Here is a 57,671-nt window from a genome sequence, read left to right on the forward strand (position 1 = left end):
TTCTTGCGGTTGTGGACCCTAGACAAGCCCATCATCGCAGGTCACAAGGCATCTCTTCGTTCCAGGGCCAGCTCCGTTCGAACATCAGCCGGTGGATTCGGGCTCAGTGGCTGCACGAATCGATCCAACCCGAGAGCATCCGGCACGAGCTCGCGGTGAAGATCCGCGGCGCGGCCTTCGACGACCCGTCCGTGCTGATCCGTGAGGTCGAACGGTACCGCCAGGTGCACAGCGACCGGCTCGCGCACGGAGAAGGTGTCCAGGACGACTGTGCAGTACACCTTGCCCTCCATCGTGGGGTGTTCTGGCCGCCTCCCCCAACAGCTCCGCAGCCGGCGGTGGATGGCCAACTCCGCCTCCAGTTCCGCGATCCGTTTGCGGGCTGCGGCCAGTTCGGCCTGCTCGTGCGTGGGGACACCCGGCATTTGCCCGGTGTCGATCAGATGCTGGCGACGCCAGACGTATATCGTCTGCTCGCTGATGCCGAGGAGCTTCGCCACCTCCGCGACCTTCCGGCCGGACTCGACCAGATCGAGGACCCGGCGGCCGAACTCAGGTGGATAGCTGGGGGGCATGACGGCCTTCGGAGTCTGCTGGACCGGTCAATTCTCAGCGATCCGACTCATCTCCCACCGGCATACACCCACTGCCGAAACCACCGTCACCCCGAAGTGAAAACCTCAGTAGCGCACGCGAAGCAGAATCCGAGAGCGCGCTTCCGGCGGCAGCCCCAACACCTGATACGGCACCGGCGTGGGCCGTTACGGACGTCCACGCCGGTGCCAGCCTCACCGCCAAATCATGAGAAAGAAATGGGAACGCCGTCAGGGCCGTTGCCCGACGAGTCCCCCATGCCGACGAGGCACTGCAGCGCTGCGCAGTCGACGGGGCCCCAGGCTGTGCCGTCATAGAGATAGCCGGTGAACGAACTGTGTACGGTCACCTGCGTTTCCAGCTCACCGTTCGAGTCGGCGACCACCGGGATGAATCCTGCCAGGTCGCAGGCGAGCGAACCACCGTCCACCGAGGCACACTCGCCCACGTTGTATGTGGTCCCAGGCTCCAGGCCGGCCGCTGTGACCCTGACGACCGCCCCATCTGAGAGTCCCGACGACGGCGTCACGGTGGCTGTCGGGGCCGCTGCTGAGGCGGGGGTCTGAAAGCAGAAGACCGCTGCCAAACCCAGCACGGTGAGAGATCCTGCGGCTCGCGCGAGCCTTTTCCTCTGTAACACTTGACGCGCTCCTTGAATGCTAGCTTCAGGGACATCCTAGGGCCGGCCCCCGAACTGCCCTAGAGAGCTGAGTAATTACGTTACGAATCACCTGCCGTTCTGTCAAATTGAACTTAGCAAAACGGAAGAAGCGTCAAGCGCTTGAGGTGCGGTACTATCTCGTCGCTTTGGGGGCGTCAATCCATCTCCTCTTCGCCTCGATTCCATAAACCCTGCATTGCCCTTGATGCGGTATGCTGCTGAAAACTGCCCGTTGGTGGTCGGTCATAGCTGCAAAACTGTTCCATTGATTCGAGACTCGGGCCTCGGTGGAAGAGCGTAGACGTCCTCGGCGATACAACCGCCGCCCGAAAGCATCTTTTACGCCCCCGACTTGTTCGGTATCCGGCACTGCGAGGAGTCGCGCCGGTTCTGCGGCCGCAAGCGAGCCGAGGGGGAGCGTCACACCCAGGCTGTGCTCGCTCTCGGCCCGTCGCCGTGTCAGTGTTCTCTGGGTCTTTCTCCCAGAGCGGCGGGGCTGCGAGCTCACGGTGCCTATCGCTGTCGCGGCTTGACGGACGGTATGAGGAATCAGTGATTGGACGGCATGCTGTCCTGGCACTGTGCTGTTCAGAGCTTGCTGCAGGCCGTCCAGCTTGCCTGAGAGCTGGCCACTGGCTCAGGTCCAGGTTCTGGTGTCAAACGTGAGAGTGGCTGCGGTATTCAATCAGACAGGGGCCTGCGGGCCTGCTCGGCCCGGGCTTCGTCGTCGGCGCTGGCGAGGGATCGACGAGCCGCATCTCGAAGCGGCGTAGGAGCAGCGCGATGACCAAGCGCATCTCGATGTCGGCAAGGTGGCCGCCGAGGCATGTGTGGATCCCGCTGCCGAGGTTCAGCAGTCGCCCTGCGGCGCGCCCGTCAGAGTCCCGCTCGGAGGAGAAGCGCTCGGGGTCGAAGGTGTCGGGTGCGGGATAGAGGTCTGGTGAGCGGTGTGTAACCGGGGGACAGAACAAGGTGTTCCATCCTTGGGGTATCTCGTAGCCGCCGACAGTGACAGGCTCGGCCACGAATCGAGTCAGCATACTGGTGGCGGGGCGCAGGCGCTGGGCTTCGAGTAGGCAAGCGCCAAGCAGGTGCAGCCTGCGCAGGTCGGCGAGGGTCGGCAGGCTCTGATGATGGGGAAGATGTGTGTGTACCTCGTCCAGCACTCGCTTGTGATAGGTGGGGTGCTGGAGCAGCAGGACCAGCACCCAAGCCAGTTGCGCGGCTGTGGTCTCGTACGATGCGTAGCACAAGATGAGCGTGAGTCCGATTGCCGTGTCGTCATCGAACGAGGCTCCGGATGCGTCCTGGCTTAGGATGATGTGGCCGAAGTATCCGCGCCGCTCCGGGTCTGGCTCGGTCCGTGCCGCGTTGAGTTCTGATGACAGCATGGCGAAAAGGGCGCGGCGGGCACGATTGCGGCGTATCAGGCGCGGCGCGGGAAAGCGCTCCGGTAGGAAGAAGTCCATGCCGGCGGCCACGTCGAGTAAGAGAGCGCGGAACTCCTCACCGTGGCGCACACGGAATTGTGTGCCCAGGACGAGCCCGATCGCAATGTCCAGTGTGAGGCGCTCCACGTCCCGGTTGGCGTCAAACCGTCCCGAAGAGCCCAGTGCCATCGTCCAGGCGTGTATGTCCTGGGCGACATGCGTCACCCGGTCGGATACCTGACGCCCGCGGAAGGCGGGCAGCAGTGCTGCGCGCTGCGTGAGGTAGTCGGAGGGGGCGGCGGCCTGCATGACCTCGCCGAACATCGGCCTGAGCCACTGGTAGACCGGTCGCACCGCGAGTGTGCTCTCCGGGAGCGCCAGGGCCGCTCGGCTCTCCTCGACGCCCACTACGACAGCTGCCCGCTTCGGGCCCAGACGGATGGAGAAGACCGGTCCGTGCGCCTGTTGGCCGGACCTCATCACGGCGACGGGATCGCGGAGGAACGACGCCGCATGTCCCACCATGGGCAGAGCGCCGGGCGCGAGGGGAGGCTGAGTCGGCATCTTCTGCATCATCCCTTCCGGGAGACTGCGTGGGTGAACCACACGTTCCAGCGCACGGTCAGTCGTCCTTCCGCGTCGCGCACCTCCTCCATACGCTGGTACGCGGCCTCCCGTGCGGCGTCGAGCCGGTCCGGCGGGATGGCGTCGAGCACCACCCGCCCTCCGGTCTGCCACAGCCAGTCCCACCACTGTCCGGGCTGCCTGAAGCGGAGGTCGAAGCCGGCTTCGTCTACGGTCACCTCGCTGAAGCCCGCCGAATCGACCAGACGGATCAGCGAGTTTCTGCTCCCGAAGGGCGAGTCTCCCTGCCCGGGGATGTCCGGCGGCCCGTCCGGCAGGAAGGTGAGGAGCACGTCCGTGACATGGAAGAAGCGGGGGTCGACCGGTCCGAAGGAACTCATGGCGAGCCGGCCGCCGGGCCGCAGCAGGATGGCGTAGTTGTGCAGCGCAGTCGCCGGATCGGGGAGCATGAAGACGACGAGCCCGGCGACCACGGCGTCGAAAGAGCCCGCGGGGAAGGACGGGGACATCGCGTCCCCCTCCTCGACGGCGACCTGCCGCAACGAGCGCTCCGCCACCAGTTCGGCCGTAGCTCGGACCATGGCCGGTGAGGCGTCGATGGCCGTTACTCGCCCTTCGTCCCCCACTGTTTCGGCTGCGGGCACGGTGCACGCCCCACGCCCGCAGCCGACGTCCAGGACGTGCTGACCGCGGCCGAGCCGTGCGCTTTCTACGAGACGCTGGCCGAGCGGCGTGAAGAACTCGACTCCGGTCCTGTCGTAGGCGGGCGCCGCGCGCTCGAACACCTCAGGAACCGTGTCTCCTTCGCCGGCCTTGGAGGTTCCCTGCTGCATGGAGTGGCACTTCCCTTCGCTCGGGCACGCCGTGAAACGCATCCTTCCCCACCACGGCCGACGCTGTGTTCTTCCGTCTTGCTCGTCTGTGCCGTGCCCCAGGAGGCAATCTGGAAGTAGTGGCCCGAGCGGTCTGCTTCCTATTGTCTAGGAGCACTCCCCGTATCCCGGCGACAGGAGAAGGCAGTGGGCGTACTCGGCCTGCACAACGAATGTCCTCCGACCAACTACTCGACCGACGAGGCAGCGGAGATCACCGAGGGCTTGGTCGCCGACGCCGTGGCGACCGCCGCGACCCTGCGGTCTGTGCGAGACACGATGGACGCGCTGGCAGCGCTCGACGACACGGTCCGGTATGTGGTGGAGGCTTCCGGGACGGCCGTCTCGCCGACCGGTGACGTCGACCCGGACAAGGTGACCTCCGCCATGAAGCAGGTCAGCTCGACCTATGACGCCTGCTTCCGGGCGCTGGACGGCACCGTGGGCCAGATCGATCTGGCCGTCGGCCAGTACCAGAGTCTGCAGGCGTACGCGGCGGCGGCTCTGGCCAAAGGGCGCGACGAGTGCTACGAGCAGACGCTGCGTCAGCTGGGCGAGGGCGGGTTCACCGGCATGGCGCAGGCGCGTATCTCCCGGCTGCGCAAGCTGCGGGTCAGGGTGCAGTTGCTGCAGAACATGGAGGAATACGGCCACACCATTCTGGCCAACTATGACTTCAACGCGTTCTTCATGATGTTCATGCAGCCGATGCGTGACCTCGCCCTGGCCTCGCAGGACCTCTACAACGAAGTCGTCCGGGGCGCTTTGGTGGCCTATGACGTCCTGGTCCGTGTCTGCGACCTCAATCCGTCCGAGGCGGCTGCCGCCGGAATCAGCGAGTAACTGCGTTCGGCCCGACGAGAAGACGCCCGGCTCCCGGCGCGGAGGGAAGAGGTTCATGACTGCTTTTCTTGTGCAGCCACGGGATGCCGACCATATCGGCTAGCCTGGCAGCGTCAAAGGCCGACTGCCCTACTTTCAGTTGGAGTGCGCGCATGGGCATCAGTCACATTACGCTCCTTTCTGTCCCGGTGACCGATCAGGAGGTCGCGAAAGACTTTTACGAAAAACTGGGCTTCGAGGTCATCAACGACCACGAGATGACGCCTGAGGAGATGCCTCCAGAGCCTGGCCTGCGCTGGCTCCAGCTCGCCGCGCCGGGTGGCGGTTGTTCCATCGTCCTGGTCACCTGGGACGTCGGCGGCATGAAGCCCGGAATGCAGCAATTCTCCGTGGCCGCCGACGATGTGGCGACCCTTCACGCGGAACTTGCCGGCAAGGGACTCGAGTCGAACGGGCCTCTGATGGAAGCGCCGTGGGGATCGTTCTTCTCGATCAACGACCCTGACGGGAACCACCTGCTGATCGTCAAGGAGCCCAAGGGCAGCTGATCGTGACAGGAACGGGCGGTGCCCGGCCGGTGACTTCCGGCCGGGCACCGCCCGTTCGTACGGCGGCCGGGTCGTTCAGCCGCGCACCGCGATGTCACGGGGCCCAACGGTCGCCGCTCGTCTCCTGTTCTTTGTCCCCACCGGCGGCAAGGGACCTCGACTGCGCAGCCGTCCAGCCGTAGACGGAGCGGGCCATGAAGGAACCCGATGATTCCTCCAGTGCGGTAAAGACCTGGGCGCGGGCCGCGTGTATCTCGGCGTAGCTCGGGTCGGTCGCGGATACACACATAGCGGCCAACTCCGCAAGGTGCCCCGCCAGTCGGTGCTCACCCCGTTCGACGAGGTCGCTCGCCCTGCGCGCCAGAACCAGGGCTCCGCCCGCCAACTCTGCTATTTCGCCCGCCAGTTCGGCTTTGGCGGCCGGACGCAGTGCGGATGGGTCGCCGTCGTGCCAGCCCCCGTAGTACCGCCACAGATTGCGGACGATGAACTCCGGCTCGTCATAGGTCGGGCGCAAATAGGGCTTGCTCAACAAGTCCTGGTCCGGTGCCGCCCCGCGCAGCACCTCGTCCAGGGAGGCGCCCCGGTTCATCAGCGCAAGCACCTGGTCGTGCAGCTGCTCCAGGAACATGGCCGAGGCCACGAGGGTCTCCTCGATCCGGCCGTTGCCGGCGATCGGCACACCGTGCCCGGGCAGCAGCAGTTCCGCCCCGAGATTCGCCATCCAGCGCAACGCCTGAGCCCACTCGGCAACATAGCGCTGGACCTTCTGCGGGTTGCCGGCGTTCGGCGCGTTCCAGGCGTAGAAGTCACCGCAGCACAGAATGCGGGTGTCGGGGAACCAGGCCATCGTGGCGTCGTCCGTCTCGCCCCTGCCGTGCCTGAGGCGCACCTCCACCTCGCCGACCCGCAGATCCTTCTGGTCGGTGTAGGTCTGGTCGGGACGCCGGAACACCGTGGGCCACGTCATCTTCGGCGCGCGGAATTGCCGACGGTTGATCACGGTGTTGTAGCCGGCGGTCAGCACATAGCGGTCGAATCTCCGCTGCACGGCGTCGTGCGCGATCACCTGGGGGCCCGCGCCGTCGGTCCAGGCCCCCTCTTCGTCGAACGGGGGTGTGCCCAGGACGTGGTCGACGTGGCCGTGCGAGTAGACGATGCTGTGAACGGGGTCCTTCGTCAACGCCCGGACCGCGGCGTGAAGGTCCCGAGCGGTATGGCGGTCGCCGGAGTCGAACAGGAGCAGGCCCTCGGACGAGCGGAAGACGTAAACGTTGCCGGTGGCCGGCCACATCCAGACGTCGTCGGCGACCGGTCGGAGGCCCTCTTTCCGCAAAGCCCCGCTGAAGTATGCGCCCAGGTTCTCCTTGCCTGTCCAGACCCGTTCGGCGTACTGCATCAGCTCGTTCACGTGTCCCCTTCACCGGGCGTGTGCCACTGGGCGGTCCCTGTCGGCCGCCGCCGGCCCTCGCCCCGCGGACCGCGGAGCGGCCGCGCGGCGATTTTCCGCAGACCACGCAGGACGTGGGAGCGGGTGAAGCGCTTCCAGGCGCCGCGGTCGTTCTCATGGGGAAAGGGCTCGTCCGGCACCGGGACGCCGAGGAATTCACAGAGGGGTTCCCATCCCTGTGTGACTTGGTATTCCAGCAGCCGATCTGGCGCTATCTCCGCTCGTACCCGCTCGATGTGCTCCTGGAAGACCGAGACCGCCGTTGCCTGATCGTCGATGGGACGGTTGCCGAAATGCCGCCGGAAGATGGCGTCGAAGACCTGCCGGAAATTCCGGAGACGCTTGTCTGCGGCCAGCAGCGGGATGCGCATGAGAGGGAGCAGGATACGCCACACAAATTCCCGGCGATACGAGACGAAGATGGTGTTCCGGCAGCTCGCGTACCATGTCTGGGGATTCCGGGTGGTGAGGATGACCTGGGCCTTGGGGTAGTAGTCGGAGAGTTCCTTCCAGTACGCCGCACCGGGCCAGTCCACCGTTGAGCGGTAGCCGTCGAAAATACGGTCCCAGTCTTGTTCGCCGCCGTGCACGACGGCTTCCCAGTCGGCCAGCCTCCGGGGATCGCGGAAGATCTCCTTGGTGTGATAAACGGGGCCGAATCCCAGGATGTCGAGGGCTTGCTTGAGCGAGGTCGTTCCGGTGCGGCCAAGACCGGCTCCGATGATGTCCACGAAGCTGCCTCTCTTGTCGGCAAGGGTGCCTGGTCAGGCAGCGACGGCTCGGCGGAACAGCCGCGTGGCGAGCGGGACGAAAAGGACGAGCAGCGCCGCCGACCACACCATGGACTGCCACCACTGGTCGCCCGGCGGCGCGCCGTTGAACCAGGCGCGTGCCGCGTTGATCGTCAGCGTCACCGGGCTGTGGTCCGCCACGGCCCGCAGCCACCCGGGCATCGCGGTGGTGGGGACGAAGGCCGAGCTGACGAATCCCAGCAGGAACAGCCACGGCATCGCCGTGGTCTGGGCGCCCTCTGCGCTGGACGCGGTGATGCCGACACAGGCGAGGACCCAGGAGAGCGCGAAGCCGAACAGCAGCAGGATGCCGGCGCCGGCGAGGGTGTCGGTGAACGATCCGTGGAAGCGGAACCCGAAGGTGAGACCCACGGCGCCGGTCACGACCAGTGCGATCAGGTTGCGTACCGACTCCGCGATGGTCCTTCCGAACAGGACAGCGGCGCTGTTGATGGGGAGGGAGCGAAAACGGTCCATCATGCCGTTGCGCATGTCCTCGGCGATGCCGACGCACATGCCCGACAGCCCGCCGAAGACGATGACCTGGCCGAAAACACCGGGCAGCAGGAACTGCTTGTAGTTGCCGCCCGGCACGGTGATCGCGCCGCCGAAGATGTAGGCGAACAGGATGAAGAACATGATGGGCTGGAGGACCGCTGCCATGAGTTGGTCCGGGCGTCGCCGGATGTGCCGCATGTTCCGGCCGGCCAGGAGCCAGGCGTCGTTGAGGCCCTGCAGTGCTCCGGGGGCCCCTGCGGACACGGGCGTACTCATCGTCCTTCTCCTCTCATCGGGCGGCGGCCGCGACGCGCCGTGCGTCCGCCACCCGCGTCGTCGTGTGCTCTTTCGCTGTCGGCGATGCTGGTGCCGGTCAGGGTCAGGAAAACGTCGTCCAGAGTCGGGCTGCGGACCGCGTGGGTGGCCACCTCCATGCCGCTGTGGCGCAGGTCCCGCAGCATGGCGCCGACCGCGTCGTCGCCGTCGGGCAGGCGTAGCGTCACTTGGGCCAACGCTCGGTCGAGCTGTGGCTCCTCGTCGATGTGGGACCGCAGGATGCCCGTGGCGCGGTCCAGATCCGCGGGGTCCGCCAGCGTGAACTCGACGCGGTCGCCGCCGATCTGGTCCTTGAGCGCGGCCGGTGTTCCCTGGGCCACCGTGCGGCCCTGATCGAGGACGGTCACCGTACTGGCGAGCCGGTCCGCCTCCTCCAGGTACTGCGTCGTCAGCAGCAGTGTGGTGCCGTCCTTGACGAGTTGCTCGATCTCCGACCACAGGTCCAGGCGGGAGCGCAGGTCGAGCCCGGTCGTCGGCTCGTCGAGAAACAGCACTGCCGGCCTCGTCAGCAGGCTCGCGGCAAGGTCCAGACGCCGGCGCATACCGCCCGAGTAGGTGCGCACCAGACGGTCCGCGGCCTCGCCGAGACCGAACCTGTCCAGCAGCTCGTCCGTTCTGGCCCGGGCTGCGGACCTGCCCATCCGGTACAGACGGGCGACCAGTTCGAGGTTCTCCCGGCCGGTGAGCACGCCGTCCACGGCGGCGAACTGACCCGTCAGACCGATCATCGCGCGGATGCGCCGCGGGTTGGCCACCACGTCGACTCCGCAGATCGCCACTCGTCCCGCGTCCGGTCGCAGCAGGGTCGAGAGCACCCTCACCATCGTCGTTTTGCCGGCGCCGTTCGGCCCCAGCAGCGCGACCACCGCCCCTGGGGGTGCCGACAGGGATATCCCTTCCAGGACCTGCTTCTTGCCCAGTCGCTTGCCGAGTCCTTCCACCGTGATCGAGTCAGCCACGGCCGCCCCTTCCTGTCGCCCTTGCGTACCGAGAACCCGTGTCACTCCGCGAGCCGCACCTTGAGGGACGTGAAGTCCCGCAGCGGGATGGACCGGCGGCGTCCGGGCGGTCCGTCCAGGGCGAGAGCCGGGAGCTTGCGCTGCAGACGCGGCAACAGGACCGTCATCTCCAGGCGGGACAGCCCGGCCCCGAGGCAGTAGTGGATGCCGGCTCCGAAGCTCAGCGGGGTGGCTCCGCCCCGTCCGGGCATGAAGTCGTCCGGCTGCGGATAAGCCGCCGGGTCCCGGCTCGCGGCGCCGAGCATGAGTCGCACCTGCGTGCCCTGCGGAATGGTCACCCCGCTCAAGGCCGTGTCCGTGGCGGCGAACCGGATACCCGGCGCGACCTGCACGGAGGGATCGTGCCGCAGCGTCTCTTCCACGAAGGCAGTGGCGCTCGGCTCATCGCCGAGCAGCCACTTCCGCGTCTCCGGCCGCTCGATGAGGACCAGCAGGGCGTTGTCGATGCCTGTAGCCGTGGTCTCGAACCCCGCCGACCACAAGGTGAACAGCAGCGTGCGCAACTCGCCGTCGCTCAGCCGGTGGTTGTCGTCGTCATGCACGAGGACGAGTGCGGATATGAGATCGTCCCGGGGCGTCCTGCGCCGTTCGGCGATCAATGCGCCGAGGTAGTCGCCCAGTTCATGGAAGGCGGCGTCGGCGGCGTTCACCGCCGCGGGCGAAGCGGCGGGGTCGACCACGTTCATCATCGCCGGCACCAGCACCGCCAGCCGTGAGCGGTCGGCGGACGGTATGCCCAGCAGGTCGGAGATCACGTGCAGGGGCGTGGGAAGGGACACCGCGGTGTGCAGGTCCACCGTCTCCCCGGCCCGCAGCCGTTCGGCGGCATCGTCCACCAGACGATCCGCCAGGGACTCGACGGCTGCCCGTAGTCCGCCCACGCGCCGGGAGGTGAACTCCTTGCCGATCAACCCGCGAAGCCGGGTGTGCTTGGGCGGGTTGCTGCCGACGAGGGACGTCACCAGCACCTGGTACGCCTCATGTCCCGCTGCCTGCGGGAACATCTGCGCCATGGCCTCCTCGCAAGCGCCCGGGAAGACCTCGGGGTGCTTCAGCACGTACTGCACGTCGGCGTACCTGCTGATGAGGGAGGCGCCGTACTTGCTCGCGTAGACCGGCGCGTTCTCCCGAAGCCACGCGTAGACGGGGTAGGGGTCGAGATCGGCCGGGGGCGACATCAGCTGTTCCAGCACGTCCCGGCCGGGGTCTGGCGTCACCTTCGCGGTGTCCTGCACAGTCATCGCATACCTCTGTCGTCTGGGCGGGCTAAGCGAGTCACGACCAGCCATGCGGGTGGGACGAACTGGGCCGGGGGGAGATCAGTTGCTGCGCCCGCACCATGGCGTCGCGGAAGAACTGCGCGATGATCTGCCGCTCTTCCCGCTGCACCGCGGCCGGTACGTTCTCCCAGTTATCGACGAAGATCTGGAAGAGGCTGCGGTCGAGGCCGGCCGGTTCGATGTACAGCTTCCCGCCCAGCTCCACGGGCCAGGACGCGCGGCGTAGCCCGAATTCGAGCCAGGGCAGGTACGAGGGGAACTCCTGGTTGGGCTCGACATGCCGCTGCACGGTCATCTCCACGGTGCCGCTGGCGTCGCCCATGACCAGGACGAGCTTCGATCCCGTGGTGAAGTCGCCGTAACGCCGCTGGAGCCAGTACCGCAGCGCTTCGGGCTTGGACAGCACGTCCCAGGCGTCGTACGGGGCCGCCGCCAGCTCGATCTGCACGTAGGGGCCCATGCGTCGCCAGGGCCAGCGCCATGTCGTACCGGTGCGCAGATAGCCGGCGAGCTGGTCGAGGATGCCGGGCCAGCCGTTGCCGTTCCACGACCGCCAGTCCGAGGGCGGGTTGAACGCCTCCTCGGTCGCAGTGATCTGGGTGCCCCCGTCCACGGGGTCGAGTTCCCAGACCACCCGGGTTGCCGGCCCCACCCCGGCCCAGCGCCAGAGGTGGCGCAGGACCCCGTGCCCCTCGGCGGACGGCGCCGTCGCCACCTCCGTGCGGCACTGGAAGAACTCACCGTCCTCGAAGTCGAGGAGGTACTCCTGGTCCTCGCGGGCAGGCGCGCCCCGGCACACCGCGAGCCAGTGGCACACCTCCTCCGGAGAGGTCAGGGCCTTCCACACCCGCTCTGGCGGCTCCGGAACGACGGCACGCGCGACGAGCCGCTCCCAGCGGTCCTGAACGATGGAGCGGGCGGTTGCGGCGTTGAGCGGGGGGAACGCCTCAAGTGCCTTGCCGGGTTCGAGATCGGGGAAATCCGGCCAGCTGGGTGCGGCGGCGGTGACGGGATCGTGTGCGGCGAACTCTGTGGGCACGGGCAACCCCCGAAGCGGTCGTGGACGCCGGGCAGTGACGCTTGATCACGCTAGGGGTTCTCTTCCGCAGGAAGCTTCTCGCAGGTTGCCCTGATTGCGCGGCTCGCAGGCGCCGGCTGCCGTGCTCAACCTTTCAGAGTGCGTCCCTCAGCGAGCAGATCCAGGGCCTTGGCGAGCCTGCGCTGCCTGGTCTCGGGCCGCTTCGCTGCCTCGATCCAGGTGACGTACTCCTTCTGGCGCGAGTAGGACAGTGCCTCGTAGGTCTCGCGTGCCGTGGGGGCCGCCGCCAGCGCTTCGGTCAGGTCACCGGGGGCCTCGACCCGGCGCTCGGCTGTGTCGACGCGTAGCCGCACGGAGACGGTGTCCCCGTCGGTGACGCCGGCTTGGTCCCGTACCGATCGGTTCACCACGAGATAGCGCGACTGCTCCGGTCCCGTCATGACCGAGCTGGTGAAGGAGACGCCCTCCACCTCGGCCACCACCGGGATGCGTGCCGCGGTACCCAGACGTGCCGCCACCCCGGGGGGCACGGTCAGATAAGTCCACGTCCCGACCCCATCCTCACGGACCAGCGTGGCGCGGAAGGTCTCGCTCACGAACGGCTCCTCTCACTCGATTCGGCCGCCCGCGCCGGGCGGCTCGGAAGGAGGCGGACTCTACCGGTCCATCGGCCGCCGGGCCGGTAGAGTCCGCCCCTGTCACAGCAGGCCCAGCAGCCTGCAGCAGCGCAGGACCGCCTCCGGGTCCCCGCTGAGAGACAGCTCCCCGGCCGCGACGGCCTCGAAGGGGCCGAGGATGCCTCCCCCGATCTTGATGAAGGTCTGGGAGCGCGATACGGCCGTCATCGCGGGCTTCTGCGCCGGGCCGCGCTGGACCGACGCTGCACCGTCGGACACCGCGATGTGGAACACCAGGTCGTCGATGTGGAATTCGTAGCGCTCGGCACGGTCGGGGACGTCCTGCCCGCGCATCATCGCCTCGACGGCCAGCAGGCCCCACTCGGCACGAGTCCGGGCTTGTTCGTCGGGCTCCAGCATGGTCAAGCCCCAACGGCCGAGCAGGAGGACCGGTTCGCGCAGCTGCTGGCCGAGCGGGGTGAGCCGGTACAGCCGCGCGCGTTTGTCCTCCGCGACCTGCTGCGCCTCGATGACGCCGTGTCTGGTGAGCAACTGCAACCGTTCGGAGAGCAGGTTGGGGCCCATGCCCGGCAGCCCGGTGAGTAGTTCGCTGAACCGCTGCGGGCCGATCAGCAACTCGCGGACGAGGAGCAGCGTCCACCGCTCACCGAGAACGTCCAGCGCGGCGGCTATCCCGCACATCTGCCCATACGTACGCTGCGCCACTCTGCCTCATTTCAACCTGTTACTACAGGTTTAGATAGTAACATCTCGGGATGCGGGAAGCGTCACGTAGCATCTCAAGCAATGAAACTCCCTGTATCCCAGGTGATGGGAGGCTTAAGGGGGAGGGATGCGCCAGACATCCCCGAAGGGTCACAAAGCTATAGAATCTTGAACAGTCCAAGGAATTTCAGCCAGAAACCCTTCGCCTCTTCAACGACTCCAGTCATAGCCGTAAGAATGTGGACCGCGTTCGTGCCGCGATCCGCCTGTGCCCTGTACGGGGAAAATCACCCCTGGGCTGCAGCTGACATTTGGAGAGCTCGTGTCCGCGGTCCACTGCCTTCCCGCCAGCTTCCTCCTGCAACTCCGTGGCCTCCTCGTCACTCCACTGCCCAGCGCCACCACCTTCGCCGCAAGGGGCTTCCACCAGGGCTCCGAGGCAGACCAGCGCCGTCTGGAGACCGTCGGCCTCGCCTTTCTGTCCGGGCTGCGCACGGCCACCTCCGAAACCGACGTCGAACAGCTCGATCACGTCCTCGGCGCAGGCGTTCCGCGCGCGCATCAGGGCTTCGCCTACGAGGGCGCCGCGATGGGGCTGGCCCTGCTGGACGCCATCGGCCCGCGGCGCCGTGACCGGGTGGCCGCTCTCCTCGGCTCCTCGGGAGCCGCTCACCGGTACATGGTTCATGTGGGCGCGGGATGGGCCCTCGCCCGTCTTCCCTCATTCCTGTGGCGACACGTCGTACCGGACGATCCGCTGCTGCGCTGGTTGGCACTGGACGGATACGGGTTCCACGAAGCCTACTTCCGCACGGGGACACGAGCCGACGGACGCTGGTCGGCGAGGCTGCCGGCCTGGCCCGGCCCAAAGGCGGCAGTGGCCCGCGTGGTCGACCAGGGGATCGGCCGGGCGATGTGGTTCGTCGAATGCGCCGATCCCGGCCGCCTGGCCGACCGTATCCAGCGCTTCGCGCCGGAGCGCCACCCCGACCTGTGGGCCGGAGCGGGACTGGCAGCCGTCTACGCCGAGGCCGGAACCCCACAGGCCCTGTCCCTGCTGGCACAGCGCGCGGGCAAGCACCTGCCCGAGCTGCGGCAGGGTGCCGCCTTCGCCGCGGAGGCCCGCCTGCGTGCCGGACTCGCCACCGACTGGACCGAGCAGTCGCTACAGCTCCTGTGCGGCATCGGTGCCGCGGAGGCCGCTGCGGTCACCCACACGACACGGCAGGAACTGCCCCCGGACGGCGCGCAGCCCGCTTACCAGGAGTGGCGCAGCCGAATCCAGCGCCACTTCAGTGATTGACCCTCTGATTGGAGGCACATGCTGAGAGACAGTTCCTCCCGTCTGCGCAGGGGGATACCCGTTCTGGTCGCTATCGCCCTCATGGCCACCGTTCTAGTAGCGGCCCGCAAGCCCGATCCGTCACCCGAGGCGACCGCCAAGACGGCCTCCCCCTACGCGTTCACCGCGCTGCCCATCGCCTTTCCGCCCGGCTACGACGCGGGGGACCGGAAGGTCCGCACGGTCAACCCCGCCTACCAGAAGATCCAGTCGTGGATCTCGTCCGTGGGCGCCGCGATCGCCATCAACGACCTCGACGGCACCGGCACCTCGTCGGATCTCTGCATCGTGGACTCCAGGACGGACAAGGTCGTCGTCACGCCCGTTGCGGGAACCGGCCGGAGATACACGCCGTTCGTCCTCGATCCGGCTCCTCTGCCGATGGACGCCGAGATGGCGCCCATGGGCTGCGTGCCGGGTGACTACAACGAGGACGGCCGCATGGACCTCCTCGTCTACTACTGGGGGCGCACCCCCGTCCTGTTCCTGCATCGCGACAGCGCCGGCCGCCTGTCGAACGACGCGTACCGCCCACAGGAACTGGTGGCGGCCGGCGGTCCGAACGACGGCCGCTACCACGGCCCGCGCTGGAACTCCAACGCTGTCTCTGTGGCCGACTTCGACGGCGACGGTCACCCGGACATCTTCGTCGGCAACTACTTCCCGGACTCGGGCGTCCTGAGCACCCGAAGCGACGACCGCGTCGTCATGCAGCACTCCATGTCCCACGCGGAGAACGCCGGGGGCGGACGCATCCTGCGCCGCGAGCCCGACGCGGGACGCGCCGTGTACGAGGAAGCCAAGGACGCCATACCGGCAGGCGACGCCAAGGGCTGGACCCTCGCGGCGGCTTCGGCCGACCTCGACGGGGACCTGCTGCCCGAGCTGTACATCGCCAACGACTTCGGCCCCGACCACCTGCTGCGCAACGACTCCTCGCCGGGACACATACGGTTCACGACACTGCACGGACGGCGGGGTCCCACCACCCCCAAGTCCAAGGCACTGGGCAACGACTCCTTCAAGGGCATGGGGGTCGACTTCGCGGACCTGCGTGGCAACGGCCGCCTGGACATCTTCGTCTCGAACATCACGACGTCCTTCGGCCTGCAGGAGAGCAACTTCGCCTTCATGAACGATGCGTCCGACCTCGCGGCCGCCCGGCGGCAACTGCATAACGGTGTGGCTCCCTTCACCGACCACAGCGCGGACCTCGGGCTCGCGTGGAGCGGCTGGAGCTGGGACGCCAAGGCCGCCGACTTCGACGGCAGTGGCCTGCCCGCCATCGTGCAGACCACCGGATTCGTCCAGGGCAGCACCAACCGGTGGCCCGAGCTCCAGGAGCTGGCCATGGCCAACGACGAACTGCTCAAGCACCCAGAGGTGTGGCCGAAATTTACGCCGGGAGACGACCTGTCGGGCCATCAGCACCTGGCGTTCTACGCTTCGGCCGGAGACGGGTCGTACATCAACATCGCCCGGCGGCTCGGTGTCGGCGACACCACCCCGAGCCGGGGCATCGCCATCGGGGACGGCAACGGCGACGGGGCGCCGGACCTGGCCATCGCCCGGCAGTGGGCGGCGCCGCTCTATTACCGCAACGACTCCCCATCCGTGAACCGGCGGCTGACCCTCGACCTCGTCAAGCCCGCCTCCGACACGTCCGCCGGCACCGGCGCCACCGTCGCGGCCATCGGTGCCCAGGCGCGGGTGACGGTCGACGGAAAAACGTCTCTGCAGCAAGTGGACGGCGGCAGCGGACATTCCGGCAAACGTGACTTCACGCTCTCCTTCGGACTCGGTACGGCCAAGGACACCCCCGTGCGGGTCGAGGTGCGCTGGATCGACACAGCGGGCGGGACGCACCTGGAGACGCTCACACTGCGGCCGGGCCGGCACACCCTGCTGCTCGACGATCGCGCAACGGAGGTGACCGCATCATGACCGATCTCGCCAGGCACCAGCTGGACGCCACACAGGCGGAGCGCAGCCCCGCCGACCCGGCGACGCCCCAGGAACCCCGCCGTCCCGATCCGCGCTACCTAGCCCTGCGCAACTTCGCTCTCTCGATCTCGGTGCTCAACATCCTGGGCTACACCCTGCTGGGCTTCGAACAGCCCTGGCTCTGGCCCCTGGCGGCCGTCGCCGCCGCCTACGCGACAGAACTCCTGCTGGAAGCTCTCAGTGCGTGGAGCGAGCGGCGGCCGGCCCGTTTCGCCGGCGGCCCGCGGGCCGTCTACGAATTCCTGCTACCGGCCCACATCACGGGGCTCGCCTGCAACATGCTCCTCTACGCCAACGACCACATTCTGCCCGTGCTGTGTGCCGTGGTCGTCGGGGTGGGCCAGAAGGCCGTGCTGCGCGCACCGGTGCAAGGGCGGATGCGGCACTTCATGAACCCCTCGAACTTCGGCATCACGGTCGTCCTGCTGACCTACAGCTGGGTCGCCATCGCTCCGCCGTACCACTTCACGGAGCACCTGAACGTGTACGGCAGTTGGGGCCTGCCCGTGGTGATCCTGGCGGCCGGAACGCTGCTCAACGGCAAGCTGACGCGCAAGCTGCCGCTGATCGCCGGCTGGGTCACGGCCTTCGTGCTCCAGGCGGTGGCCCGCTGGGCCTTCCTCGGGGAGAACCTGGTCTCGGCCCTGTCGGTGATGACGGGCGTGGCCTTCATCCTGTTCACCAACTACATGATCACCGACCCTGGCACGACACCGTTCCGCCCCCGCGACCAGGTTCTCTTCGGTGCCGCGGTCGGCTTCGTCTACGGCGTGTTGATCGCCCTGCACGTCGTCTACACCCTCTTCTTCGCCGTCACCGTGGTCTGCCTCGCGCGCGGCGTGGGCTGGTGGATCGCGCACGCGGTGGCCGCCAAGCGCTGGCACCCGGCGCACGGCGTTGACTCCGCGGGGGGTGGCGCATGAGTGTCCCCCAGGCCCGTATCGCAGTGGTGGGCATGGCCTGCCGCTTCCCGGACGCTGACAGCCCCGACCAGCTGTGGGAGAACGTCCTCGCCGGACGGCGTGCCTTCCGTCCCATTCCGCGGGAGCGGCTCAACGCGGAGGACTACCTCCCCCAAGTGGCCGGAGTCGACTCGTTCGGCGTGACCCATGCCGCGCTGTTGAACGGGTTCGAGTTCGACAGAGGCGCCTTCGGCGTCGCGGGGACGACGTTCCGTACCACGGACACCGTGCACTGGCTCGCACTCGATACGGCCCACCGTGCGCTGCTGGACGCGAACCTGCCCCAGGGCGAAGGCCTGCCCCGCGCCTCGACGGCGGTGGTCCTGGGTAACTCCCTCACCGGCGACCGCAGCAGGTCACTGGCCCTGCGGCTGCGCTATCCCTACGTCCGACGGGTCCTGGCCGGGCTGCTCGACGAGCGGGGCATGGACCGGCACGCCGCGGCAGAGTTGCTGGCGGAGCTGGAGACGCGGTTCAAGGCACCGTTCCCCACCCCCGACGAGGACACCCTCGCCGGGGGGCTGGCCAACACGATCGCCGGGCGGGTCAGCAACCACTTCGACTTCCACGGCGGTGGCTTCACCGTGGACGGCGCCTGCGCGTCCTCGCTCCTCGCGGTCGCCGACGGATGCCGCATGCTGGCCACGGGAGAAGCCGACGCGACCCTCGTCGGCGGAGTCGACCTCAGCATCGACCCCTTCGAACTCATCGGCTTCGCCCGTACCGGAGCACTCGCCAAAGACGACATGCTGGTCTACGACCAGGCCTGCCAGGGTTTCCTGCCGGGCGAGGGCTGCGGTGTCATGGTCCTCATGCGCGAGCACGACGCGCGCGCCGCCGGGCACGACGTCCGGGCCGTGCTCACCGGATGGGGGATCTCCGCCGACGGTTCCGGCAGCATCACCCGTCCAGCCGCCGAAGGGCATCTGCTGGCCGTCCGGCGGGCCTACGCGATGGCAGGGTATGCGCCCGCGTCGGTGGGCTACTTCGAAGGGCACGGCACTGGCACACCGGTGGGTGATGCCACCGAGCTGAACGCCCTGTCCGCCGCTCACGGCACCACGACACCCCCAGCGGTCATCGGTTCGGTGAAGGCGAACATCGGCCACACCAAGGCCGCGGCGGGCATCGCGGGACTCATCAAGACCGTCCAGGCCGTCAGGCACCGCGTCCTGCCCCCCGCCACAGGGGTACGGCAGCCCCGCCGGCAGCTGACAGCGGCGGGCAGGGCGCTGCGGCTCGCCGAACGGCCCGAGTCGTTCCCGGAGGGACGCCCCGTGCGCGCGGGCGTCTCCGCCATGGGATTCGGCGGTATCAACACCCACATTGCCGTGGAAGCCGCCGACGCACGGCCCACCGGGACGACCCTCCTGCCGGTGGCGGCTCGCACGCGGCAGGACACCGAACTGCTCCTCGTGGCCGCCGCGGACGGCCCTGCGCTCGGTTTCCGGTGCACGCGCCTGGCCGACCTTGCCGACCGCATCTCCTACGCCGAACTCACCGACCTGGCAGCTGCGTTGGCCCGAGAAACGGGCGCACGGGAAGAGACGGGGGCTGGCGTGCGCGGCGCGGTGGTCGCCGCGACCCCACGGCAGGCGGCTGCGCGTCTGCGGCACCTGGCCCGCCTGGCCGCCTCCGGGGCCGCTCAGACAATCGACCCGACGGCCGGTGTGTGGCTCGGCCAAGGGCACCAGCAGCCGAGGATCACTTTCCTCTTCCCTGGCCAGGGATCGGGGGGCGTCGGACCGGCCATGCGTGCGCGCTTTGACTGCGCCTACCGTGAGGTCGCGGCTATCGAGGGCGCGGGGCTGCGGCATGGTGCGGACACCCGTCTCGCCCAACCGCGCATCGTGTGCGCCTCGCTGCTGGCGCTGAAGGTACTGCAGGAGACGGGGATCGGCGCGGACACCGCCGTCGGTCACAGCCTGGGAGAACTGACGGCGCTGCACTGGGCGGGCTGCGTCGACGAGGACGCGCTGTTGCGCATGGTCGACCAGCGTGCCGCTCTGATGGGCAGGGCGCCGCAGGGCGAGGGCGCCATGGCCGCGCTCGCGGTCGGACCGGAGGAAGCGGTCCGCTGGATCAACGGCACGGACTGTGTACTGGCGGGACTGAACGGGCCGCGGCAGACCGTCGTCGCCGGGACGCGAGCAGGCGTGGCCGTCGTGACGCAGACGGCGCGCGAGGCCGGGGTGGACGTCACTCCGCTCGACGTCTCGCACGCCTTCCACTCGCCGCAGATGGCCTGCGCCGCCCAGGCCCTGCCGACCGTGCTGACGGCCGAACCGATCAAGGCCCCGCAGCGCCCGGTCGTCTCCACCGTCACCGGCCGCCGCATCGAGCCCGAGGCCGACCTGTCCGAGCTGCTCGGGCGGCAACTCATCAGCCCGGTGCGGTTCTCGGAGGCCATAGGGGAAGTCGCCAGCACTACCGACCTGTTCGTCGAGGTCGGTCCGGGCCGCGCCCTCGCGGCATTCGCCAGGGACTGCGCGGACGGGACACCGGCGGTCAGCACGGCCACCGACAGCCCCTTCCTGCGAGGACTGCTGGAAGTCATGGCCGCCGCCTACGTGCTGGGTTCGCCGCTGCGGCCGCAGAAGCTGTTCTCCGACCGGCTCACCCGCCCCTTCTCCCTCGACGCCCCGTTACGGTTCCTGGCCAACCCCTGCGAGGAAGCCCCGCCCTCTGAGGCCGGGGGAGTGGCGCCGCTCTCCAGCGAGCTTTTTTCGCCCACCGCGCCCGCCCAGCACGCCGCACCCTCCGGCGACGACCCGGCGGCCGGTGCGGATGCGGGGCCCCCGGCAGACGCGCTCACCGTCCTCCGCGCCCGTATCGCCGAACGGGCAGAACTGCCCGTGGAGGCCATCGACCCCAGCACCCGGCTCCTCGACGAGCTGCACCTCAGCTCGATCACCGTGGGCCAGATCGTCGCGCGGACCGCCGCCGACATCGGGGTCGAACCACCCCAGGACATCATGTCGATCGCCACGGTCACCGTCGCCGACATCGCCGCGCTCCTCTACGCCGGCTCCGAGTCCTCGGGCGACCCGTATCCGGCACAGGTGCCCGGTGTGGGCTCATGGGTACGCGCCTACCAGGTGGACTGGACGCCCGCGCCTCTGGCCCGGGCACCGCACCAGGCGGCTGCCGACGGGTCCTCATCCGACGCCGGCACCGCGAGCTGGAACGTGCACTCGGTGCCGGATGACCCCCTGGCCGCCGCCCTCGCGAGCAAGCTCACCCGGGAGGCATCCAGGCGAGGGACGCTGCTGTGTCTGCCGGACCGGGCAACCCCCGGCATCCCCGGCCTGCTGCTCACCGCGGCCGATGTGGTCGGGCACCACGGCACCCTGGCCGTCGTCCAGAGAGGACCGGTCGGCGGTGGCTTCGCCAAGACACTGCACCTGGAACGGCGGGACGTCACCGTCTGCCTCATCACGCTTCCCGAGGTGAGCGACCGGGACCTGTGCTCCCCGCCCTGGCTCGAGCGCATCGCGGCCGAGATCCGCACCGCCAGCGGTTTCACCGAGGTGCGCTACCGCGCCGACGGAACGCGGCTCACGCCCGCTCTTGTGCTGCTCCCGCTGCCCAGGAGCTCGCAGCCGGGACTGCGCCCCGACGACGTCGTCCTGGTCACCGGCGGAGGCAAGGGCATCAGCGCCGAGTGCGCCGCAGCCCTCGCCGGCGACAGCGGCGCGCGGATCGCGGTGCTTGGACGGACGCGTGTCGAGGACGACGCCCTGCTCGCCGAGAACCTCGCACGCTTCGGCCCGCGGGTGAGCTACCTCCCCACGGACCTCACGGACCCCGAGGCGGTCGAGTCCGCGGTACGCCGAGTCCAGGCCGAGCTCGGTCCCGTCACCGTGGTGCTGCACGGTGCGGGCAGGAACACCCCCATGTCCCTGGAGGACCTGGACGAGGAGGAGTTCGAGGCCACCAGCAGGCCGAAGCTCGACGGCCTGCGGCTGCTGCTCCACGCTCTGGGTGAGCGCCCGCCCCGGCTGCTGCTGGCGTTCGGCAGCATCATCGGCCGCTCTGGACTCCGGGGCGAGGCCCACTACGCCGCCGCCAACGAGTGGCTCGCCGCCTACGTGGACGACTACTGCCGCACCCGTCCCACGTGCCGGGGGCTCACCCTGGAATGGTCCGTCTGGTCGGGGGTCGGGATGGGCGACCGCCTCGGCGTGCTCGATTCCCTCACTCGACAGGGCATCAGCCCCATCACCGTGGACGACTGCCTGGAGATTCTGGGCCGGGTGCTCGCGGACGGGGAGCTGCGCGGTCCGTTGGTCCTCGCCTCCCGCACCGGCACACTGCCGACCCTCGCCTACCAGGACACGACCTCCCACCACGGGCGGTTCGCGGAGCGGGTGCTCATCGACTACCCCGGGGTCGAACTCGTCACCGAGGCCGAACTCTCCCTGGGCGCGGACCCCTACCTGGCAGACCACGTGCTGGATGGCCAGGCCCTGCTCCCCGGTGTCATCGGCATGGAGGCGATGGCCCAGATCGCGGCCGCGGTTACCGGCGCCTCTCCCGTCAGCGCGCTGACCGACGTGCGGTTCCTCAGACCCATCACAGTTCCCGAACGCGGCACCACGACCGTGCGCACGGCCGCTCTCGTGCGGGCGGACGGAAGCGTCACCGTAGCGATGCGCAGCCAGGAGACGGACTTTGCCGTCGACCACTTCCTCGCCACCGTGCACGTCGGCGACACAACCGGCCGCCGCGAACGGGCACCGGCATCCGCCGACGACGCACCCGCCGCCCGTCTCGACCCCGCCCGCGACCTCTACGGGAGCCTGCTGTTCCAGAGCGGTCGTTTCCAGCGGGTGACGGGCTACCGGCACATCAGCGCACACACGTGCCGAGCCGTGATCGCGCCGGGCGATGACAAGGGGTGGTTCGGGATGTTCCACGCCCAGACCCTTGCCTTGCCCGACCCGGGCGCGCGCGACGCCTTCCTGCACGCCGTGCAGGTCTGCGTCCCGCACCGGACCCTGCTGCCGGTCTCCGCCGGGCACGTGACGGTACGCCCCGCTGCCGCGCCGGCCGGCGACCTGCACCTGATGGCACAGGAGACCGCACACACGGGCGACGCGTTCACCTATCGCCTCACTGTCACCGACGGGTCCGGCCGCGTCGTCGAACGCTGGGACGACGTGGTCTTCCGCGCCACCAGCGACCGCCGCCCGCAGCCGCGCCACTGGCCCGTCGCGCTGCTGGCCCCGCTCCTCGTCCGTATGGCGGAGACGACGGAGCACGGGCCGTGGCTGCGGGCCGTGGTCGAGGAGGCGGTCGTCAAACGGCGGGGAGCTTCCCAGCACGCGCTCGCCCGGCTCGCCGAGGGACGTTTGCCCGTCACCCGGCGCAGCGACGGCAAGCCCGACCTGACACCCGACGGCTGGTGTCTGAGCGCGTCACACGGCGCCGGGGTCACCCTTGCGGTCGCCGCGGACGGGCCTGTGGGCTGTGACATCGAAGCGGTGGTGCATCGGCCCGAGACCGACTGGCAGGGGCTGCTGGGAACCGACGGCGAGGCCCTGGCCGGGGCCGTCGTGGCCGCGGGCTGGCCGGCCGGCCACGCCAGGACTGCCGTATGGAGTGTGACTGAGGCCGTGCGGAAAGCCGGGGGCGGACAAGCCGACCGGGCCCACCTGCGGACCCTGCGCGACGACGGAGGTGCCGAGTTCGCGGCGGGACGCTTCACGGTCGTCGCCTACATGACCACCGACGGGAATGCGTCGCACGAACCAGTGCCTGCCGTGGCTGCGATCGCTCGAGACGGAAGGGAGACGCATGCCTGACCATTTCGAATACCGGCACGTCGTCGGCTTCGAGGAAACCAATCTCGTCGGCAACGTCTACTTCACCAACTACGTGAGCTGGCAGGGGCGCTGCCGCGAGATGTTCCTGTACCAGCACGCGCCGGAGGTGCTGGCCGAACTGCAGACGGGCCTGAAACTGTTCACCGTGAACTGCAGTTGCGAGTACTTCCTGGAGCTGCAGGCGTTCGACGTGGTGTCCGTCCGGATGCGTCTGCGTGAAGTGCTCAGCACCCAGGTCGAGTTCACTTTCGACTACGTCCATCTGCACGCCAAGGGCGAGCGGCTGGCGGCCCGCGGTTCCCAGCGTGTCGCCTGCATGCGCAGCGACGGCCTGGAGACGGTCCCGATCACCGTCCCCGAGTCCTTGGTGAGCGCCCTGGAGTCCTTCCGGGCGGTACCCGCGTGAGCGTGAACCGCCCCAAGGAGGGCGCCATCACGTTCCGACGACCAGCCGTCTTCTGGGCAGGCGCGGTCATCGGCACGATCGGCGCCGCGCTGCACCTGCCCATGTTCATCGAGGCACGATCGATGCACTACCACATGGCCAACATGAAGCCGGACGCCGCCATGACCGTCGGCATGGCGGCGGTCCTTGTGGGGGGCGCACTGACCTTGTGGGGGCTCCTTCCACCCCGGCGCCGCGACGAGCCGCCAGTGGACCTGCACATCCGCGCTCTGGACGACGCCCGCCTGCGTCCCTCCCACGTCGGGCTCGTCCTGGTGCTCACCCTCGCCGTGACCATCGACGTCATGAAGCCGACCACGCTGTCCTTCGTCGCGCCCGGCGTGGCGGCCGAGTACGGCCTCACCTCACCCCTGCATCCCAACGGCGGTCTCCCGGTGACCCTGTTGCCGCTGTCCGGGCTGCTGGGGACGGTGCTGGGTTCCATTCTGTGGGGGGTGCTCGCCGACCGTGTGGGACGGCGCCCTGCCATCCTCTTCGCCGGCGTCATCTTCACCACCACCTCGATCTGCGGTGCGATGCCCACGTTCACCGGAAACCTGGTGATGTGCTTCTTCATGGGCATCGGCGCGGGCGGCATGCTGCCTGTGACCTTCGCGCTTCTCACCGAGACGGTTCCCGCCCGCCACCGCGGCTGGCTCCTGGTGCTGATCGGCGGGAACTCCGCCCTCGCCTATGCCCTCACCAGCCAGTTGGCCGAGAGCCTGGTACCGCACTACGGATGGCGCATCCTCTGGCTGATCGGCATGCCCACCGGCGTACTCGTCCTGCTGCTGAACCGGTGGATACCGGAGTCCCCGCGCTACCTCATTCTGGCCGGCCGCGGCCACGAGGCGCGCGCCGTGATGGAGCGGTACGGGTCGGCTCTGGTCTCCTCCCCGCGCTCTGCGGCGGCGCCTGCCGCCACCACCGCGCGCACCGAGGCCTCCGTGCAGGGAGGTCCGCTCCTCCTTACCGGGCTGCTTCTGCTGGCTCTCAGCGTGGGCCTCGTGACGTACGGGTTCCAGCTGTGGGTTCCGACCGATCTGCAGCGCATGGGGATCGAGGGCCTGGACGCCGACCGGATCCTGCGCAATGCCGCCCTGTTCGGTCTGCCGATGAACGTGGTGGCCGCTTTCGCCTACGGGTTCTGGAGCTCGAAGTGGACGACGGTTCTGCTCAGCGGCCTGACCGTCGCGCCGCTCCTCTGCTTCACGGTGCTGGGCGACGATGTCGTGGAACATCGCACCCTGCTGATGGCTCTACTGTCCGTTCCGATCGTCAGCGTGTACTCGCTGGGCGCCATCACGATCGCCTACTGCGCCGAGATCTACCCCACGGCACTGCGGGGGCGGGCAACGGGCCGGGTGGCCGGGCTCACTAAGTGCGGCGGAGTTGTCATGCTGGTCCTCACTCTGCTGTCGCTGGCCGCCCCAAAACTGCAGGTCACCGCCGCTACGGGCGCGGTGCCGCTGGCCTGCGCCGTGATACTGCTCGCGCTGGCGGGTATCGAGACCCGGCACCAGGCCATCGACGCCCCGCTGGAGGCAGAGCCGCAGTCTGCGCCGGTCATCTGAGCCGCGTGCCGGTGACCAGGAGACTCTTCCGCACGGTCACCGGCCCTCGGTTCTGGACGCCAGCCGGTCCGCGCTTGCCTCGGCGATCAGCAGGGGCAGGGCGTAGACCAGCGGCGGATCGCTGGGAGCGGTCCGCCGCAGACACACACGGAAGGTGCTGTGGGGGGAGCCGAGCGATACCACCGTCGCGCCCACGCGGCGGTTGGTGCCGACCGAATCCAGCAGGGCATCCACGACGCGCAGCCGCGCGGGGAACCAGACCGACAGGATCTGCTGCACCTTGCTCCCGCGCGGAAGCGAGGGCAGCGGCAGTTCGACGAGGCCCGGCCGCGCCCTCCACGTGCAGCTCACCGGCACCTCCTGCGGAACGCCGTGCGCGAACATGCCCGTGCACAGCAGCCCTTCGGCTGCCAGCTCGCCCGGGGCTGGCAGCACCTCACCGGACAGGACACCCCCGGTGGACGTCGGGGCCACGGGCGGGGCCGTACAGTCGGCCAGCGCACCGATCCGCTGCTGTCCGTGCTGCTCGACCAGAGTGAGGTAGCGCCGGGGAGAGACGCCGACGAGCCGGGTGAACTGGGTCGTGAAGGTCCCCAGGCTCAAATACCCGACAGCGGTGCACACATCGATGATGCGAGGAGAGTCCCGGATGATCAGTCTCTGGGCGGCAGCCATCCGTAGGGCGGCAAGGAACCTGGCAGGCGTCACGGAGGTGACCGAGCGGAAGACGCGGTGGAAGTGGAACGGGCTGAACAGCCCGGCCTCCGCATGGTCGGAGAGGTACTGCGGATCGGCGAGATTACGCGTCATCCGCGCGATGGCACGTTCCACCGCAGCCAGACGCGCTGCATCCGAGGGCGACGGACAGTGTGTGCCGCACTCCTGGCCGGTCCGGCAGTCGCCACAGGCCGCACGGCCGGGGAGCGCGTGCGGATGAGTCGTCATGGTGTGTCCTTCGAGACGGGTACGGCGGCCGACAGGGCGAGGACGGTGTCCAGCGACGCGAGCCAGGTGGCGGTGAAACGTCGGCGCAGGATCAGCGCCTGCCGGGCCGGGATGCCGAGCCCGCTCCAGCCGTCATGATGAATCCGCAGCCGCGCGCCGGTGGCGTCCGTCTCCAGTTCCGCGACGCAGCGGGTCGGGGCTCCGGACGGGGGGACGGCGATCTCGCATGTGGCACGGCGCCCGGGTACGACCTCCCAGCGGGCGATGCCGAACCGGCGCGGCCCCTCGCTGTCCACGATGAAGAACCAGCGGGGGGTGAAGCCGTCGGTGGCGATCGGCATCCACCGGTACAGGTCCGGTTCGTGCAGCGGCTGGAATCGGCTGCCGGGCAGCCGCACCGAGCCGTCGATGCGATCGCGGAACGCGTAGCGGGTGGGCCGTCCGTGGCGCAGGTAGCCCGCCAGCCGGTCCAGGAAGTCCCGCCATCCCTCCTGGAGTTCCGCGACTTCGGTCGGCGGCAGGTCGTGGCCGTGCTGGTGCACGTCCACCGTGGTGATGCCGTCTTGCTCACGCAGTGTCCAGGTGACGAGGGAGGGCGCTTCCACGCCGAGGAAGCGCCACGAGAATCTGAGCATGTGCGGCCGGTGCAATTCCGGCGCGTCGAGCGTGAAGAAGTCGCCGTCCCCGAAGTCGAGGCGGTTCGGGCGCCCTGGGCGCAGCGGCTCATGGAGGTCGCCGAACCAGCGCGAGACCTGTTCCGGGTCCGTGATCGCTTCCCACACCCGCTCGAGGGGGACCGCGACGTCGATGTCTGCCTGGACGTCGTTGAAGCGGGTCACACCGACCTCCGGGAGGCTCCAGACCGACCGGGACACCTGACAACCGATCAATAACGCTATATGATTATTAAGTATTCTCTGTATGTCAACACTCCACTCCGACGGACGCACGCCCCGTGGGTGTCCAGTGCCGCCGGGACGCGCAGCCGACGTCGGCACACCCAGGAGGTGTGATGGCCGTACCACCTCTGTCCGCCCTCCCCCCACTGACCGGACTGCCTTTCACCGCACACGTCGGTCTGCCGGACAGATGCCGTCGCATCGCGTCCCTGGCCGCGGTGGCATCCCGCCATCTCGTCGCCGGAGCGGCCGACCGGCTTACCGCACGAAGCGGACGCAGGGCCCTTCCCGGCCGATGGCCGCGATTACTGAGCGACCTCGGTCCCACCTACATCAAGGGCGCCCAACTGCTGAGCACACGGAGCGACTTACTGCCCCCAGCCATCTGCTCCGCCCTGGCGTGCCTCCATGACCGGGTCCCGGCGATGAGCGCTGCCGAGCTCGACCAGGCGCTGGCAGACGCCTACCCCGACCCTGAGAACTGGCCGTTCTCCACATTCGACAGGTCGGCGATCGCAGGCGGCAGCATCGCTTGTGTGTACCGTGCGACCCTGGTGGACGGCACGCCGGTGGCGGTCAAGCTCCGGCGCCCCGGCCTGCGGCACGCCATGGAGGCCGACTTCGCCCTCCTCGAATCCGGGGCCCGCTGGCTCGAACGTCTACCACCGCTGAGCAAGGTTCCCGCCCGCCGTATCGTGCGCCAACTCGGCAGCGCACTCCTGCGCCAGCTCGACCTCGCGCAGGAGGGGGAGGCGCTGGCCGCGCTCCGGGCGAACCTCGCCGAATTCCGGTTCCTTCGCATTCCCGCCCCGATACCCGGCACATCGGGCCCGGGCGCACTGGTGATGGAGTACATCGAGCCTCTCGACCGGTTCGCACCCGGCGACTTCACCAACGAGGATCGCCGACAGATCGTCAGAAACGTCCTGCAGTCGGTGTACCGGATGCTTTTCATCGACGGACTCGTCCACTGCGACATGCATCCGGGCAACCTGTACCTGGCCGCGGACGGGCTCGTCGTCCTCCTCGACGCCGGCTTCGTCGTCCCCCTCGAACCCAAGGTACGGCTGCTGTTCGCCCGCTTCTTCATGCACCTCTCCCTCGGCCGGGCCACCGAAGCCGCCGAGACGGTGCTCGAAAGCGCGGAACACATACCGCCCGACTGCGACACGGACGGCTTCCGCGCGGAGATAACGGCACTCGTGAAGGAGACCTACGGCAGGACCGCCGGCCAGTTCCGACTGGCACCCTTCGCGACCCGCCTGTTCGACATACAACGCAGGCACGGTGTCGCGGCGGCCCCTGAATTCGTCTTCCCGCTGATGTCACTGCTGGTCCTGGAAGGAATGATCAACGACTTCGACGTGGACGTCGACTTCCAAGGCGAGGCGATCCCCACACTCCTGGTCGCCCTCAACCGCTACTGACGCGGCACTCCGTCACGATCCGCCCCAACGGGAGACGCAGCCATGGACGACATCGCGGCTCATCTGCACGTGCAGGGAACGCCGGTGCACCTGGGGCCCGCGGAGCCCCGCTCATGGACACTCCTCGGAGAGCACCTGCGCATGGCGGCGGCACTGCGCGACGCGGCACCCGCGCCCGCCGCCCCAGCCGTCGCCGTTGTCCTGGGCAAGGTCCACGACCACCGTGCAGACCAAGCGCTCCTGGACGGCCTCGCCCTGCGCAGGTCGCGCAGTTGGCCGCTCCTCCTCCTGCACCAGGGAGCCGGCGGGGCGAGCCTGCTGCGCGCCGCGACCCTGGAAGAGCCCGGCCCTCCGATCGCCGCCGTGGAACTCACCGGGGCCGCCCGGGCACCGGCCGTGCGCCGTGTCGCCCACGCGGTCCTAGACCCCGCCTTCGCGTGGCCCGATCCCCCGGGCAGACGCCGCGAGCTGCAGCTCGGAGCGGACGGTCTGGCCCGCTTCCACCAATGGCAACCCACGACGCTGCCGACTGGTGCGGTGCCGCGGGGACCAGCACTGGTCACGGGCGGCCTCGGCGGCCTGGGCCTGCGCGCCGCCGCCACACTTGCCGCCGCCGGCGTCACGGACATCACCCTGCTGGACGTGCGCACGGACGGCGAACTGCCCTACGGCGACGGCGAGATCCTCCGACGTCTTCGAGCCCACGTTCCTCGCCTGCGAGTCCTGACCACCGACGTCACCCGGCGTGCCGACGTGACGCGCGTACTCTCCGGATGCCGACCCGCCATCCTCATCCACTGTTCCGGGCTAGTCGCGGGCGGCTCCGTCAGTACGTCCACGGCCGACGGCCTAGCCGCGCTGCGCGCCCCGAAGGCCGCAGGACTGAGCCATATCCTCTCCGGGGTCCGGCGGGAATCCCTGCGCGTCCTGGTGAGCTTCGGCTCGATCACCGCACACCGGACACACCGCATGATGGGCGGATACGCGCTCGCCAACGAGATCCTGCGTCGACAGACGCTGGCCGCCGCAACACAGCTTCCCGAGTGCGCCGTCGTCGTGGCCGAGTGGTCGCTGTGGAGCGGCGCCGGGCAGGCGCACCGAATGGGCGTGATAGCGGGCGCAGCGCGTCAGGGCATGCCCCCGGTGCCGCTGCGCTCCGGCATGGCCGCCCTGCGCCGGCTGCTGGCGTGGCCCCGGGGCCCCCAGCACGCCGCCGCCGTCCTGCTCACCCCCGCCGCCGACCCCGACTTCCCGCTGCACCACGGAGCCGACCGCCTCAAAGCGCTGATTCCGGCAGGCGTGCCAATCTCTGAGAAGTGAACTAAGGCCCCTGTCACTTAAGTTATGGGTAACGACCAGCCGACTACGTGGTAGGGAAGGACTGGTATGGCTATCGACTTGTGCCGGAAGTCGCCGGCGGATCTGGCGGAGGGCCGGACGAACGGCTGGGACGACGCGGTGCTGCTGGAGGACCTCGCCACCGAGCAGCGCGAGGCACTGAACTTCGCCTATCGCACCACCCTCAGCAACGTGGACCCGAGGTTCGTCGCCGGCGACCCGGCCGCCTGGGCGAGCGACTTCGGCTACGCCCTGGACCGGGTGGCGATCCGACTGGACAACCGCAGCAACGAGGACCTGCGCACGGCAGCGCTTGAGCACCCGGACCCCGCCATGCGCGAGCAGGCCCTGTTCGAGTACGCGGACCGCGACCACGAGGACGCCATCGAGTTCCTCGCCCAGGCCATCCGGCAGGACACTGATCGACAGGTGCGATGGGACGCCCTGTGGGCCATCGAGAAACTCGGCGGCCCCGAGGCCATCACGACGCTCCGGCAGTTCCTCAACGACCCGGACCCCGAGATCGCCGAGTGGTCGAAGCTGTTCATCAGCGAACTGCAGACGGGAGACCCGGCCTTCGATGACCGCGAGGGGCACTACACCCCGGGCCGGACGTTCGACGAGACCATCTTCCTGCTGATCCACTGCGATCTGTACGTCCGACTGGACCCCTCGAACCAGCACTGGGGCAAGATCTCCCTGGCGCCGCAGGGACTCGCACGCATCTACGGCCAGGCGCACGCGTGCCCGAACGTGGCCACGCGAGAGCGTCAACTCGTCATCGCCAAGACCATCGAGGGCCTGCACGCCGACGGTACGCCGCACGTGGACAACTACCTGTTCCGCGGCTTCACGGACCGCAGCCGCCGCGACCGGGGCAACTTCTTCTTCGAGTCGCTCGTTCCCCGGCCGTTCTTCAAGTCCGGCCGCGCCGACGACCCGTCGGAGGGTGTCCGCGAGGCCAACATCGGCTTCGCCCGCTACGGCACCTGGCACCTCGAACCCAAGTTCCAGGTACACGGCGAGTCGGCCATCCGCTACGTGCGGGGTCGCTTCCAGGGCTGGGGCCACGTCAATCTCTCGCGTGTCGCGGGCCGGCCGATCGAGGAGATCCTCGTCCCCGGAAACGGCGTCCTGTCGACCCTGCACGACCCCGAGGTCGGCCCCATGACCAACGCCTTCATCCTCGGCACCTTCAAGGGCAAGCTGAACGACTGGGACGGCGACGGCGTGATCGACCTCAACTCCCGCCACGTGTACTCGACCGCGGACGGCGAGATCGACTCCGACCAGGACGGCATCCCCGACCAGCCCGGACTCACATGCTGCGACTGGACCGGTCAGCAGCTTCCGTAAAGGGGACATGCCTCCCCGCACACCCAGACGAAAGGTTACGAGATGGCTGCTTCGTCCCCCGGGCCCACGACCGTCTACGGCCGCCCGGTCACCACAGAAGGCGTGCCCAACCTCTATCAGGGCACATCAGTGTCTCCCTGGACACCTCCAGTCCCGGGAATCGACAATCTCGGCATCAGCTCGGTGGATACCTTCGCCGTTCCGGGGGTGGGCGAATACACCGTCGACTTCGACGGATACGTCCGCGTCGTCCGATCGGAACCCACGTCCGAGGAGTGGGCCACGGCCGAGGTCTACACGAATCTCATCGAGATGAAGATGGTCGGCGAGTGCGAGGAACTCGGCCGGATCACCGTCACCCTCAACCCCGAGTGCCTCTCGGCCGGCCAGATCCGCACGCCGTTCGACCCCTACGCGGGGGAAGGGCCGGCAGCCAAGGCCTGCCGCATGGCCGTGGGCGCCATCTTCGACATGCCGAAGCTGGGCATGAAGCTGGTCAACAAGGAACCCATCATCCTCACCATCGATGACGTGCGGCAGATCCCGCCCGCGGGCTCGCCCGGCAAGGGGCAGATCTACCGGATGCTGCCGCTGCACGACAGCCGACGGCTCGACGACGCCCCGGTGGCCTACGTCACCAGCCTTCGCTTCACGATGGGTGGCTACACAACCCAGGAAGCGATGGCCCGTCGCTGAGTGGATCTGTGGGGCGCTGCCGCGCGGCGCCGTTCCGGCTGGCAGCAGCTCACTGCCGATCTCCTGGCCGCGCCACGTCATGGCGCGGCCAGGTTCGTCAGGCCCACGGTCGCCCGTCGCGGGACTGGCCGGCGGCAGCCCGTCCGGCGCGGTACACGACATCAGGACCGCGCACCCGCACGGCGCCAGAAGGTCGCCGAGGTAGCCCAGCTCCTCGGCATCAGCGACCAGACGATCTACGTCTGGCGGCGCCAACACCTCATCGACACCGGACAGTTGCCCGGCACGAACAGCAGCGACCTGTTCGAACTGGCTGCGGCCCGCAAGCGTATCGCCGAGCTGGAGGCCGAGTTGGCCATCCACCGGCGAGCTGCCGAACTGCTGGGTGAGGTGACGTCCCCAAAAGGCGGTTCGAAGCCATCCGTGTGATGGCCCGTGAACACCTGCCAGTGCAGCTTCCGAGCCCGGATGACTCCGCCTTGACCGACTGCCACTGGGACGGCAGCCCCCGCACCCGACACACCCGCCGCCCGCTGCAGGTGGCCGACACCAGTCCCAGCCGACTGCTGCGCTGTGGCCAGAGCGGCTGCTGCCGCCTGTGCGGCAACCGCGTCGACCTCTACCTTGGGTGAGGTACACCGTCCCAACAGCGGCCTGCGCAGGATTTTCGACCACATCACCGGCGGCCGGCTGGAGTGGGCGCCCATGCCCGAGGTGTACAACCGGATCATCATCGGCGAGCGCGAGTACGAGTACCCCGCGGGCGCCGACCGGTTCAAGCAGCGCATGATCGAATATTTCCCCGACGAGGCCGAGGCGATCAGCCGCTACGTGGAACTTGTCTTCGCGGCCAACCGGGCGGCCAAGCCCTTCTTCGCCCAGCACAGCCTGCCCGGGCCCGAGGCCGAGGAGCACTATGAGGCGTTGTGCGCGCCGTTTCGCGCCTTCTCCGACCGCACGGTCACCGAAGTCCTGGCGGACTTCACCGCCAACGAGGAACTCAAAACCGTCCTGTGCGGTCACTTCGGTGACGACTCACTGACGCCCGACCGTGCCTCGTTCGCCATGCACGCCATGCTCATCCGCCACTATATCGACGGCGCCAATTTCCCCATCGGCGGGTCCGGACGGATCGCCGAGACGGTCAGCGACGTGATCCGCACCGCGGGAGGAGAGGTCCTCATCGCCTCGGAAGTCGCGTCCGTGCTGCTCGATGAGCATGAGCGTGCCTGCGGGGTGACGATGACCGACGGCCGCATCTTCCGCGCACCAGTGGTGATCAGCAATGCCGGCGCCCTCAACACCCTCACCCGCCTGCTCCCCGAGGGCGCCGCGCGCGATGAGCGCCTCGTGGACGCCTGCGAGAAGATCGGACCCTCGCTCACCTGGGTCGTCCTCAATATCGGACTCAGGGGGACGGCCGACGAACTCGGACTGCAGGCGAGCAACATCTGGGCACACCAGGGAGTCAGCGTCGACGCCCAGTTCGCCGCCTACGAAGCCGACCCGGAGCACCGGCCGATGCCGGCCTACTTCCTGACCGCTGCCTCCGCCAAGGACCCGCGGTGGCAGGACCGCCACCCGGGCCGGAGCACGATCGACATCGCAGGGGTGACGACCTGGTCCCTCTTCGAGCCGTTCACCGGCACGGAACGGATGCGGCGCGGACCGAAGTACGAAGAGCTCAAGCAACGCCTGAGCCAGGAACTCCTCGACCAGGTCCTGAGGTTCCATCCCAAGGCGGAAGGCGCGATCGAGCACATGGAGCTGGCCACGCCGCTCAGCTTCAACCACTTCCTCGGCCGCACGCACGGCGATTTCATGTCGCTGGCCCACACCCCCGAACGCTTCGCCCAGCGGGGCCTCGGTGCCCGCACCTCCATCCCCGGGCTGTTCCTCTCCGGCCAGGACGTCGCCGCGGCCGGCGTCAGCGGCGCCGTCGTAGGCGGAGCCGTCGCCGCATCCGCCGTGCTCGGACGCGACGCGCTCGCCGACCTGCCGAAGGCCGACCCCACCAAGGAGCAGAGCGCATGACAGTGAAACTCGTGATCCTCTACACGAAACCCGACGACATCAACGCCTTCGAAGCCCACTACGGCAACGTCCACATCCCACTCGTGGAGGCGCTGCCCGGCCTCCAGCGATGGAACTCGGCGCGCGTCACCGACGCCGCCGACGGCGGTGAACACACGCTCCATCGCATCACCGAACTCCACTTCACCGACCCCACGTCCATACAGGCCGCACTGCGATCCCCGCAAGGCCGTGCCACCGGCCGCGACTTCCGGCAGATCGCCCCACCCGGCTCCCGGATGTTCACCGCCACACCCGGCACGTAAGAGAGCGACTCCCCGGCGGCTACAGAGACATCGGGGCGTCCTCGACGCGGTCCGCATCGAACACCGCCAGCCGGGCGGGCTCCCGGACGGCTCCTGCCTGCTACCGCGGTTCAGGAACGGCCGGCAGCGGTCCAGGAACCGTGGGCAGCGCTCCGCGCCCACAGCGCTCGGGTTCCCTCCGAGCATTTCCCGTACCCGTCCATGCCGACGAGGTCGTCGCGGTCCTTGCCGAAGCGGTCGCACGGGCCGACACCGGCGGCTGACCCGAGCGGCGGCACAGGCCGGCTCCGGACGTCCCTGAACGCCCGGAGCCGGCCGCGCTTCACGAGGTGGGAAGCTGCCTCGCGGGCAGAGCGGTGAGGACAAGCGTGAAGTCGGCGGGCCGGACTTCGAGCCGGTACCGGGGCAGGACGCCCGGCCCGACGGCGCCGGAACCCACGCCCTGCACGACATGGTCGGTGTGCAGGTGGATGGCCGGTCCGGCGCTCAGGTCGGTCCCGTGCCGCGCCTCGGCCAGGTGCCGGTCGCTCCACCGGCGGGCGGCCAGGTTGAACAGCTCGGCCCCCTCGATGCGCAGCCCCGCGCCCTCGTCGTCCACCACCTCGGCCCAGCGCACGTCGGACCGGTTGCCGTTGTCCTGCGGTCGTACGTACGGCGTCTGCAGCTCCTCGACACTTGCCCGGAAGAGGCCGACGCGGGCCGCCTGCCGCGAGTCCGGGTAGGACTCTCCGGGGCCCGCGCCGAACCAGCTGACCCGGGACCATTCTCCGGGCAGCTCCCAGTGCAGGCCGATACGGGCGAGTGAGGGCGCCTTGTCCCGGCGGAGGAGTTCCGCGTACTCCTCGGGTGGCAGGTCCGCGTCCACCATCGGCTCGCCGAAGACGTCCTCCCGCTGCGGCCAGTGGCCGACCGGCTCGGTGTGGACGTGTACCCGCAGGCGGTGCTCGTCGGTCTCCCATCGGTAGGTGGTGAGGTAGCCGCAATCGGTCGCGGCGGCTGCGCTGCGCACCACGACGGTCAGGCCCTCTTCGTCGGGCTGTACGGACACGGTCCGATGGCGCAGCCGGTCCAGGCCGCGTGCCTTCCAGTACGCGGCGTCGCGCTGGGACCAGGCGAGGTCGTTGTCGGTGGGTGCCCGCCACAGGTCCAGCCGGGGACCGTCGAACTCGTGGTCCCCGAGACCCAGCAGACGTCCGGTGTTGCGGTCGAAACGGGCCGGGCCGAGGGCGATCCGCGCGCCGGTGGCGTCGGCTGCCAGGAGACTGGCATCGAGTGTGGCGCGAGCGGGCTCGCCGTCCGACGGCAGGGGGATCTGGCCCCAGGCCACCACATGTCCCTCGGGAGCCCATGCGGTGGGTTTCGCCAGCTCTGCCCGCACGGTCAGCCAGCTCTCGCCCTCACTGACGTCGTCCGTGCCCGTCCGAAGCAGCGGCAGCGGGATCTCGGTACGTTCCCCCGGGCCGAGGTCCGGCGTCGGGAGGGTACCGTCGCCGAGTTGTACTCCGTCCCGGGTGAGCGACCAGGTGAACCGCAGGTGTGCCAGGTCGACGAGATCGTGGCGGTTGTGCACGAGGAGGTGTCCGGGTGTGCTGCCGGGGCCGATGGCGACGGGTTCGATGACCTTCTGGTACTCGAGCAGACCAGGTGAGGGTGTTCCGTCGGGGAGCACCAGCCCGTCGCAGATGAAGTTGCCGTCGTGCAGGTCCTCCCCGAAGTCGCCGCCGTAGGCGAAGAACTCCCGGCCCTGGGCGTCGGTGGAGCGCAGGCCCTGGTCCTTCCACTCCCACACGAATCCGCCCTGGACGCGCGGATACTGCTCGCACAGCCGCATGTACTCGTCCAGTGCGCCGGGGCCGTTGCCCATCGCGTGGGCGAACTCGGTGTAGACGAACGGCATGCGGTTGCGCCGCTCGTCCGCCGGATCGCCCTCGCCGCCGGTGGCCGGGTAGAACGTCTCGCCCGGCCGCAGCAGGCCCTGACCTATACGGCGCACGACGGCCGGCGTGCGGTACATCTCGCCGTAGAGGTCGACGTAACGGGCCAGGCGATCGCCCTCGTAGTGGATCGGCCGGGACGGATCACGTTCGTGTATCCAGGCGGCCATCGCTTCGAGGTTGCGGCCGTCGCCTGCCTCGTTGCCCAGCGACCAGGAGATGACGCCGGGGTGGTTCTTGTCGCGTTCCACTGTCCGCTGGGCGCGGTCCAGACACGCCTCGTGCCACTGAGGGGCGTCGGAGGGGTTGCCGAGCCGGGGTTCCGGCTGTGTGCACTCGAACCCGTGGGTCTCGAGGTCGCATTCGAGCATGACCCACAGGCCGTACTCGTCGCACAGGTCCAGGAAGGCCGGGTGGGGCGGGTAGTGCGCGGTGCGTACGGCGTTGATGTTGTGCCGCTTCATCGACTCCACGTCGTGCCGCATGTCCTCAAGGGTGATGGCGCGCCCGCGGTCGGGGTGGAACTCGTGGCGGTTGACGCCGCGGAGCACCACGCGAGAGCCGTTGACGGTCAGAACGCCGGTGTCGGTGACGGCGACCGTACGGAAGCCGATGCGCAGACGGACCTCCTCGCCGGGCGTGCAGATCACGGCGTCGTAGAGATGGGGGTCCTCCGCGCTCCACGGCCGTATCTCGTCGAAGGTGAATTCCTCCGTGGCGGGAGTGCCGGACACCCCCAGGCCGGGGATGGCGACCGTCGCCTCCGCGTCCGTGTCCACGTCGATCCGCAGCCGGCCGCCCCCGCTCGCGACGTCGTAGCCGGCGTGCACGAACACGTCGCGGATGCCGCTAGCCGGGCGGGCCAGCAGGGTCACGTCCCGGAAGATCCCGGCGAGCCGCCAGGTGTCCTGGTCCTCCAGATACGTGCCCGAGGAGAACTGGTGCACCCGGACGGCCAGGACGTTGGAGCCGGGCCGCAACGCGTGGGTCACGTCGAACTCGGCGGCCAGGCGGCTGCCCCGGGTGACGCCGAGTTCCACGCCGTTGAGCCAGACCCGCGCGCAGGACTCGACTCCCTCGAAGCGCACCACGGCGGGCGTGCCCGCCCAGGACTCGGGCAGGTCGAAGACGCGGCGGTAGTCGCCGGTCGGGTTCTCGTCCGGGACGTACGGGGGGTCGAGCGGGATGGGATACGCAATGTTCAGGTACGCCGGCTTGCCGTAGCCGTGCAGCTGCCAGTGGGAAGGGACAGGCAGTCGGTCCCAGCCTTGGTCGTGGAAGCCGGGAAGCTCGAAGCCGTCCGTCTCGTCGAGGCCGGCCTCGGAGAACCGGAAGGCCCAGTCGCCGTTGAGATCGAGCCTCGGGGCATCGGAGGCCGGCGCGGCACGTGGAGCTTCCTTGCCGTGGCCGGGTGAGAGTTCCTCGAAATAGCGCAGGGACACGCGACTCCTCAGTGGTGCGAAAGTATCGCTCTTGAACCGTACGGTTGAATGCGTCTTGCGAGGGGGGAAGATCCACTTATTGGCTGTTCAAAGGGGGTACTTGCGCGCCCCGTCGATGCTTCTCCAAGGTGCGAAAGTCGGGGGGTACACTTTCGTTAGCGTGGGCAGGCGGTGAAGCCTGGCGACCCCGACAGTGCGGGGTGCCAGAATGACCGCTTCATTGGGTGAGGGGATGGGGACAGACAGCCGTGCCGGACGACCAGTCAGCAACACCATCGTCGGAAGAGACGGAAGAGCAGAGCGCTCGCGGTGGGGGGACGTCGGTGGTCACCATCGCGTACATCGCCGAGTCCGCCGGTGTCTCGGTGCCCACGGTGTCGAAGGTGCTCAACGGCCGGTCCGGCGTGTCGGACGAGACCCGGGCCCGCGTCGAGGAGCTGATCCACCGGTACGGCTACCGCAAGCCGCCCAAGAACCGCAGCAATCTCGTCGAGCTGGTGTTTCGCGAGCTGGAGAACATGTGGGCCGTGGAGATCATCCGCGGCGTCGAACGGGTGGCACGCAGGAACAAGGTCAACGTCCTGGTGTCGGAGTTCGGTCTCAAGGACACGCCGTCCAGGTCCATGAACGACACGGCGGGGCGGCGCCCGCAGTGCGTCCTGTCGGTGGCGCAGCTGTCGGAGGAGGAGCGGGACCAGCTGAAGGCGATGGGCGTTCCGTTCGTGGTCTTCGATCCGAACGAAGAGCTTCCCGACGATGTTCCGTTCGTCGGTGCCACCAACTGGAGGGGCGGCCAGGCCGCCACCCGGCACCTGCTCGACCTGGGACACCGGCGCATCGCCATGATCGGGGGGCCTGACCATCCTTTCTGTCACGCGCGTCTGGCCGGCTACACCTCAGCCCTCACGGAAGCCGGCCTGCAAGTGGATCCGGACCTGGTGGTCAAGACCCTCCTCACCCGCGAGCACGGCTGCACGGCCGCCCGCGACCTGCTCTCCCGGCCCGACCGCCCCACAGCTGTCTTCACCACCAACGACATGCAGGCGCTCGGCGTCTACCAGGCCGCGCGCGAGTTCGGGCTGAGCATCCCGGGAGACCTGAGCGTGGTGGGCTTCGACGACGTACCGGCCGTGGCCTGGGTGGACCCGCCCCTGACCACGGTCCACCAGCCCCTGGCCGAGATGGCGGTGGCCGCCACCGAGCTGGCCCTGGCCCTGGGCCGCGGCGAGGACGTGCCCCAGTTCGGACTGGAGATCGCGACCACGCTCACCGTCCGGGAGAGCACGGCCCCGCCGAAGAGCTGAACGGAACGGGAGGACACCCCGGGCGCCGGGTGCGGCACCCGGGGCGAGGGAGGTCAGCCGACGGTGCCGGTCACCGAGCTTCCGGACTTCGTCACCTGATACGTGACGGTGGCTCCGCTCCAGAAATGGAAGGTGAGCGTCACCTGGGCGTTGTCACGCAGTGAGTTGACGAACTTCGGGGTGAGAAGCAGTGCGTTGCCTGGGTAGTCGGGGGAGAAGGCTTCGTTGAACTCCTGGAAGGAACTCCAGTTCGTCGGGCCGGCGTTGCTGCCGTCGGCGTATGTGGCCTCCATGGTCGCCAGCAGGTCGCCGCGGAACTGGGTGGGGATGGTGACACCGCTGGTGCTGCTGCCGGTCGCGTCGGAGAGTACCGGCCGGTCGTACGTGGTCACGTAGATCTGCCAGGGGATGCCCCGGGAGAACCGTGCCTGGATCGTCGCGTTGACCCCGTAGGCGCGGTCGTCGGCCAGCCGGGTCAGCGCGGAGGCCGTGAGCGTGAGCTGGTTGCCGGAGACGGTGTAGTCCCGGCCCTGAACGAGCTTCCTTTCGCCCTGCCAGAGCCCTAGGAACTTAGAACCGTTGGGGTTCAGAGTGAGGGTCTTGGCCGTGATCGCGCCGGACTTGGCGAGGAAGACGCGGTCCGAGGAGGCGGTTCCCGAGCGGGTGGTCCAGCTCGACTTGATCTGGTCGATGACTGCGGGGTCGCGCCACTGGAACGTGGTGCGGTTGAGGAAGTTGTAGGCGTCCCACAGGGCCGTGGTCACTCCGGCCGTGCGGGCTTCGTGGCCGAATTGCTCGAAGTACTTCAGCGCCTCGCCCTGTTCGACGCGGGGCGGGTGGGTGTGGTCGGGGTACTTCAGCAGTCCGTACTCGCCCACGTAGACGGGGATGCCCTTGGAGGTGAGGGTGTTGCGGATCCGGGTGAAGGTGTCGCTCATCTCCTTCTGCGCGGTGGCGTCGAACCGCGTGCCGCCGGCGACGTTCACGCTGAAGGGGTACCAGCCGTAGTAGTGCACGGTGGCCACGAGGTTGGGGTCGTTCAGCGACTTCATCTCGCTGACCAGGATGTCGAGGAAGTCCTGGACGGCATTGGTGTGCAGGGTGGGCAGCACGAGCAGACGGGTCGCGTTGTTGCCGCCTGACTTGCGCACCAAGGTGTGGAACGCGGTGTTCAGTTCGTTGTTGTACTGGTGCCCCTGGGCCTCGGTGGTGTTGTTGAACTGCGGCTCGTTGTTGCTCTCGAAGAGCAGCGTCTTCGGGGAGTCCCTGAACGTGGCCGCGATCTGCGTCCAGGTGGCCTTGAAGCGGGCCAGGACGTTGTCGTGGTCGGTGGGCATGGTGGCGATCCACTGCCACGAGTCGTGGTGGACGTTGAGCACGACGTAGAGACCGTCTGCCAGCGCCCAGTCGACTACCTGCTTGACGCGGTTCATCCACGCCGCGTCGATCGTGTAGGGGGCGGTGGAGGACTGGTGGTCGGTCCACGTCACGGGGATGCGGACGCTGCGGAAGCCCTGGGCCTTGATGGTGTCGAACAGGGCCTCGGTGACCGGCGGGTTGCCCCAGGAGGTCTCGTCGGGGATGGCGTCCAGGGTGTTGCCCAGGTTCCAGCTGGGCTGCATCGCAGCCACCGTGTCCATCGGGGTGGCCGCGAGCTTGGGCAGCTGAAGCCGTATCAGGGACCTGTCCTGGTGGCTCGGTACGGCGAACGCGGTGGTGCTGGTCAGCCCGATCGCGGCGACCAGCGCCAGGAGGAGACCGAGCACACGGCCGGGACCGCGTGTGCGGTGGCCTGTGGGGTGGTGCGTTCCCTTCATCTCTGACCCTTCTCTGTTGGGTGAGCGGTGGGTTCCGCCCGTGGGGGGTAGGTGGTCGAGGGGGTGGCCGGTCGTCTCCGGGCGGTGACGTGGTGCCTTGGCCCGTGGCGCTGGTTCAGGGGGTGAGCGGCTCGTAGTCGAACCAGTCGAAGTGGACGGTCCCTTCGGCGGCGTACATGCCGATGACGCGGCCGGTGAAGCCGCCGGCCACCTCGGTCGACAGATAGCGGCCGTCGAGCGTGCCGAGCACGGTGAACGTGCCGTCCGGCTCCTCGACGCCGAGGGTGAGGGTGTCGGGCCCCGTGCGGGCGTCCTGCGGTGGGGTGAGAGCGATCCGGACGCCGAGGGTCACGGGGCCGACGGGCACGGACCGGGACCCCACGACGGTGCGCAGGGAGCCGGCGCGGCCTACCACCCGCACTTCTCCTGCGGACACCTCGATCTCGTAGTGGTGCTCCTCGTCCAGGCGGACGGCGAGGCCGCCGCGCCCTTCCGCCGGATCGATCAGCGTGCGTACCCGGCACTCCAGGTGCTGCTGGCGGCGGCCGATGAACACGACGTCCGGCTCGTCCAGGGACTCGCCGCGGGCGCGCAGGGTCAGCCAGCCGGACCGTTCCTTGGTGGTGCAGTACTCCGCCGGCCGGTCGCGCACGGAGATCCACTGCGGCGGCAGTTCGCTGAGGTCGAAGTCGTCCCGGCCGGCCTCGGCGGGGCCGGGGACCAGCGGCCAGGAGGGTGCGGGCATGTCGGGCGACACCTCGCCGATGACGGGCCAGCCGTCCACCCACTCGACGGGCGCCAGGAAGGTCTCGCGGCCCAGCACATGCCAGCCCGGCGTGCCACCGTGCGGTCGGACGGCCAGGAACATCATCCACCACGAGCCGTCGGGCCCCTGGACCAGATCCGCGTGACCGGTGTTCTGGATGGGGCGGTCGGTTCCACGGTGGGTCAGGATCGGGTTGTCCGGGCACGGTTCGAACGGGCCGTCCGGCGTGCGGGCGCGGGCGATGGAGACGCCGTGGCCGCGTTCGGTGCCTCCCTCGGCGATGAGCAGGTACCAGTACTCACCGATGCGGTACAGGTGCGGGGCCTCCGGGGCCTTGGCATCGGGACCGCCGGACCAGAGCTTGTGCGGCGTTCCGGAGGTCTCGCCGGTGTGGGGGTCGAGGCGGACCTGCCACACCCCGGCGACCGTGCACCAGCAGGTACCGTCCTCGTCCCAGGCAAGATCTGGGTCGATGCCGTGGACCCCCGGCAGCCGGACCGGGTCGGACCAGGGCCCGGCCGGGTCGCTGGCGGTGAAGAGCATATTGCCGCCGCCTTCGCGCACATTGGTGACGACCAGCCAGAACCGGCCGTCGTGGTGGCGCAGGGTGGGGGCGTAGATGCCGCGCGACGACGCCATGTCCGGGGGCAGCTGAAGCTGGCTCGGCCGGTCCAGGGCGTTGCCGATCTGCGTCCAGTGCACCAGGTCGCGGCTGTGGAAGACAGGGATGCCGGGGAAGTACTCGAAGCTGGAGCAGACGACGTAGTAGTCGTCGCCCACGCGGCAGACGCTGGGGTCGGGGTGGAAGCCGGCAATGACGGGGTTGGGGAAGGTGGCGTCCGTCTGCTGCTTGTCTGACACTCGGTCAAGTCCTTTCGATGGTGCGGTCGTCGCGGTGCGGCGGCGGTCGGTCAGGGCGCGCCCGGCGCCGAGGCGAGGGAGCACGGCGTACGCAGGCGTGGGCAGCGTCGACGTGAGGTTCGGTGGCCCGGTGGGAGGGCCGACGGCGCGCTGGTCGTGATCGCCCCTTCTGGGTGGGGGGCGGGGCGGCGGGTCCTGCCCGGCTGCGGAACGGCCCGGCCGGAGTTCAGGCCATGCGGAGCACCGCGCAGCCGCCGGGCGGCAGTTCGGACACCGTGCCGCCGGTGAGCAGGTCGTGGGCGGGCTCGGGCAGGGGCACCTGTTCGGTGCTGTGGTTGATCAGGAAGCGCCAGCGGCGTCCGTCCGGGGCGTGCCGGGTGACGGCCTCGACCTGCGCGGGCAGGCCCGGCATCTCGGGGCCCACCTGCGCCGCGTCGAGCAGCCGCGCGACCAGGGCGGCGTAGTCGGGGTCGTCGAGGCGGGTGGAGAGGTACCAGCCCTGCCCGGTCCCGAAGCGGTGACGGGTCAGCGCCGGGGCGCCGGTGAGCATTCCCTGGGTGTAGGCGGCGAGCGTCTCGGCGCCCTCGGCGCGCAGAGCCTCGCTCCAGACAGTGCCGTGCGACCCGTCCGACAGGGCGATGCGCTCGTCCCGCCGCAGCGGCCGGTACTCCTCGACACGGATGCCCAGCGCCTCGCGCAGGGGAGCGGCCGGGTAGCCGCCGAGACGGGCGTGGAGGCGCTCATCGACGTAGCCGCTCGCGTGCTGGACGAGCAGCGTCCCGCCGCCGGCGGCGTAGCGGCGCAGATTCTCGGCGCCTTCGTCGGTCAGGAGGAACAGACCCGGAGCGATGACGAGCGGGTAGCGGCTCAACTCGTCCTCGGGATGAGCGAAGTCGACCGTCACGCCGGCCTCCCACAGCGTGCGGTGCGCTCGGCCGAGTGCCGCGTGATAGTCGAGCTCCGGCGAGGGCAGGCCGTCCACGCCGAGTGCCCACCAGGCGTCCGAATCGTGCAGGACCGCCACCGGTGCGGTGACCGTCGACCCCGCCAACTCGCCGAGCCGGGCGACCGCCTCCCCGACCTGCGTGACCTCGCGGAAGATCCGGCTGTCGGGCCCCGCGTGCGAAACCATCGCCGAGTGCCAGGTCTCGGCGCCGGCCCGGGACTGCCGCCACTGGAAGAAGAGGGCGCCCTCCGAACCGCGGGCGATGTGGCCGAGGGTGTGGCGCAGGATGTCCCCGGGGTCCTTGGCGAGGATCCGGTCGCCGTCGTAGACGGTGTTGGTGCCCTGCTCCATCAGCAGCCAGGGACGGCCGCCGCCCAGGGAACGGGCGCGGTCCGCGTGGAAGGCGACGTCGGCGGCGGCGCCCAGGCCGGGGTCGCTCGGGTACTGGTCGGAGGTGACCAGGTCCAACTCCCGGGCGAAGGCGCGCAGGTCGATGTTCTGGTAGGCGGGCAGCATCAGGTTGGTCGTCACCGGCCGGTCGCTGTGCGCGCGGATCGCGTCACGCTGCTCGCGGTAGGCGGCGATCACCACGTCGGACCAGAAGCGTCGGAAGTCCAGCTCCTGGCCGGGGTTCTTGTGCCAGTTCGTCGCACGCGGCGGCAGCACCTGCTCCCAGGAGGTGTAACGCTGGCTCCAGAAGGCCGTCCCCCAGGCCTCGTTGAGGACGTCCAGCGAACCGTGCCGGGCGCGCAGCCACACCCGGAAGGCGGCGGCGGTGTGGTCGCAGTAGCACAAGGTGGCGTACTCGTTGTGCACGTGCCACAGCGCGAGGGCGGGATGGTCGCCGTATCGCTCAGCGAGCGCGGAGGCGATCCGGCGGGCCGTGCTGCGGTAGGCGGGTGCGGTGAGGCAGTACGTGTCGCGGCTGCCGTGGACGAGGCGGGTGCCGTCGGGGTGGACCGTCAGCGCGTCGGGGTGGGCCAAGGTGAACCAGGGCGGCGGGGAGGCGGTGGGGGTGGCGAGGTCGACGGCTACCCCGTTCGCGTGCAGGCGGTCCAGGTGGGCGTCGAGCCAGGCGAAGTCGTAGCGGCCTTCCTCCGGCTCCAGCAGGGCCCAGGAGAAGACGCCGACGGTGGCCAGATTGACCCTGGCCCGGCGCATCAGCTCGTCGTCCTCCTTCCACACCGGCTCGTCCCACTGCTCGGGGTTGTAGTCCCCGCCGAAGGCGAGTCCGCCCAGGCGGTCGGTCAGGCTGCGCGAGGTCATGACGGGTCCTTGGCGTTAGAGGGTGTTGCACCTGCCGGCCCACTGCTCTGACGCTCTGTCAAAACAGGTGGCAGTAAAACGCGTTCGTCCACCGGCTGCTCCTGCCGTTGGGCGGCGGCAAGCCGGCTCATCATCTGCTCGACCGCCACGCGGCCGAGTTCCTGCGCCGAGCCGGAGACGGAGGTGAGGGCGGGTGAGTGCTGTTCGGCGAGCCGGTCCGGGCACAGGGCGACGACCGAGGCGGCTTCGGGAACCGGACGTCCGCCGCTGCGCAGCAGGCTGAGCAGCGGGCCGATCGCTCTCTCGTTCTGCACCACGAACCCGGTGGTCTCCGGCCGGTCGGCCAGGATCCGGGCGAGTGTCCCGGCGGTGCCCTCGTAGGTGCCCTCGCAGGGACGGTGCAGGAAGCGCAGGCCACGCAGTTGCGCCCGCTCGCGGAAGCCCGCCAGTGTGCGCTCGGCGTATCCGGCATGCCGTGCATAGACGCCCGGTTCGTATCCGATGAAGGCGACGTCCCGGTGACCGAGGTCGGCCAGGTCGTCCGCGCTCAGGGCTCCGGCCGCGGCGAAGTCGTGGTCGACGCAGGACAGCCCGAGTGGGTCGTCGGGCAGGCCGATGAGTACGGCCTGCGTGCCCGCGGCCCGCAGCGCGGGCACGCGTTTGTCGCCCAGTTCCACGTCCATGAGGATCACGCCGTCCGCCAGCCCGCTGGTCGCGACCCGGCGTACCCCCGCCGGCCCCTCGTCGTTGGTGACCAGCAGGACGTCGTAGCCGTGCCTGCGGGCGGCCGTGGTCACGGAGACGGCGATCTCCATCATCACCGGGACGTACACGTCGGTGCGCAGCGGCACCACCAGGGCGATGATGTGCGAGCGGCGGCCGGCCAGCGCGCGGGCGCCCGCGTTGGGGTGGTAGCCGAGCGCGGCCACGGAACGCCGGACACGACGCCGGGTCTCCTCGGAGATCGGGCGCTTGCCGTTCAGCACGTAGCTGACCGTGCTGGACGAGACGCCCGCGTGTCTGGCCACGTCGGCGATGGTCGCCATGAGGGTGTCTCCGTGTCCTTTCCGTGGGAGGGGGGTGGGGAGCGGCTCCGCTCCGGCAGCGGGGATGGGCAGGGGGAGCCGCTCCCGGTCCAGGGGCGGGCGCGTTGCGGTCCGGCCGGGTCAGCCCTTGATCGCGCCCGTGAGCACGCCGGTGCGGAAGTGCTTCTGGACGAACGGGTAGACCACCAGCAGCGGTACGAGCGTCAGGACGACCACCGCCATCTGCAGCGACAGCGGAGCGGTCTGCGCGGTCGCGGAACCGAAGCCGGAGTTGACCGAGCCCGGCAGGCCCACGCCCCGGTTGACGTAGGTCAGCAGCACGTACTGCAGCGGCCACTTCTCGCTCTCCGTCGGCATGTACAACATGACGTTGAAGAAGGAGTTCCAGTAGCCCACCCCGTAGAAGAGGGCGATCACCGCGGTCACCGCCCGTGAGGTGGGCAGGACGACGGACCACAGGATCCGCCAGTCGCCGGCACCGTCCATCCGGGCCGCGTCGATCAGCTCGCCGGAGGTCGACGAGTAGAAGGAGCGCAGCACCAGGATGTTGAAGACGGAGACGGAGCCCGGCAGGATCAGCGCCCACCACTGGTTGTAGCCGCCGAGCCCGGTGACCACCAGGAAGGTGGGGATCATGCCGCCGCTGACGAACATCGTGACGATCAACAGGACCAGGATGGGGCGGTGCCCGAACGAGCGGGAACGGGACATGCCGTACGCGCACAGCACCGAGACCACCATCGACAGGGCGGTGCCGACCCCGGTGATGCCGAGACTCACCAGCAGCGCGGTGCGCACCGTCGAGTCGCCCAGCATCTCCCGGTAGGCCTGGAGGCTCAGGCCGTCCGGCCAGGTCACCAGGCCGCCCGCCCGGTTGACGGCGCCGGGGGAGGAGACACTGGTGAGGACGATGATGTAGAGCGGGACCAGGACCGCAGCCAGCATCGCGCCGAGGGTCAGCCCTTTCGCGGTCTGCCCGGCGGCGGTCGGCGGCTCCTCCCAGGCGGGGCGCGCGGACCGTGCTGCGCGGCGGGCGGTCGGGGCCGTGGTGCAGTTCTTCGCGCGTCTGCGGCCGATCGTGAAGGTGTTGGTCATTTCCGGTACAACCCGTCCTCGCCGAAGGCGTGCGCCAGCTTGTTGGCACCCCAGATGAGCAGCAGCGAGATGACGCTCTTGAAGAGGCCGGCCGCCGCGCCGTAGCTGTAGTCGTTGGTGGCGATGCCGTAGTAGAAGGAGAAGGTGTCCAGGACGTCGGCGGCGTCGTGGCCGACCGCGGCACGTTGGATCAGGAACTGCTCGAAGCCCACCGACAGGGCGTTGCCGAGTCGCAGCACGAGCATCAGGATGATGACCCCGCGCAGGCCGGGCAGCGTGATGTGCCACATGCGCCGCCAGCGCCCCGCACCGTCCGCTGCCGCCGCCTCGTACAGTTCGGAGTTGATCGCGGCGAGCGCGGCAAGGAAGATGATGATGCCCCAGCCGGCCTCCTTCCACACCGCCTGGGAGGTGACCAGCAGCGCGAAGGTGTCCGGGTTGGTCATGATGTCCCAGGTGCCGATGTCGTGCGTGCGCAGGAAGTGGTTGAGCACACCGGCGCCGCCGAGCATCTGCTGGAAGATCGTGATGGTGAGCACCCATGAGAAGAAGTGCGGCAGGTAGACGATCGACTGGAAGAAGTTGCGGATCCGTTCGCTGATGACGGTGTTCAGCAGCAGGGCCAGCGCGATCGGGATCGGGAAGAAGAGGATCAGCTGGACGAAGCTGAGGTAGATCGTGTTCTTCAGCGTCTGCCAGAACACCGGGTCGTCGAGGAGACGCGTGAACTGGTCGAGGCCGGCCCAGTCGCTGTGCCGGACCCCGATCAGCGGGTCGTAGTACTGGAACGCCGTGACGATGCCGAACAGCGGCGCGTAGTTGAAGACCAGCAGCAGGACGATCGAGGGCACCGTCATGATCAGCAGCGTCCGGTCGCGGCGCAGTCTGATCCGCCAGTTCAGCCGCTCGGAGCGCCGCGCCTGCCGGGCCTCGGCAGTGCTCACTGGCCGGTCCCGTACTTGTCGAGGACGTTGTCGGTCATCCAGTTCTTCAGCCGCTGCCCGCTGCTCGACTTCCAGCTGGTGATGGCGGCCTGCACATCCGACACCTTCTTCTTGCCGCGCGTGCAGTCCATGATCGTGTCCTCGACGGTCTGGGCGGCGAGGGCCGTGGCGATCGACTGCGGCATGCTGATGTTCATGTTCCAGAAGACCGGCTTGTACAGCGCCTTCACGTTGGCCGCCTGCCAGGCCGCGTAGTCCTTGGTGACGACGGGCGCGCCCTGGTTGCTGATCACACCGGGCGGCTGGGCGAGGAATCCGTAGGTCGTCGGCTGGACGTACTTCTTGCCCGCGTCCGTGGCCGCCGGCGCTCCGTCCTTCATCGTGTGGTGGACGCCCTCGACACCGAAGTTGACCATGGTGTACTCGCGTGAACCGTAGGGCGCGGCCAGGTAGTCGGCGACCGCGAGAAGCTCCTCGATCTGGCGGGGCTTCAGGTTGGCGTTGAGATAGCTGACGATGCTGGTGGAGCCGCCCATGAAAGCGCGAGGCTTGCTCTTGCCGTCGGCGGCGATGTAGTTGAACGCGTCGCGCCGGTAGCTCTTGTTCGCCGCGGTGCCCGACTGGTAGTCGGCCAGGTTCCACGTGCCGGTGCCGCCGCCGACGATCAGCACCTTCCCGGAGTAGAAGCGGGTGTTGGAGGGGGTGTCCGCGAGGGCGTCCGGGTGCATGTAGCCGGCCTTGGCCAGTTTGTGGTGCCAGTCGAGCGCCTCCAGGAACTGCGGCAGCTCGTACTTGTGGACGAGCTTGCCGTCCTCGATCTTCCAGGTTGCGGGTACGTCCCAGGACGGGAAGAGGTAGGTCCACACCTGGTCGAAGGCCCACACGCCACGCTTGGCGTCGGTCAGTTCCTTGCCCAGGCTCATCAGGTCGTCGGCGGACCTCACGTCGTCGGCGGTGATGCCCTTCGGTTCCAGGACGTCGCGCCGGTAGAAGACGGTGCCGGCGGTGGCGAACCTGGTGGATCCGCCGGGTATGCCGTACAGCTTGTTGCCCCAGGCGCCGACCTGCCAGGCGCCGGAGGGGATCGCGGCGAGGTTGGGGTACTTCTTGATCTTGTCGCCGGACAGGTAGGGCGTCAGGTCCGCGAGCTGGCTGCCGGCCAGCTGGCCGACGCTGAAGGCGGCGTTCCACCAGGTTGGCAGCTGGATCCAGTCGGGCAGCCGCTTGGCGGCCGTCATCGTCGGGACGATGGTGGCGTAGTTGTTGCCGTCCGCCGGCTTGATCGTGAGGTCCACGCCCAGGGCCTTGTTCATGGCCTGGTAGAAGGAGTTTCCGGGCGGCGGCACGGTGCCCCACAGCGGTGTGACCGCGGTGTACTTGCCGCCCTTGCCCGGCACCCCGGAGACGGTGGTGGGGTGCTCGGTCGGGTAGTGCAGGAAGCCGGGGTCGGTGGCCGCGTCCGGGCCGTTCGACACCGAGGGGATGTCCGGCTTGAGGGACGTGCTCGGCACGTAGGCGGGCAGTGCCTTCTTCAGGCCCGACTCGCTGTTCGCGCCGGTCTGCCGGTCGCCGCCACCTCCGCAGGCGGAGAGCAGGGGGGCCAGAGCGGCGGCCCCGGCCACGGAGGCGGCTTTGCCGACGAAGCTTCTCCGGTTCAACTCGTTTGTCATGACGGAGGCCCTTTCCCCTTCGGCGCATCGAAGCGCTTCACTTGGCGGCGAACGTTAATGACATGTTTCTCGCGAAACAAGAGGGAGAACGCAAAGAAACTTTCTTGCTGGTTGACCATTGACAGCCTCAAGTCGCCGGTGGCAGCGTCGAAGCGCTTCAACACTCCGCAACCAGTCTGCTTAGGGGTTTGCCTCGTGGGTTCTCCGACCCTGTCCGCCGCCGACCGGCTTCCCTTCCGTGATCCCGCGCTGCCGATCGACAAGCGTGTCGACGACCTGCTCGGCCGCTTCACGCTCGACGAGCGGATCGCGCTGCTGCACCAGTACGCGCCGGCCGTCGAGCGCCTCGGCGTCGCCTCGTTCCGCACCGGCGCGGAGGCGCTGCACGGCGTCTCCTGGCTCGGCGAGGCGACCGTCTTCCCGCAGGCCGTGGGCCTGGGCGCGACCTGGGACGAGGACCTGGTCCACGAGGTCGCCGAAGCCGTGTCGGTCGAGCTGCGCGCCTTCCATTACCACCGCCCGACGGAGAACGGCATCGGCACCATCAGCCTCCAGGCGTGGGCCCCCGTGGTGAACCTGCTGCGCGACCCGCGCTGGGGCCGCAACGAGGAGGGCTACTCCGAGGACCCGGTGCACACCGCCCGGCTCGGCACGGCCTACTGCCGGGGCCTGTCCGGCGACCACCCCACCTACCTGCGGGTGGCTGCCGTGCTCAAGCACTTCCTCGCCTACAACAACGAGGACGACCGCTGCCTCACCTCCTCCGGCCTGCACCCCCGCGTCCTGAAGGAGTACGACCTGGCCGCGTTCCGCCCGGTCATCGCCTCGGGCGCGGCGACAGGGGTGATGGCCGCGTACAACCTGGTCAACGGCCGCCCCTGTCACGTCAGTCCGCTCCTGGAGACGGAACTGCGCAGCTGGGCCGTGCCGACCGGGCACGAACTGTTCTGCGTCAGCGACGCCGACGCGCCGTCCAACCTGTTCGACCCGGAGCACTACTTCGCCGACCACGTCGAGGGCCACGCCGCCGCGCTGAAGGCCGGTATCGACAGTTTCACCGACCAGAACGAGAACAGCTCGATCACGATCGCCCGGCTGCGCGAGGCCCTGGAACGCGGCCTGATCGACGAGGCCGACATCGACCGGGCCGTCCGCCGCCAGCTCCAACTCCGCTTCCGGCTCGGAGAGTTCGACCCGGACCTCGACCCGTACACCGGCATCGGCCCGGAGGTGATCGACTCCGCCGAGCACCGCGCCCTGGCCCTGCGGGCAGCGACCGAGTCGGTGGTGCTGCTCAAGAACGACGGCCTGCTGCCCCTGCGGGCGGACCGCGCACCGCGCGTCGCCGTCATCGGCCCGCTCGCCGACACCCTGTACGAGGACTGGTACAGCGGCACCCTGCCCTACCAGGTCGGCATCGCGACCGGGCTGCGCGCGGTGCTCGGCGACGTCGTCACGGTGGAGGGCGCCGACCGGATCGCCCTGTCCTCCCGCACCACGGGCGAACCGCTGGGCGGGACCACGTTCGACGTCACCGAGTGGGGCGACGGGGTGCTGACCCTGCGCGACACCGAAACCGGCCGCTACCTCACCCGCAAAGACGACGACTCGCTCGTCGCGGACCGTGAGGTGATCAAGACATGGTTCATCAACGAGACCTTCCTTCTGGAAGCCGATCCGGCGGGCGACGCCGACACCGTGCTCCTGCGTAACGTGCACACCGGTCGCTACGCCGTCGTCGACCCCGCCGACGGCCGGGTCACCGTCACCGCCGAGGCCCCCGAGGACGCCGAGCGCTGGCGGCGCGAGCTGCTGCGGGACGGCAAGGCGGAAGCCCGCGCCGCCGCCCAGGTGGCCGACGCGGCGATCGTCGTCCTCGGCAACCACCCGCTCATCAACGGCCGCGAGACCGAGGACCGTACCGGCACCGCACTGCCCGCCACCCAGGAGGCGCTGCTGCGCGAGGTCGCCGCGGTCTGCCCCGAGACGGCACTGGTCGTCATGAGCAGCTACCCCTACGCCCTCGACTGGGCCGACGCGCACCTGCCCGCCGTGGTGTGGACCTCCCACGGCGGGCAGGAAACCGGCGCGGGTCTGGCCGCCGTACTGCTCGGCGAGGCCGACCCGTCGGGCCGGCTCCCGCAGACCTGGTTCCGCGGCGACGACGAGCTCCCGCACCGGCTCGACTACGACATCATCAAGGCCGGCTGGACCTACCAGTACCACCGGGACGCGCCCCTGTACGCGTTCGGCCACGGCCTGTCCTACACCGACTTCGCCTGCAGCGACCTGCGGCTGTCCACGGCGACGGTGGCCCAGGGCGGAACCCTCGACATCTCGGTGACCTTGTCCAACACCGGCGCCAGGCCCGGAAGCGAGGTGGTCCAGCTCTACGTCCGCGCCCTCGAAGCCCGCTACGAGGCGCCCCGGTCGAAGCTCGCCGACTTCCGCAAGGTACGGCTCGAAGCCGGCGAAAGCCGGGAGCTGACCTTCCGGCTGCCCGCCGAAGCACTGGCCCACTGGGACGTCGCCACGGGCGCCTTCACCGTGGATCCGGGTGCGTACGAGGTCCTCGTCGCCCGCTCCGCCGAACACGTCGCCCTGACCGCGCCCTTGACGGTGACCGGCCCTGCCCCCGCTCCCCGCACGGTCATCGGCCGACGCACCCTGGCCGTCGACTTCGACGACTACAGCGACGTCACCCTCGTCGACGCCACCCGCACCGCCGGCGACGCGGTCACCCCGGCCGATCCCGCCCGCCCCGCGACCCTGATGTTCGACTCTGTCGACCTGACCGGCGCCACCCGCTTCGAGGCGGAGGTGGCACGCGAGGACACCGGGCCGGGCGAGGCACGCATCGAGGTCCGCGTCGGCGACCGGCTCCTGGCGGAGGTCGCCGTACCGGTCACCGGCAGCCGCTACACGTGGACCACGGTGACCGCCGACGCGGCGGTGCCCGGCGACGGTGTCCACGACCTGCGGCTGACCCTGCACGGCGACCTCCGACTCGCCTCCTTCCGCCTCGACACGCCGGCCGACGACCTGCGCGGCACGAAGGACGACCGATGAAGTTCACGGACGGCTACTGGCTGATGCGTCCGGGCTGCACCCCGCACTTCGCCACCGAGGTCGCGGACGTCCGCGCCGACGCGAACCGCATGACCCTCTACGCCCCCGTCAAGCACGTCACCCGTCGCGGGGGCACCCTCAACAGCCCGCTGCTGAGGGTGGAGTGCTGGTCCCCGGCCGAGGGCGTGATCGGGGTGCGCACCACCCACCACGCCGGATCCGTGCGCCGGGCACCGGAGTTCGCGCTGCCCGGCGCCGAGGACGGTGCAGGCAAGGTCCGCCGCGACGGCTCGCTGCTGGAGCTCACCTCCGGTGAACTGACCCTGCGCGTCGACTCCTCCCGGCCGTGGCATCTGGAGTTCGTCGCGGACGGGCGGGTGCTGACCTCCGCAGGCGAGCGGGGCAACGGGTTCGTCACCGACGCCGAGGGCCGCCACCACATGGTCGGGCAACTCGCCCTCGGCGTGGGCGAGTCGGTGTACGGCCTGGGCGAGCGGTTCACCCCGTTCGTCAAGAACGGCCAGGCGGTCGACATCTGGCAGTCCGACGGCGGCACCAGCAGCGAGCAGGCGTACAAGAACATCCCGTTCCACCTGACCAACCGCGGCTACGGCGTCTTCGTCAACCACCCCGGCAAGGTCAGCTACGAGGTCGGCTCGGAGAGCGTCGGCCAGGTCCAGTTCAGCGTCGAGGACCAGTCGCTGGAGTACTTCGTCGTGTACGGCCCCACCCCGAAAGAGGTCCTGGCACGCTACACCGCGCTCACCGGACGCCCCGCCCTGCCGCCGGCCTGGGCGCTGGGTCTGTGGCTGACCACGTCGTTCACCACCGACTACGACGAGGCCACGGTGGGCCGCTTCATCGACGGCATGGCCGAGCGCGGCATCCCGCTGAGCGTCTTCCACTTCGACTGCTTCTGGATGCGCGCCTACCAGTGGTGCGACTTCGACTGGGACCCCGAGACCTTCCCCGACCCGGCCGGCATGCTGGCCCGCCTCAAGGAGCGGGGACTGAAGATCTCCGCCTGGATCAACCCGTACATCGCCCAGAAGTCCCCGCTGTTCGAGGACGGCATGCGGGAAGGCCACCTCGTACGCCGTCCGGACGGCAGCGTGTGGCAGTGGGACCTGTGGCAGGCCGGCATGGCCCTGGTGGACTTCACCGACCCGGCCGCCCGCGACTGGTACACCGGCAAGTTGCGCACCCTGCTCGACCAGGGCGTCGACTGCTTCAAGACCGACTTCGGCGAGCGCGTTCCCACCGACGTGGTCTGGCACGACGGCTCCGACCCGGAGCGCATGCACAACTACTACACCCATCTCTACAACCAGGCCGTCTTCGAACTGCTGCGCGAGGAACGCGGCGAGGGCGAGGCGCTGCTCTTCGCCCGCTCGGCCACGGCCGGGGGCCAGCAGTATCCCGTGCACTGGGGCGGCGACTGCGACTCCCACTTCGTCGCCATGGCCGAGTCGCTGCGAGGCGGACTCTCCCTCGGTCTGTCCGGCTTCGGCTTCTGGAGCCACGACATCGGCGGCTTCGAAGGCACTCCCACCCCGACCGTCTTCAAGCGCTGGGTGCAGTTCGGCCTCCTGTCCTCGCACAGCCGCCTGCACGGCAGCAACTCCTACCGCGTCCCGTGGGACTACGGCGAGGAAGCCGTCGACGTCACCCGCGAGTTCACCCTCCTCAAGCACCGCCTCGCGCCCTACCTCCAGCGCGCCGCCCAGCAGGCACACGCGACGGGCGTCCCGGTGATGCGCGCCATGCTGCTGGAGTTCCCCGACGACCCCACCGCCGCCCTCCTGGACCGCCAGTACATGCTGGGCGACGACCTCCTCGTCGCCCCCGTCTTCAGCGACGACGGCACGGTCGAGTACTATGTGCCCCAGGGCACCTGGACCAACATCCTGACCGGCGCCCCGATCACCGGCCCGCGCTGGGTACGCGAGCAGCACGACTTCCACACCCTGCCGCTGCTCGCCCGCCCCGACTCGGTCATCCCCCTCGCGGCCGACGACCAACGCCCCGTCTCCGCCTGGGCGGACGGCGTCGAGCTGCGAGTCCACTCCTTCGCCGACGGAGCCGAACGCACGCTCGTGATCCCGCGCACCGACGGCCCCGGTGAGACGGCCCGCTTTCACGTACGCCGCGACGGCGACCGGCTTCTCGTGACGACCGACAGCCGGCACCCCTGGCACCTGCGTATCGGCGGCCCGGACGGCACCCTGCACACCAGCACCGCCGGACCGGCGGCGACCGACTTCCCCTACGGGAGCGAGGACTGAAGCCATGTCCGAGCAGCCGTGGTCCACGGAGCCGAGTTCGGCATCATCGTCCACCCAGGCATCCACGCTGTCCACGCCGCGGCCGAGTCCGGGTCCTTCTGCGGGGGCGACGTCCCCCACCGGCAGTACATGAACCGGCTCCACGGATCCACCGTCGCTCACCACTACCCAAGCCCGGACTGCCCCACCGACTGCCTCCACCAGGGCCGCCTCGCTCTGCGGTACCCCGACCACGGCAACCTGAACGTCGCTCAGCACACCCGGGCCGAAAGCATGCGGGCGCGGCCCGCACCGCTCCCACTCCAACACCCGGACCACGTCGGCGTCACCCACCCACCACCCCGCCCGCCGGCCGGACAGGGCACCCCCGAACGCCCCAGTCGGAACTCTGCCTGACCATCGACGACACCGGGGCCGCACCACGACCACCTCCATTCGATCTCCGGTTGACGCGCTGTCTCACCGGGGCCATCGCCGTGTGCGGCAGCCCAGCCGGAAGCGGTTCGTCACCGGCAACCGAACCGAAAGGGATCCCCCTCAGCATGTACCAGCACGCCGGAGCCGCGATCGAGCGGCGCACCGACCACGAGTCTCTGCGCATCGAACCGTGGGGTCCGCACGCGGTTCGCGTACGCGCCGCGGCCGACACGATCGACACAGCCCTCACCTGGGCCTTGGACCTGCCGCCGCGCGAAGCGGAGGAGGCGCGCGTGCTCGTCCGCGAGGACGGAACGGCCCGGCTGGTCAACGGGCACATCACCGTCGAGGCCGACGCGGACGGTCGCTTGCGCTTCCTGCGTACGGCGGGCGAGGGCGAACGTACGGCGGGCGAGGGCGAAGGGCGCGAACTCCTGGCGGAGAAGCCCCCGTACCCCATCTGTCCCGGCCCTCGCGTGCACGCACCGCGCGGCGACGGCACCTATGCCGCCGAGCAGATCTTCCAGGCGTACGAGGGCGAGCGTCTGCACGGCCTCGGCCAGCAACTCCACGGCCGCCTGGACAACAAGGGCTGCGTCATCGACCTCGTCCAGCGCAACACCGCGGTGACGATCCCCTTCCTGCACTCGTCCCGGGGCTACGGACTGCTGTGGAACAACCCGGCCATGGGCCGGGTGGAACTGGGTGCGGACGCCACCCGTTGGGTCGCCGAGCAGACTCGCCAGATCGACTACTGGATCGTCGCCGGTGACACCCCGGCCGAGATCCTGGCCGCGTACGCCGACGCCACCGGTCACCCGCCGTTGCTGCCCGACTGGGCGACGGGTTTCTGGCAGTCCAAGCTGCGCTACCGCACCCAGGACGAACTCCTCGCCGTCGCTCGCGAACACCACCGCCGCGGCCTGCCGATGTCGGTGATCGTGTGCGACTTCTTCCACTGGACCCGTATGGGCGACTGGTCCTTCGACCCCGAGGACTGGCCGGATCCGGCCGCCATGATCAAGGAACTCGACTCCCTCGGCGTTCGGCTCATCGTGTCTGTCTGGCCCAACCTGGAGGCCGACAGCGCCAACTACGACGCCCTGCGCACCAGCGGCGGCCTGGTCCGTGACAGCCAGGGCGGCCTGCTGCGTCAACCCTGGCCGGCCCGGAGCGACGGCGAGCAGTACGTCCCGATGGCGTACTACGACGCCACCCACCCCGGCGCACGCCGCCTGCTGTGGGAGCAACTGCGCGCCAACTACGCGGATCTCGGTGTCGTGGCCTTCTGGCTCGACGCCTGTGAACCCGACCTGTCACCGGAACTCGCACGGCGTGCCGTCTATGGCGCCGGGCCGGGGCCGCAGGTCGGCAACGCGTTCGCTCATCTCCACGCGCGGGCCGTCGCCGAGGGGCTGCGCGAATCCGGCGACGACCGCCCGCTGAGCCTGATCCGAGCGGCCTGGGCGGGCAGCCAGCGATACGGCGCCGCGCTCTGGTCCGGAGACATCCCGGCGACCTTCGACTCCCTGGCCACCCAGATCCGCGCCGGCCTGAACGTCGCCATGAGCGGAATCCCCTGGTGGCACACCGACATCGGCGGCTTCATGGGAGGGCACCCGGACGACCCGGCATACCGGGAACTGCTCGTCCGGTGGTTCCAGTACGGCACCTTCAGCCCCGTCATGCGCCTGCACGGCGACCGCGAGCCGAACCAGCCCTTCAGCACGTCGATGAGCGGCGGCCCCAACGAGGTCTGGTCGTACGGCGAGGAGGCCTACCCGATCCTGCGCGACCACCTCCTGCTGCGCGAGCGCCTGCGTCCCTATCTGCACGACCTCGCCGAGACCGCTCACCGGACCGGCGCCCCGCCCATGCGTCCGCTGTTCTTCGACTTCCCCGACGACGAGACGGCCTGGGACGTCGACGACCAGTACCTGCTCGGCCCTGACCTGCTCGTCGCTCCGGTCACGGAGTTGGGCGCCCGCGCGCGGACCGTCCACCTGCCCCGCGGGGCCCGATGGACCGACACCGCGACGGGGGCGGAACACGAGGGCGGCACGACGTTGTCCGTCGCAGCGCCGCTCGAGCGGATTCCCGTCTTCGTACGCGCGGGTTCACCCCTCGCCCGGACGCGCGTCTACTGACGAAGGCCCGCGGACACTCGGTCACTGTGCCCCCGCCCCCGCCGGAGGCGGGGGCACCGCATGCCGTCACAGGCCGACGATCCGCCACTCCTGAACCAAGGGAGGTCGTCGCTCTGGGAGCTCGCTTCCTCGTCGAAGGTGCCGACGCTGAGGCCGGCGTCGACGTTGCAGCAGCCCGGACGATGGCGGCCTGCGTCTGGTGCTGTGTCCGCTGGGCA

Annotated in this window: 41 protein-coding genes and 3 pseudogenes; 22 read left to right on the plus strand and 22 right to left on the minus strand. The window is 69.4% G+C overall.

Annotated elements, in window-relative coordinates; translation table 11 throughout:
* Positions 1 to 338, plus strand: a pseudogene (locus AQJ91_RS58525) (hypothetical protein); the annotation flags it as partial.
* A 66-nt stretch (positions 339 to 404) separates the two neighbouring features.
* Here AQJ91_RS58525 and AQJ91_RS56405 read toward each other — a convergent pair.
* Positions 405 to 575: pseudogene (locus AQJ91_RS56405) on the minus strand (transposase); the annotation flags it as partial.
* 224 nt (positions 576 to 799) lie between these two features.
* The gene (locus AQJ91_RS35635; RefSeq protein ID WP_067029907.1) at positions 800 to 1,234 is read right to left on the minus strand and encodes an enediyne antibiotic chromoprotein; all 435 of its coding nucleotides are present in this window, start codon (positions 1,232 to 1,234) and stop codon (positions 800 to 802) included.
* Between the two features lie 409 nt (positions 1,235 to 1,643).
* Between AQJ91_RS35635 and AQJ91_RS56410 the strand changes: the two are divergent.
* Positions 1,644 to 1,788 (plus strand): annotated as a pseudogene (locus tag AQJ91_RS56410) (IS110 family transposase); the annotation flags it as partial.
* A gap of 123 nt (positions 1,789 to 1,911) precedes the next feature.
* On the opposite strand, the gene AQJ91_RS35640 reads toward AQJ91_RS56410, so the two are convergent.
* Positions 1,912 to 3,261, minus strand: coding sequence for a cytochrome P450 (locus AQJ91_RS35640; protein WP_079085459.1), 1,350 nt, complete (start codon positions 3,259 to 3,261; stop codon positions 1,912 to 1,914).
* Complete coding sequence (locus tag AQJ91_RS35645) at positions 3,258 to 4,103, minus strand: class I SAM-dependent methyltransferase (RefSeq protein ID WP_067029910.1); 846 nt, start codon at positions 4,101 to 4,103, stop codon at positions 3,258 to 3,260. Before AQJ91_RS35645 ends, AQJ91_RS35640 begins: the two co-directional genes overlap by 4 nt.
* Positions 4,104 to 4,289: 186 nt before the next feature.
* Here AQJ91_RS35645 and AQJ91_RS35650 point away from each other — a divergent pair, with 186 nt between their 5' ends.
* Positions 4,290 to 4,985 carry a hypothetical protein gene (locus AQJ91_RS35650; protein WP_067029913.1) on the plus strand — a complete coding sequence of 232 codons (696 nt, stop codon included), beginning with the start codon at positions 4,290 to 4,292 and terminating at the stop codon, positions 4,983 to 4,985.
* 152 nt (positions 4,986 to 5,137) lie between these two features.
* On the plus strand, positions 5,138 to 5,533 hold the full coding sequence (locus AQJ91_RS35655) for a VOC family protein (RefSeq protein WP_067029916.1): 396 nt from the start codon (positions 5,138 to 5,140) through the stop codon (positions 5,531 to 5,533).
* A 94-nt stretch (positions 5,534 to 5,627) separates the two neighbouring features.
* On the opposite strand, the gene AQJ91_RS35660 is transcribed toward AQJ91_RS35655, so the two are convergent.
* The 8 genes from AQJ91_RS35660 to AQJ91_RS35695 form a co-directional block, all read right to left on the minus strand.
* Complete coding sequence (locus tag AQJ91_RS35660) at positions 5,628 to 6,944, minus strand: alkyl sulfatase dimerization domain-containing protein (protein WP_067029918.1); 1,317 nt, start codon at positions 6,942 to 6,944, stop codon at positions 5,628 to 5,630.
* A complete protein-coding gene (locus tag AQJ91_RS35665) occupies positions 6,941 to 7,714 on the minus strand; it encodes a sulfotransferase family protein (RefSeq protein WP_067029919.1) in 774 nt (257 codons plus the stop codon). Before AQJ91_RS35665 ends, AQJ91_RS35660 begins: the two co-directional genes overlap by 4 nt.
* Before the next feature lie 33 nt (positions 7,715 to 7,747).
* Complete coding sequence (locus AQJ91_RS35670) at positions 7,748 to 8,548, minus strand: ABC transporter permease (RefSeq protein WP_067029926.1); 801 nt, start codon at positions 8,546 to 8,548, stop codon at positions 7,748 to 7,750.
* Positions 8,545 to 9,567 (minus strand): ATP-binding cassette domain-containing protein, encoded by a 1,023-nt coding sequence (locus tag AQJ91_RS35675; RefSeq protein ID WP_067029928.1) that lies wholly within the window; start codon positions 9,565 to 9,567, stop codon positions 8,545 to 8,547. Before AQJ91_RS35675 ends, AQJ91_RS35670 begins: the two co-directional genes overlap by 4 nt.
* Positions 9,568 to 9,608: 41 nt before the next feature.
* A complete protein-coding gene (locus tag AQJ91_RS35680) occupies positions 9,609 to 10,868 on the minus strand; it encodes a cytochrome P450 (protein WP_067029930.1) in 1,260 nt (419 codons plus the stop codon).
* Between the two features lie 34 nt (positions 10,869 to 10,902).
* Complete coding sequence (locus tag AQJ91_RS35685; RefSeq protein WP_067029932.1) at positions 10,903 to 11,946, minus strand: SRPBCC family protein; 1,044 nt, start codon at positions 11,944 to 11,946, stop codon at positions 10,903 to 10,905.
* 125 nt (positions 11,947 to 12,071) lie between these two features.
* On the minus strand, positions 12,072 to 12,542 hold the full coding sequence (locus AQJ91_RS35690) for a YdeI/OmpD-associated family protein (RefSeq protein ID WP_079085464.1): 471 nt from the start codon (positions 12,540 to 12,542) through the stop codon (positions 12,072 to 12,074).
* Between the two features lie 102 nt (positions 12,543 to 12,644).
* Complete coding sequence (locus AQJ91_RS35695) at positions 12,645 to 13,289, minus strand: winged helix-turn-helix transcriptional regulator (protein ID WP_234383234.1); 645 nt, start codon at positions 13,287 to 13,289, stop codon at positions 12,645 to 12,647.
* A gap of 322 nt (positions 13,290 to 13,611) precedes the next feature.
* Between AQJ91_RS35695 and AQJ91_RS35700 the strand changes: the two genes are divergently transcribed.
* The 6 genes from AQJ91_RS35700 to AQJ91_RS35725 are packed head-to-tail and all read left to right on the plus strand — an operon-like array spanning position 13,612 to position 25,444.
* Complete coding sequence (locus AQJ91_RS35700) at positions 13,612 to 14,592, plus strand: DUF1702 family protein (protein ID WP_199848110.1); 981 nt, start codon at positions 13,612 to 13,614, stop codon at positions 14,590 to 14,592.
* Between the two features lie 18 nt (positions 14,593 to 14,610).
* Positions 14,611 to 16,575 (plus strand): CRTAC1 family protein, encoded by a 1,965-nt coding sequence (locus AQJ91_RS35705; protein WP_067029936.1) that lies wholly within the window; start codon positions 14,611 to 14,613, stop codon positions 16,573 to 16,575.
* Entirely contained in the window at positions 16,572 to 17,558 is a 987-nt protein-coding gene (locus tag AQJ91_RS35710; RefSeq protein ID WP_067029939.1) for an enediyne biosynthesis protein, read from the plus strand. The genes AQJ91_RS35705 and AQJ91_RS35710 overlap by 4 nt, the downstream gene beginning before the upstream one ends.
* Complete coding sequence (locus AQJ91_RS35715) at positions 17,555 to 23,404, plus strand: type I polyketide synthase (protein WP_079085465.1); 5,850 nt, start codon at positions 17,555 to 17,557, stop codon at positions 23,402 to 23,404. The genes AQJ91_RS35710 and AQJ91_RS35715 overlap by 4 nt, the downstream gene beginning before the upstream one ends.
* Positions 23,397 to 23,831: an acyl-CoA thioesterase gene (locus tag AQJ91_RS35720; RefSeq protein ID WP_067029944.1), complete on the plus strand. Its 435-nt coding sequence runs from the start codon at positions 23,397 to 23,399 to the stop codon at positions 23,829 to 23,831. Before AQJ91_RS35715 ends, AQJ91_RS35720 begins: the two co-directional genes overlap by 8 nt.
* Before the next feature lie 2 nt (positions 23,832 to 23,833).
* The gene (locus tag AQJ91_RS35725) at positions 23,834 to 25,444 is read left to right on the plus strand and encodes an MFS transporter (protein ID WP_079085466.1); all 1,611 of its coding nucleotides are present in this window, start codon (positions 23,834 to 23,836) and stop codon (positions 25,442 to 25,444) included.
* A 36-nt stretch (positions 25,445 to 25,480) separates the two neighbouring features.
* Here the strand turns inward: AQJ91_RS35725 and AQJ91_RS35730 are convergent, their stop codons facing one another.
* The gene (locus AQJ91_RS35730) at positions 25,481 to 26,254 is read right to left on the minus strand and encodes a helix-turn-helix domain-containing protein (RefSeq protein WP_067029946.1); all 774 of its coding nucleotides are present in this window, start codon (positions 26,252 to 26,254) and stop codon (positions 25,481 to 25,483) included.
* 131 nt (positions 26,255 to 26,385) lie between these two features.
* On the minus strand, positions 26,386 to 27,228 hold the full coding sequence (locus tag AQJ91_RS35735) for an SRPBCC family protein (RefSeq protein WP_159054718.1): 843 nt from the start codon (positions 27,226 to 27,228) through the stop codon (positions 26,386 to 26,388).
* A gap of 173 nt (positions 27,229 to 27,401) precedes the next feature.
* On the opposite strand from AQJ91_RS35735, the gene AQJ91_RS35740 reads away from it, so the two are divergent.
* The 8 genes from AQJ91_RS35740 to AQJ91_RS35770 all read left to right on the plus strand — a co-directional run bounded on the left by AQJ91_RS35740 (position 27,402) and on the right by AQJ91_RS35770 (position 34,444).
* A complete protein-coding gene (locus tag AQJ91_RS35740) occupies positions 27,402 to 28,715 on the plus strand; it encodes an ABC1 kinase family protein (protein ID WP_067029951.1) in 1,314 nt (437 codons plus the stop codon).
* A gap of 42 nt (positions 28,716 to 28,757) precedes the next feature.
* A complete protein-coding gene (locus AQJ91_RS35745; RefSeq protein WP_067029953.1) occupies positions 28,758 to 30,035 on the plus strand; it encodes a KR domain-containing protein in 1,278 nt (425 codons plus the stop codon).
* A 66-nt stretch (positions 30,036 to 30,101) separates the two neighbouring features.
* Positions 30,102 to 31,409, plus strand: a complete 1,308-nt coding sequence (locus tag AQJ91_RS35750) for a HEAT repeat domain-containing protein (protein WP_079085469.1) — start codon at positions 30,102 to 30,104, stop codon at positions 31,407 to 31,409.
* A 42-nt stretch (positions 31,410 to 31,451) separates the two neighbouring features.
* Complete coding sequence (locus AQJ91_RS35755) at positions 31,452 to 32,105, plus strand: DUF6073 family protein (RefSeq protein ID WP_067029955.1); 654 nt, start codon at positions 31,452 to 31,454, stop codon at positions 32,103 to 32,105.
* Positions 32,106 to 32,534, plus strand: a complete 429-nt coding sequence (locus tag AQJ91_RS52740; protein WP_234383235.1) for a transposase — start codon at positions 32,106 to 32,108, stop codon at positions 32,532 to 32,534.
* Entirely contained in the window at positions 32,534 to 32,737 is a 204-nt protein-coding gene (locus tag AQJ91_RS56415; protein WP_234383236.1) for a DUF6083 domain-containing protein, read from the plus strand. Before AQJ91_RS52740 ends, AQJ91_RS56415 begins: the two co-directional genes overlap by 1 nt.
* Positions 32,730 to 34,139, plus strand: a complete 1,410-nt coding sequence (locus AQJ91_RS35765; RefSeq protein WP_067029957.1) for a phytoene desaturase family protein — start codon at positions 32,730 to 32,732, stop codon at positions 34,137 to 34,139. Before AQJ91_RS56415 ends, AQJ91_RS35765 begins: the two co-directional genes overlap by 8 nt.
* Positions 34,136 to 34,444, plus strand: a complete 309-nt coding sequence (locus tag AQJ91_RS35770; protein WP_067029959.1) for an EthD family reductase — start codon at positions 34,136 to 34,138, stop codon at positions 34,442 to 34,444. Before AQJ91_RS35765 ends, AQJ91_RS35770 begins: the two co-directional genes overlap by 4 nt.
* A gap of 322 nt (positions 34,445 to 34,766) precedes the next feature.
* Here AQJ91_RS35770 and AQJ91_RS35775 read toward each other — a convergent pair whose 3' ends face one another.
* Positions 34,767 to 37,820, minus strand: coding sequence for a glycoside hydrolase family 2 TIM barrel-domain containing protein (locus tag AQJ91_RS35775; RefSeq protein ID WP_067029961.1), 3,054 nt, complete (start codon positions 37,818 to 37,820; stop codon positions 34,767 to 34,769).
* A gap of 323 nt (positions 37,821 to 38,143) precedes the next feature.
* On the opposite strand from AQJ91_RS35775, the gene AQJ91_RS35780 reads away from it, so the two are divergent.
* Positions 38,144 to 39,124 (plus strand): LacI family DNA-binding transcriptional regulator, encoded by a 981-nt coding sequence (locus AQJ91_RS35780; protein ID WP_234383237.1) that lies wholly within the window; start codon positions 38,144 to 38,146, stop codon positions 39,122 to 39,124.
* Between the two features lie 53 nt (positions 39,125 to 39,177).
* Here the strand turns inward: AQJ91_RS35780 and AQJ91_RS35785 are convergent, their stop codons facing one another.
* The 7 genes from AQJ91_RS35785 to AQJ91_RS35815 all read right to left on the minus strand — a co-directional run bounded on the left by AQJ91_RS35785 (position 39,178) and on the right by AQJ91_RS35815 (position 49,535).
* Complete coding sequence (locus AQJ91_RS35785) at positions 39,178 to 40,941, minus strand: cellulase family glycosylhydrolase (RefSeq protein ID WP_067029968.1); 1,764 nt, start codon at positions 40,939 to 40,941, stop codon at positions 39,178 to 39,180.
* Between the two features lie 115 nt (positions 40,942 to 41,056).
* A complete protein-coding gene (locus tag AQJ91_RS35790; RefSeq protein WP_067029972.1) occupies positions 41,057 to 42,568 on the minus strand; it encodes a glycoside hydrolase family 43 protein in 1,512 nt (503 codons plus the stop codon).
* A gap of 226 nt (positions 42,569 to 42,794) precedes the next feature.
* A complete protein-coding gene (locus AQJ91_RS35795) occupies positions 42,795 to 44,780 on the minus strand; it encodes a beta-galactosidase (RefSeq protein WP_067029975.1) in 1,986 nt (661 codons plus the stop codon).
* The gene (locus AQJ91_RS35800; RefSeq protein WP_067029977.1) at positions 44,777 to 45,826 is read right to left on the minus strand and encodes a LacI family DNA-binding transcriptional regulator; all 1,050 of its coding nucleotides are present in this window, start codon (positions 45,824 to 45,826) and stop codon (positions 44,777 to 44,779) included. The genes AQJ91_RS35795 and AQJ91_RS35800 overlap by 4 nt, the downstream gene beginning before the upstream one ends.
* A gap of 120 nt (positions 45,827 to 45,946) precedes the next feature.
* Entirely contained in the window at positions 45,947 to 46,921 is a 975-nt protein-coding gene (locus AQJ91_RS35805) for a carbohydrate ABC transporter permease (protein ID WP_079085472.1), read from the minus strand.
* Positions 46,918 to 47,865 carry an ABC transporter permease gene (locus AQJ91_RS35810; protein WP_234383238.1) on the minus strand — a complete coding sequence of 316 codons (948 nt, stop codon included), beginning with the start codon at positions 47,863 to 47,865 and terminating at the stop codon, positions 46,918 to 46,920. Before AQJ91_RS35810 ends, AQJ91_RS35805 begins: the two co-directional genes overlap by 4 nt.
* Positions 47,862 to 49,535 carry an ABC transporter substrate-binding protein gene (locus AQJ91_RS35815; RefSeq protein ID WP_067029979.1) on the minus strand — a complete coding sequence of 558 codons (1,674 nt, stop codon included), beginning with the start codon at positions 49,533 to 49,535 and terminating at the stop codon, positions 47,862 to 47,864. Before AQJ91_RS35815 ends, AQJ91_RS35810 begins: the two co-directional genes overlap by 4 nt.
* Positions 49,536 to 49,730: 195 nt before the next feature.
* Here AQJ91_RS35815 and AQJ91_RS35820 point away from each other — a divergent pair, with 195 nt between their 5' ends.
* From AQJ91_RS35820 to AQJ91_RS35835, 3 genes are all read left to right on the plus strand, one after another.
* Entirely contained in the window at positions 49,731 to 52,604 is a 2,874-nt protein-coding gene (locus tag AQJ91_RS35820) for a glycoside hydrolase family 3 protein (RefSeq protein WP_079085473.1), read from the plus strand.
* Positions 52,601 to 54,889 carry an alpha-xylosidase gene (gene yicI, locus AQJ91_RS35825; protein ID WP_067029982.1) on the plus strand — a complete coding sequence of 763 codons (2,289 nt, stop codon included), beginning with the start codon at positions 52,601 to 52,603 and terminating at the stop codon, positions 54,887 to 54,889. Before AQJ91_RS35820 ends, yicI begins: the two co-directional genes overlap by 4 nt.
* Positions 54,890 to 55,431: 542 nt before the next feature.
* Positions 55,432 to 57,453: a glycoside hydrolase family 31 protein gene (locus tag AQJ91_RS35835; protein WP_067029988.1), complete on the plus strand. Its 2,022-nt coding sequence runs from the start codon at positions 55,432 to 55,434 to the stop codon at positions 57,451 to 57,453.
* The last annotated feature ends 218 nt before the right edge of the window (positions 57,454 to 57,671 follow it).

Source organism: Streptomyces dysideae (assembly GCF_001514305.1).
In the GTDB taxonomy this organism is placed as follows: Bacteria; Actinomycetota; Actinomycetes; order Streptomycetales; family Streptomycetaceae; genus Streptomyces; species Streptomyces dysideae.

Bases quoted from the DNA above. Each gene is read 5' to 3' on its own strand.
- AQJ91_RS56415 (WP_234383236.1), top strand. From the start codon at position 32,534: ATGGCCCGTGAACACCTGCCAGTGCAGCTTCCGAGCCCGGATGACTCC.
- AQJ91_RS35680 (WP_067029930.1), bottom strand. From the start codon at position 10,868: ATGACTGTGCAGGACACCGCGAAGGTGACGCCAGACCCCGGCCGGGAC.
- AQJ91_RS35705 (WP_067029936.1), top strand. From the start codon at position 14,611: ATGCTGAGAGACAGTTCCTCCCGTCTGCGCAGGGGGATACCCGTTCTG.
- AQJ91_RS35805 (WP_079085472.1), bottom strand. From the start codon at position 46,921: ATGACCAACACCTTCACGATCGGCCGCAGACGCGCGAAGAACTGCACC.
- AQJ91_RS35655 (WP_067029916.1), top strand. From the start codon at position 5,138: ATGGGCATCAGTCACATTACGCTCCTTTCTGTCCCGGTGACCGATCAG.
- AQJ91_RS35720 (WP_067029944.1), top strand. From the start codon at position 23,397: ATGCCTGACCATTTCGAATACCGGCACGTCGTCGGCTTCGAGGAAACC.
- AQJ91_RS35815 (WP_067029979.1), bottom strand. From the start codon at position 49,535: ATGACAAACGAGTTGAACCGGAGAAGCTTCGTCGGCAAAGCCGCCTCC.
- AQJ91_RS35750 (WP_079085469.1), top strand. From the start codon at position 30,102: ATGGCTATCGACTTGTGCCGGAAGTCGCCGGCGGATCTGGCGGAGGGC.
- AQJ91_RS35745 (WP_067029953.1), top strand. From the start codon at position 28,758: ATGGACGACATCGCGGCTCATCTGCACGTGCAGGGAACGCCGGTGCAC.
- AQJ91_RS35645 (WP_067029910.1), bottom strand. From the start codon at position 4,103: ATGCAGCAGGGAACCTCCAAGGCCGGCGAAGGAGACACGGTTCCTGAG.
- AQJ91_RS35835 (WP_067029988.1), top strand. From the start codon at position 55,432: ATGTACCAGCACGCCGGAGCCGCGATCGAGCGGCGCACCGACCACGAG.
- AQJ91_RS35785 (WP_067029968.1), bottom strand. From the start codon at position 40,941: ATGAAGGGAACGCACCACCCCACAGGCCACCGCACACGCGGTCCCGGC.
- AQJ91_RS35730 (WP_067029946.1), bottom strand. From the start codon at position 26,254: ATGACGCGTAATCTCGCCGATCCGCAGTACCTCTCCGACCATGCGGAG.
- AQJ91_RS35640 (WP_079085459.1), bottom strand. From the start codon at position 3,261: ATGATGCAGAAGATGCCGACTCAGCCTCCCCTCGCGCCCGGCGCTCTG.
- AQJ91_RS35740 (WP_067029951.1), top strand. From the start codon at position 27,402: ATGGCCGTACCACCTCTGTCCGCCCTCCCCCCACTGACCGGACTGCCT.
- AQJ91_RS35770 (WP_067029959.1), top strand. From the start codon at position 34,136: ATGACAGTGAAACTCGTGATCCTCTACACGAAACCCGACGACATCAAC.
- AQJ91_RS35710 (WP_067029939.1), top strand. From the start codon at position 16,572: ATGACCGATCTCGCCAGGCACCAGCTGGACGCCACACAGGCGGAGCGC.
- AQJ91_RS35795 (WP_067029975.1), bottom strand. From the start codon at position 44,780: ATGACCTCGCGCAGCCTGACCGACCGCCTGGGCGGACTCGCCTTCGGC.
- AQJ91_RS35715 (WP_079085465.1), top strand. From the start codon at position 17,555: ATGAGTGTCCCCCAGGCCCGTATCGCAGTGGTGGGCATGGCCTGCCGC.
- AQJ91_RS35800 (WP_067029977.1), bottom strand. From the start codon at position 45,826: ATGGCGACCATCGCCGACGTGGCCAGACACGCGGGCGTCTCGTCCAGC.
- AQJ91_RS35670 (WP_067029926.1), bottom strand. From the start codon at position 8,548: ATGAGTACGCCCGTGTCCGCAGGGGCCCCCGGAGCACTGCAGGGCCTC.
- yicI (WP_067029982.1), top strand. From the start codon at position 52,601: ATGAAGTTCACGGACGGCTACTGGCTGATGCGTCCGGGCTGCACCCCG.
- AQJ91_RS35755 (WP_067029955.1), top strand. From the start codon at position 31,452: ATGGCTGCTTCGTCCCCCGGGCCCACGACCGTCTACGGCCGCCCGGTC.